The 57,671-nt window shown below is 49.3% G+C and carries 52 protein-coding genes and 1 pseudogene (2 of these 53 running past the window's edge); 42 read left to right on the forward strand and 11 right to left on the reverse strand.

Going from position 1 to position 57,671, the window contains the following annotated elements:
• Positions 1-808: the 5' portion of a hypothetical protein gene (locus H1S01_RS07540; protein WP_188039475.1), read on the reverse strand. It extends 104 nt beyond the left edge of the window; 808 of the gene's 912 nt are visible here — the first part of the coding sequence; its start codon is at positions 806-808; its stop codon lies beyond the left edge, outside the window.
• Positions 809-1,110: 302 nt separating this feature from the next.
• On the opposite strand from H1S01_RS07540, the gene H1S01_RS07545 reads away from it, so the two are divergent.
• The gene (locus H1S01_RS07545; protein ID WP_188039476.1) at positions 1,111-1,335 is read left to right on the forward strand and encodes a hypothetical protein; all 225 of its coding nucleotides are present in this window, start codon (positions 1,111-1,113) and stop codon (positions 1,333-1,335) included.
• A 116-nt stretch (positions 1,336-1,451) separates the two neighbouring features.
• On the opposite strand, the gene H1S01_RS07550 is transcribed toward H1S01_RS07545, so the two are convergent.
• The gene (locus H1S01_RS07550) at positions 1,452-2,501 is read right to left on the reverse strand and encodes a stalk domain-containing protein (protein ID WP_188039477.1); all 1,050 of its coding nucleotides are present in this window, start codon (positions 2,499-2,501) and stop codon (positions 1,452-1,454) included.
• 225 nt (positions 2,502-2,726) lie between these two features.
• Between H1S01_RS07550 and H1S01_RS07555 the strand changes: the two genes are divergently transcribed.
• The 10 genes from H1S01_RS07555 (at position 2,727) to H1S01_RS07600 (ending at position 12,385) form a co-directional block, all read left to right on the forward strand.
• On the forward strand, positions 2,727-3,653 hold the full coding sequence (locus tag H1S01_RS07555; protein ID WP_188039478.1) for an EamA family transporter: 927 nt from the start codon (positions 2,727-2,729) through the stop codon (positions 3,651-3,653).
• 271 nt (positions 3,654-3,924) lie between these two features.
• Positions 3,925-4,269, forward strand: coding sequence for a hypothetical protein (locus H1S01_RS07560; RefSeq protein ID WP_188039479.1), 345 nt, complete (start codon positions 3,925-3,927; stop codon positions 4,267-4,269).
• Positions 4,270-4,499: 230 nt separating this feature from the next.
• The gene (locus H1S01_RS07565) at positions 4,500-6,071 is read left to right on the forward strand and encodes a nitrogenase component 1 (protein WP_188039480.1); all 1,572 of its coding nucleotides are present in this window, start codon (positions 4,500-4,502) and stop codon (positions 6,069-6,071) included.
• Positions 6,064-7,410, forward strand: a complete 1,347-nt coding sequence (locus H1S01_RS07570; RefSeq protein WP_188039481.1) for a nitrogenase component 1 — start codon at positions 6,064-6,066, stop codon at positions 7,408-7,410. Before H1S01_RS07565 ends, H1S01_RS07570 begins: the two co-directional genes overlap by 8 nt.
• A 144-nt stretch (positions 7,411-7,554) precedes the next feature.
• The gene (locus H1S01_RS07575; RefSeq protein WP_188039482.1) at positions 7,555-8,625 is read left to right on the forward strand and encodes a uroporphyrinogen decarboxylase family protein; all 1,071 of its coding nucleotides are present in this window, start codon (positions 7,555-7,557) and stop codon (positions 8,623-8,625) included.
• Positions 8,626-8,641: 16 nt separating this feature from the next.
• Entirely contained in the window at positions 8,642-9,373 is a 732-nt protein-coding gene (locus H1S01_RS07580) for an ABC transporter ATP-binding protein (RefSeq protein ID WP_243237144.1), read from the forward strand.
• A gap of 1 nt (position 9,374) precedes the next feature.
• A complete protein-coding gene (locus H1S01_RS07585; protein ID WP_188039484.1) occupies positions 9,375-10,577 on the forward strand; it encodes an ABC transporter permease in 1,203 nt (400 codons plus the stop codon).
• 206 nt (positions 10,578-10,783) lie between these two features.
• Positions 10,784-11,662, forward strand: a complete 879-nt coding sequence (gene nifH / locus H1S01_RS07590) for a nitrogenase iron protein (protein WP_188039485.1) — start codon at positions 10,784-10,786, stop codon at positions 11,660-11,662.
• 38 nt (positions 11,663-11,700) lie between these two features.
• Positions 11,701-11,907, forward strand: a complete 207-nt coding sequence (locus tag H1S01_RS07595) for a hypothetical protein (protein ID WP_188039486.1) — start codon at positions 11,701-11,703, stop codon at positions 11,905-11,907.
• Positions 11,908-11,935: 28 nt separating this feature from the next.
• Complete coding sequence (locus tag H1S01_RS07600; RefSeq protein ID WP_188039487.1) at positions 11,936-12,385, forward strand: DUF4418 family protein; 450 nt, start codon at positions 11,936-11,938, stop codon at positions 12,383-12,385.
• A gap of 77 nt (positions 12,386-12,462) precedes the next feature.
• Here H1S01_RS07600 and H1S01_RS07605 read toward each other — a convergent pair whose 3' ends face one another.
• Complete coding sequence (locus tag H1S01_RS07605) at positions 12,463-13,488, reverse strand: CobW family GTP-binding protein (RefSeq protein ID WP_188039488.1); 1,026 nt, start codon at positions 13,486-13,488, stop codon at positions 12,463-12,465.
• Entirely contained in the window at positions 13,463-14,125 is a 663-nt protein-coding gene (locus H1S01_RS07610) for a DUF1638 domain-containing protein (RefSeq protein WP_188039489.1), read from the reverse strand. The genes H1S01_RS07605 and H1S01_RS07610 overlap by 26 nt, the downstream gene beginning before the upstream one ends.
• Positions 14,126-14,542: 417 nt before the next feature.
• Between H1S01_RS07610 and H1S01_RS07615 the strand changes: the two genes are divergently transcribed.
• The 20 genes and pseudogenes from H1S01_RS07615 (at position 14,543) to H1S01_RS07710 (ending at position 36,788) form a co-directional block, all read left to right on the forward strand.
• Positions 14,543-15,604 carry a uroporphyrinogen decarboxylase family protein gene (locus H1S01_RS07615; RefSeq protein ID WP_207732239.1) on the forward strand — a complete coding sequence of 354 codons (1,062 nt, stop codon included), beginning with the start codon at positions 14,543-14,545 and terminating at the stop codon, positions 15,602-15,604.
• Positions 15,605-15,690: 86 nt separating this feature from the next.
• Complete coding sequence (locus tag H1S01_RS07620; RefSeq protein WP_188039490.1) at positions 15,691-16,338, forward strand: corrinoid protein; 648 nt, start codon at positions 15,691-15,693, stop codon at positions 16,336-16,338.
• Positions 16,286-17,437, forward strand: a complete 1,152-nt coding sequence (locus tag H1S01_RS07625; RefSeq protein WP_480035583.1) for a uroporphyrinogen decarboxylase family protein — start codon at positions 16,286-16,288, stop codon at positions 17,435-17,437. Before H1S01_RS07620 ends, H1S01_RS07625 begins: the two co-directional genes overlap by 53 nt.
• Before the next feature lie 47 nt (positions 17,438-17,484).
• Positions 17,485-18,507 carry an MtaA/CmuA family methyltransferase gene (locus H1S01_RS07630; RefSeq protein ID WP_188039491.1) on the forward strand — a complete coding sequence of 341 codons (1,023 nt, stop codon included), beginning with the start codon at positions 17,485-17,487 and terminating at the stop codon, positions 18,505-18,507.
• 3 nt (positions 18,508-18,510) lie between these two features.
• The gene (locus H1S01_RS22275) at positions 18,511-20,193 is read left to right on the forward strand and encodes an ASKHA domain-containing protein (protein WP_341479054.1); all 1,683 of its coding nucleotides are present in this window, start codon (positions 18,511-18,513) and stop codon (positions 20,191-20,193) included.
• Between the two features lie 82 nt (positions 20,194-20,275).
• Positions 20,276-21,385, forward strand: a complete 1,110-nt coding sequence (locus H1S01_RS07640) for an ABC transporter substrate-binding protein (RefSeq protein WP_341479055.1) — start codon at positions 20,276-20,278, stop codon at positions 21,383-21,385.
• A gap of 21 nt (positions 21,386-21,406) precedes the next feature.
• Entirely contained in the window at positions 21,407-22,207 is an 801-nt protein-coding gene (locus H1S01_RS07645; protein ID WP_188039492.1) for an ABC transporter ATP-binding protein, read from the forward strand.
• Positions 22,204-22,953 carry an ABC transporter permease gene (locus H1S01_RS07650; RefSeq protein WP_188039493.1) on the forward strand — a complete coding sequence of 250 codons (750 nt, stop codon included), beginning with the start codon at positions 22,204-22,206 and terminating at the stop codon, positions 22,951-22,953. The genes H1S01_RS07645 and H1S01_RS07650 overlap by 4 nt, the downstream gene beginning before the upstream one ends.
• A gap of 73 nt (positions 22,954-23,026) precedes the next feature.
• Positions 23,027-23,893, forward strand: coding sequence for a radical SAM protein (locus tag H1S01_RS07655; RefSeq protein WP_188039494.1), 867 nt, complete (start codon positions 23,027-23,029; stop codon positions 23,891-23,893).
• 254 nt (positions 23,894-24,147) lie between these two features.
• The gene (locus H1S01_RS07660) at positions 24,148-25,536 is read left to right on the forward strand and encodes a nitrite/sulfite reductase (RefSeq protein WP_188039495.1); all 1,389 of its coding nucleotides are present in this window, start codon (positions 24,148-24,150) and stop codon (positions 25,534-25,536) included.
• Positions 25,537-25,555: 19 nt separating this feature from the next.
• Positions 25,556-26,122 (forward strand): annotated as a pseudogene (gene cysC, locus H1S01_RS07665) (adenylyl-sulfate kinase); the annotation flags it as partial.
• 42 nt (positions 26,123-26,164) lie between these two features.
• The gene (locus tag H1S01_RS07670; RefSeq protein ID WP_188039497.1) at positions 26,165-27,997 is read left to right on the forward strand and encodes an adenylyl-sulfate reductase subunit alpha; all 1,833 of its coding nucleotides are present in this window, start codon (positions 26,165-26,167) and stop codon (positions 27,995-27,997) included.
• Entirely contained in the window at positions 27,994-28,293 is a 300-nt protein-coding gene (locus H1S01_RS07675; protein WP_341479056.1) for a 4Fe-4S dicluster domain-containing protein, read from the forward strand. Before H1S01_RS07670 ends, H1S01_RS07675 begins: the two co-directional genes overlap by 4 nt.
• Before the next feature lie 98 nt (positions 28,294-28,391).
• On the forward strand, positions 28,392-29,192 hold the full coding sequence (gene cysD, locus H1S01_RS07680; RefSeq protein WP_188039498.1) for a sulfate adenylyltransferase subunit CysD: 801 nt from the start codon (positions 28,392-28,394) through the stop codon (positions 29,190-29,192).
• A 1-nt stretch (position 29,193) separates the two neighbouring features.
• On the forward strand, positions 29,194-30,546 hold the full coding sequence (locus H1S01_RS07685) for a sulfate adenylyltransferase subunit 1 (protein WP_188039499.1): 1,353 nt from the start codon (positions 29,194-29,196) through the stop codon (positions 30,544-30,546).
• A 97-nt stretch (positions 30,547-30,643) separates the two neighbouring features.
• Positions 30,644-31,732 (forward strand): sulfate ABC transporter substrate-binding protein, encoded by a 1,089-nt coding sequence (locus H1S01_RS07690; RefSeq protein WP_188039500.1) that lies wholly within the window; start codon positions 30,644-30,646, stop codon positions 31,730-31,732.
• Positions 31,733-31,794: 62 nt separating this feature from the next.
• A complete protein-coding gene (cysT, locus tag H1S01_RS07695; RefSeq protein ID WP_207732240.1) occupies positions 31,795-32,697 on the forward strand; it encodes a sulfate ABC transporter permease subunit CysT in 903 nt (300 codons plus the stop codon).
• Positions 32,672-33,472: a sulfate ABC transporter permease gene (locus H1S01_RS07700; protein WP_341479057.1), complete on the forward strand. Its 801-nt coding sequence runs from the start codon at positions 32,672-32,674 to the stop codon at positions 33,470-33,472. Before cysT ends, H1S01_RS07700 begins: the two co-directional genes overlap by 26 nt.
• Positions 33,469-34,578 (forward strand): ABC transporter ATP-binding protein, encoded by a 1,110-nt coding sequence (locus H1S01_RS07705; RefSeq protein WP_188039502.1) that lies wholly within the window; start codon positions 33,469-33,471, stop codon positions 34,576-34,578. The genes H1S01_RS07700 and H1S01_RS07705 overlap by 4 nt, the downstream gene beginning before the upstream one ends.
• Before the next feature lie 485 nt (positions 34,579-35,063).
• The gene (locus H1S01_RS07710; protein WP_188039503.1) at positions 35,064-36,788 is read left to right on the forward strand and encodes a methyl-accepting chemotaxis protein; all 1,725 of its coding nucleotides are present in this window, start codon (positions 35,064-35,066) and stop codon (positions 36,786-36,788) included.
• A gap of 148 nt (positions 36,789-36,936) precedes the next feature.
• Here the strand turns inward: H1S01_RS07710 and H1S01_RS07715 are convergent, their stop codons facing one another.
• Complete coding sequence (locus tag H1S01_RS07715; RefSeq protein WP_188039504.1) at positions 36,937-37,581, reverse strand: FMN-dependent NADH-azoreductase; 645 nt, start codon at positions 37,579-37,581, stop codon at positions 36,937-36,939.
• 293 nt (positions 37,582-37,874) lie between these two features.
• Between H1S01_RS07715 and H1S01_RS07720 the strand changes: the two genes are divergently transcribed.
• Both H1S01_RS07720 and H1S01_RS07725 read left to right on the forward strand, forming a co-directional pair.
• Positions 37,875-38,624, forward strand: coding sequence for a D-Ala-D-Ala carboxypeptidase family metallohydrolase (locus H1S01_RS07720; protein ID WP_207732241.1), 750 nt, complete (start codon positions 37,875-37,877; stop codon positions 38,622-38,624).
• Between the two features lie 186 nt (positions 38,625-38,810).
• Positions 38,811-39,776 (forward strand): N-acetylmuramoyl-L-alanine amidase, encoded by a 966-nt coding sequence (locus H1S01_RS07725; protein WP_188039505.1) that lies wholly within the window; start codon positions 38,811-38,813, stop codon positions 39,774-39,776.
• Positions 39,777-39,973: 197 nt separating this feature from the next.
• On the opposite strand, the gene H1S01_RS07730 is transcribed toward H1S01_RS07725, so the two are convergent.
• From H1S01_RS07730 to H1S01_RS07740, 3 genes are read right to left on the reverse strand one after another with little or no spacing between them, the layout of a single operon-like run.
• Positions 39,974-41,899 carry an ABC transporter ATP-binding protein gene (locus H1S01_RS07730; RefSeq protein WP_188039506.1) on the reverse strand — a complete coding sequence of 642 codons (1,926 nt, stop codon included), beginning with the start codon at positions 41,897-41,899 and terminating at the stop codon, positions 39,974-39,976.
• Positions 41,896-43,638 (reverse strand): ABC transporter ATP-binding protein, encoded by a 1,743-nt coding sequence (locus H1S01_RS07735; protein WP_188039507.1) that lies wholly within the window; start codon positions 43,636-43,638, stop codon positions 41,896-41,898. Before H1S01_RS07735 ends, H1S01_RS07730 begins: the two co-directional genes overlap by 4 nt.
• A complete protein-coding gene (locus tag H1S01_RS07740) occupies positions 43,632-44,120 on the reverse strand; it encodes a MarR family winged helix-turn-helix transcriptional regulator (protein WP_188039508.1) in 489 nt (162 codons plus the stop codon). The genes H1S01_RS07735 and H1S01_RS07740 overlap by 7 nt, the downstream gene beginning before the upstream one ends.
• 380 nt (positions 44,121-44,500) lie before the next feature.
• Between H1S01_RS07740 and H1S01_RS07745 the strand changes: the two genes are divergently transcribed.
• The 7 genes from H1S01_RS07745 to H1S01_RS07780 all read left to right on the forward strand — a co-directional run bounded on the left by H1S01_RS07745 (position 44,501) and on the right by H1S01_RS07780 (position 51,317).
• Entirely contained in the window at positions 44,501-45,247 is a 747-nt protein-coding gene (locus H1S01_RS07745; RefSeq protein WP_188039509.1) for an HlyD family secretion protein, read from the forward strand.
• 53 nt (positions 45,248-45,300) lie between these two features.
• On the forward strand, positions 45,301-45,729 hold the full coding sequence (locus H1S01_RS07750) for an ABC transporter permease (protein WP_243237133.1): 429 nt from the start codon (positions 45,301-45,303) through the stop codon (positions 45,727-45,729).
• Between the two features lie 315 nt (positions 45,730-46,044).
• Positions 46,045-46,719 carry a response regulator transcription factor gene (locus H1S01_RS07755; protein WP_188039510.1) on the forward strand — a complete coding sequence of 225 codons (675 nt, stop codon included), beginning with the start codon at positions 46,045-46,047 and terminating at the stop codon, positions 46,717-46,719.
• On the forward strand, positions 46,716-48,419 hold the full coding sequence (locus tag H1S01_RS07760; protein ID WP_188039511.1) for a sensor histidine kinase: 1,704 nt from the start codon (positions 46,716-46,718) through the stop codon (positions 48,417-48,419). The genes H1S01_RS07755 and H1S01_RS07760 overlap by 4 nt, the downstream gene beginning before the upstream one ends.
• A gap of 179 nt (positions 48,420-48,598) precedes the next feature.
• Positions 48,599-49,147: an NADH peroxidase gene (locus tag H1S01_RS07765; RefSeq protein WP_155475323.1), complete on the forward strand. Its 549-nt coding sequence runs from the start codon at positions 48,599-48,601 to the stop codon at positions 49,145-49,147.
• 792 nt (positions 49,148-49,939) lie between these two features.
• On the forward strand, positions 49,940-50,290 hold the full coding sequence (locus H1S01_RS07775) for an SHOCT domain-containing protein (protein WP_188039513.1): 351 nt from the start codon (positions 49,940-49,942) through the stop codon (positions 50,288-50,290).
• A 217-nt stretch (positions 50,291-50,507) separates the two neighbouring features.
• The gene (locus H1S01_RS07780; protein ID WP_188039514.1) at positions 50,508-51,317 is read left to right on the forward strand and encodes an OmpA family protein; all 810 of its coding nucleotides are present in this window, start codon (positions 50,508-50,510) and stop codon (positions 51,315-51,317) included.
• 143 nt (positions 51,318-51,460) lie between these two features.
• Here H1S01_RS07780 and H1S01_RS07785 read toward each other — a convergent pair whose 3' ends face one another.
• The gene (locus H1S01_RS07785) at positions 51,461-53,392 is read right to left on the reverse strand and encodes a methyl-accepting chemotaxis protein (RefSeq protein WP_188039515.1); all 1,932 of its coding nucleotides are present in this window, start codon (positions 53,390-53,392) and stop codon (positions 51,461-51,463) included.
• Between the two features lie 514 nt (positions 53,393-53,906).
• On the opposite strand from H1S01_RS07785, the gene H1S01_RS07790 reads away from it, so the two are divergent.
• Both H1S01_RS07790 and H1S01_RS07795 read left to right on the forward strand, forming a co-directional pair.
• Positions 53,907-54,920: a hypothetical protein gene (locus H1S01_RS07790; protein WP_188039516.1), complete on the forward strand. Its 1,014-nt coding sequence runs from the start codon at positions 53,907-53,909 to the stop codon at positions 54,918-54,920.
• 87 nt (positions 54,921-55,007) lie between these two features.
• A complete protein-coding gene (locus H1S01_RS07795; protein ID WP_188039517.1) occupies positions 55,008-55,187 on the forward strand; it encodes a (2Fe-2S)-binding protein in 180 nt (59 codons plus the stop codon).
• A gap of 161 nt (positions 55,188-55,348) precedes the next feature.
• Here the strand turns inward: H1S01_RS07795 and H1S01_RS07800 are convergent, their stop codons facing one another.
• Together H1S01_RS07800 and H1S01_RS07805 are read right to left on the reverse strand one after the other, a co-directional pair.
• Positions 55,349-57,301, reverse strand: a complete 1,953-nt coding sequence (locus H1S01_RS07800) for a molybdopterin biosynthesis protein (protein WP_243237134.1) — start codon at positions 57,299-57,301, stop codon at positions 55,349-55,351.
• Positions 57,302-57,313: 12 nt separating this feature from the next.
• On the reverse strand, positions 57,314-57,671 hold the 3' portion of the coding sequence (locus H1S01_RS07805) for a molybdopterin molybdotransferase MoeA (RefSeq protein WP_188039518.1). 887 nt of this gene lie beyond the right edge of the window; 358 of the gene's 1,245 nt are visible here — the last part of the coding sequence; its start codon lies off the right edge, out of view — the gene reads right to left on this strand; it ends in the stop codon at positions 57,314-57,316.

Below are 57,671 nucleotides of genomic sequence, written 5' to 3' on the forward strand. Positions count from 1 at the left end.
AAGTTCTCACGTGTATAGGAAAAACTTCAGCGTCGGTTCCTTTTGAGCCTTGGACGGTAAAGACCAGGGCAGCGTTTCCTTCTTTATTGGGGGTTATGGCAACTGTATACTCCCCGTTTCCAGAAGAAGTAGCATCGATAACGGGAGCAGAGGCCGACGTTGCTCCATGTTCATGGCCGCTGCTTTCTTGGGAGAGGAACTGTACCGATAGTGCCGAAGGAGTCAGGGTCTGACCGTCTGCCGACTGGATGAAAACTTGGATGATAGAAGTCTCGTCCATGGTCCAAGCAGGGGGATTCATCATCGTGACTTTATAGAGTCCTTTACTGTTGGGCATGGATGCATCTCCGTGCATCATTCCGTGAGTGGTATCGTTGTCATGATCTTCAGTCGCTGAGGAAGCGTCATGGGCAGTCCCGCCCATGGGCATATTCATACCCTGGTGATTCATCATGGTATCATGATTCATATCGGACGGCATGGAGTGATCGTCCATCATGCCGTCCATGGAATGGGTGCTACCTGAAGATGGCTCATGACTCATACCGGACGGCATGGAGTGATCGTCCATCATGCCGTCCATAGTATGAGTGCTGTCTGAAGATGGCTCATGACTCATACCGGACGGCATAGAGTGATCGCCTATCATACCATCCATAGAATGATTTCCTGCTGTAGAAGCCGTTGGTGCCGGTGAGGAAGAGGAAGTACTGTGCTCATGACTCATTTCCGCGGCCCATGCCGTACCTATCAAGGAAAAGGATAGTGTAAAAGTCAATAAGAGCGCCTTTGTATTTACACTTAACATGGCTGTCCTCCTGATTATTAATTTTTGCGCGCGCTATAAGCATCGTGATTTTCGTTAAGTAAAAATGTTGCTGCTTCGGTGATTACCTAACTGCTTTTGTATTTTACGAAATAGATTTGAAGAACTTATGAACTCTTTGCTGAGCCTTATGGTCACTGATTTTTCTATAAGTTGAGGGTTCCATTTCTTCATCAATTCTTCACAGGTACTTGATAAGATTAAAGGGAGCATAGGGATGCTCATTTCTGGTAAGAACATTTATTTTTAAGAAATTGTTCTTAATTGTTTGAGGGAGGAAAGACATGTTTAAGAAGCTATTGTTGGCGGTTACTGTCAGCGGTGTATTACTGATTTCCACGGCTTGCAACAGTAATCAAGGGGCGACGAACTCGGCAGCTCCGACGGGAAATGCACCCGCTGCCGCTCAATCTCAAGAACCCTCTTCTGATAAATCACAACAAAAATCTACCAACATGAGTGACATGCCCGGTATGAGTTCCCAAGAGCATGCCAATATGAAACAGTAATATATAAAAGAGCCGACCTTCATAGAAGATCGGCTCTTTTTGGCGTTTTGAACTGCGATTTCGTAAATACTCCACGAGAACGCTTTATTGTCGTTGTAAGGTAAATAACATTTTGATCAGAGATGAATCGTCATAAGCGAATCTAAATCGGTATAAGGAATCACCACCTCGGGAAAACCGTAGGCATAAGGTGTATATTCATAAAGTTGAAAATAGACAACAAGTCCTTCCGGACTGAGATAGAAATTCTGATCCCTAGGAATGCTGGTGAACCCAGAGAGGGGCTCGTGAATCTGCTCAGTGAAATACTGAGACACGGTTCGGTTGATGATCGGTACATAGGAGTCATCCTGAAAGAGGTCTGGTAAGGAATAGACCTTCCCAGTGGTGGTGTTTAGGGTTAGCGACGAAGCATAAGTCATCCCATGGGCACCGCCGGAATAGATGTAATCTCTAAAGAAAAAGCTGATCAACCCGTTTTGGTTGTATTTGACTTCATAATTACAGTCTATAGCCATGGTCATATTCTTTGCGCCGGCATCATGGAGTTCTACCAAGCTCTCTCGCAACGTTCCGATATTATTCTTTTTAAAGGAATCAACGCGCTCTTTGAGGATGCGATTGATGTTGGTTTGTACAGTCGGATCGGCGAGGCCATCCAGTTGGGGGTACTGAATCTTTATGGATATGTCCGAATCACCGGACTGTTCTTTTTGGTTGCTGATGAGAATCGGGCTCTCTGGGATCGAACGAAGGGCTACTGTATGGGTGTTAGGTTGCCATTTCACTTCTGTACCTAAGTTTTCTGCAATAAACCGAAGCGGAACAAAGGCGCGGTCATCGATGATTTCCGGCGTGCTGTTGAGGAACAAATCGTGACCGTTGACAGACACATCAGCTTTGCCGATGTGCAGAAGGATTTCTTTACTTCCTTTTACAAGGGTGATGGATTGACTCGATTCATCCCATTTGACAGAAAAGTTCAGTAGTTCGCTGATATCACGAAGCGGAACGAAAGTTTGATCGTTCATGACGCGGCCGGAAAATGGCATCGTTGTCCCGTCGAGTTGAATCGGGACGGAAGAGCTATCACTGCCATAAGAGGTTCCAATTGCTGATGTCCACAAAGCAGCCGAAATTAAGAGAAGGCTTGATCGTTTATGCATACTTTCAATCCTTTCTTTTATTTGAATTTATGCATATATTCCAAAGGATACTTACATAGCCTTATTGTACCATTTAGAGATGGGTAATTTGTTAAACGCTTGAATAAAACTCAAAATAAAAAGGACATTCACTATGGACAGAGAAAAGCCCTCGAAGCATAATGATCCGAGGGCCTTATCTAGGCGAGCGAGATGAATAGTCATCTATGCCAGCAAAGTTAAGCGATGAACGAACGAATCCACTACAGTATGTACGAAAGGACATTGCACTTGAACCAAAATCATCGATGGCTCGGGTTTTTGTTGGTTCTCCTCGCGAGTACCTTATGGGGAATCAATGGAACGATTGCCAAGCTTCTTTTCCAGCAAGCCGTCAGTCCCATCTTTGTTGTCCAAGTCCGGTTGTTTTTTACGGCCGTCTCGCTATTCCTGGTGCTCAGAATCTTTTGTCCCCAATGGTTGCGGTTGTCGCCTGGACAAATTCCTTCATTAATTACGTTAGGAGTTATGCTGGGAGGAGTCCAATTTACATACCTTTACACGGTGAGTCAGACGAATGTAGCGACGGCCGTTTTTCTCCAGTATACAAGCCCTGCGGTGCTCATCGCTTATCTCGCATGGAGAGGGAAGGAAAAGATCTATCGAGCCCATTGGCTCGGTATGGCTTTCAGCTTGATTGGCGGATACTTGATGGTCGAGCACAGTCTGCAGATCACTGAAAGTGGTCTAATCACAGGCATCGTTTCCGCTTTTTTGGTGGCCGGCTATACCTTGGCAGGACAAGCCGTAGGGCGCCGTGTTCATCCCTGGGCCGGTTTGGCCTATGGTTCTGCGATCGGTTTCATCGTTTGGGCTATGTTGGTGCCGCCGTTCACGCTGGATTGGCCTACGGCGAATGAACAATGGCTTTTTCTCCTCTACGTAGCATTGATGGCCACGCTCATCCCCTTCGGTTTGTATTTTTTGAGCCTCAAATGGCTTCCTGCAGCGACCGTTGGCATTCTCTCTACGGTCGAACCGGTCGTCGCTGCTTTTGTCGCTTGGCTCGTGTTGCAGGAGAATTTAACTGTCGGTCAGTTCATCGGGGCAGCGATGGTGGTTGCCGGGGCAGTGATCGTGCAGCTGCGGACAGACAAACCGGAAAAAGCATAAAAAATGTTTGGTTTCTTTTCTCTGCCTCGTACAACCGAACTCGAACGCCCAGAGCGAGAAGCTGATTGGAAGGTACGAGTTGAGGATAAAAAGTACCTATTGACAGGAAAAAAGGAAGCCGATAGAATCTAAAATATCCCATAAGTTGAAATCTAGGGCTCACTAGAGAAACTAGAGGCCAAGGTACTACCGCCTTTGTGGAGGTAATGCCTTGGCTATTTCTGTTTAAAAACAAGTAAGTCGTGGGTCATATTCTAAGGAGGAAAAGGCTATGAAAACAGGTACCTATATCTGGGTGGGCGTAATTCTATCGCTATCCCTAACGGTCATTTTTGCCCCGAGTTGGAACGATTCATCGTTCAATCTCGGTAAAGGCAAAAACATCCCGACGTCTGATAAGGACAGATTAGAAGTTCCTCCGGCAGAAGCGGCCACCAACGTAAAGTTAGATCCGGCAACCGAACAAGTCCAACCGACACGAACCCAGTCTACACAAAACAAGTCTACACAATCCCAATCTACAGATCTTAAAAACGATAACAAACGTAGGTCCATCGGCAACTCACTGATAGAGGCGAAGAGAACACACGGCAGGGTCTGGAACTCCGATATTTAAGACAGGGCCGGATAGAAGTAGCCCTGTATACTTTGGTCAATGTTCTATTCGAATGTTTACTAAACCGGTAGGTATTGACAAGATAAGAGGAAGTCTGTAGAATCTAGATTATCCCATTCATAAAATTTGAAGGCTCACTAGATAAACTAGAGGCCGGGGTATTACCGTTTTTAATGGCGGTAATACCTCGGCTTTTTGTTTTTCCGAAAGAAAGATTGAGGTGAACGACGTTGTCATTCTTGGACCACAAAGAACCTCCCCGTCGAGAAGAGCGCCTCGGTGCCTGCATCGCCATGAGCGATACAGTTGGCAGCCTGGTGAAAAAGAAAAGCTGCCTCCTCGATGATGGAGAACGTGCTTTCAGCCAAGGGTCTATTTGTCTCATGCTGCCTGCCTTGGCCATTCTCAACTCCATCCCCGACAGCGTAGTGTTGGTGCACGGTGCCAACGGATGCGGTTCCTGTTCCCACTCCCAAAATGCGAATACCCGTTCCGGCAGCATGCATCGAACAGGTAAGGGAAAAGATGCCATTTGGCTCTCCACAGGATTGAACGAGATTGATGTTATCAGCGGAGGTGAAGTGAAATTAGCGCCTGCCATTCGCGAAGCAGACCTCCGGTATAAGCCGAAAACCATCTTCGTAGTATCGACCTGCGTCCCTGGAATCATCGGAGATGATATCGACGGAGTCGTGGCCGAGGTTCAACCGGACGTGGAAGCCCGTATCGTGCCGGTTCACTGCCAAGGTTTCAAAACCAAGATATGGGCAACTGCCTATGATGCCGTATACCATGGTATTGGAAGAAGACTCTTGGATGAGCCCGGAGAGAGCGGTTATGCGACGGGCCTTCAAGGTAAGGAAGCAGTGATCGCCAGAGAACAGCAGACCGAAGGGGAGACCGCGCAAGTTCATCAGCTAGAAACAGAACGCCTGCAACGCACCGTTAATCTGATGAATGTTTCCTCGATGGGGCGAGTAGATGAGTTAGAGTTAGAACGGCTGCTTCGGGACCTTGGTTTAGAGGTAAACTTCTTTCCCGTCTTCGCATCCCCTGACGGGATGTATAAGATGACGAAAGCTGCCCTATCCATCAGTACTTGCCCGACTCATGACGATTACATACTCAAACACCTGAAAGAAAAGTATGATGTTCCCTATCAACTGAAACACATGCCCATCGGCATTGAAAACACGAATCAATGGCTCCGGGATGTCGCTGTATTTTTCGGACTGGAAGCAAGAGCGGAACAAATCATCGAACAAGAGGTGCAGGAACTGGGGTCCGCTTTGGAGGAGTTCAAACCTCTTTTCGCAGGAAAGACCGTCTTTGTCAGCGCCGGTGAGTTTCGTGCCTTAGCGACGGCTCAGTTGCTGATGGAACTTGGTTTTGATGTACGGGGAATTCGCTCATTCCACCATGATGAGTTCGCCGAAGGAGAGTATGAAAAACTAGCTCGCCAAGCAAAAACGGATTTTCTCATCAATATCGCTAACGTACAACCTTTTGAAGAAGCCAACCTGTTGCAAAAGCTCAAGCCCGATTTGTTCCTCGGCCATACAAACGGAAACATGACTGCTTCCAAGCTGGGGATCGCTACCCATGTCATCTACAATACAGGCTTAAGCTATGTAGGCTATAAAGGTGCTTATGAACTGGCCCGACGTCTGTACCGGCAACTGCGGAATCCATCCTTCAACATCAATCTATCGAAACATATACGGCTTCCATACCGTGCGGAGTGGTACCAAGCAGATCCCTTCCGCTATATTCGCACCCGGGGAGGCAGATGTCATGAGTAACCAAGTATTTGTAGAGCGCCCCCGTTATACCTGTGCTTCCGGCGGTGCTGTCGCGACAGTCACAGCCCTGCCCGGCGGTATACCGATCCTTCACGCGGCTCAAGGCTGCGCCGGTAACTTCGCCTGGACACAAAATGGCGCTGCCGGCCTGCAAGTGGGCGGATATTGCGGCAGCTTAACCGTTCCCAGTTCTAACGTGCAGGAGCGGGAGGTCGTTTTCGGCGGTGTAGACCGGCTGCGCCAGCAGATTACACACACCTTGGAGGTCATGGAAGGGGAACTTTTCGTCCTTTTAACCAGTTGTGTCACAGAGATCATCGGTGATGACGTGGCCCCGGTGGTAGCTGAGTTTCGAGAACAGGGAGTACCGATCACCTTTGCCGAAACGGCCGGATTCAAAGGCAACTCCTATGCTGGTTACGATCTGGTGCTGCAATCCCTATTCCGGGATATCCTGGAGCGAGGCTTGCCTTTACAAAAAGGCAGGGTCAACCTCTGGGGCATTCCACCCTACCAAGACGTCTTTTGGCGGGGAAATTTAGTAGAATTGCGTGGGCTGCTAGAAAAGCTCGGTCTGACTGTGAACAGCTTTTTTACGACGGAAGACACCGTGGAAAATATCCGCACCGCATCAGCGGCCGAATTGAACATCGTTGTCTCTGAAGTTTATGGATTGGAAGCTGCGAAGGTCTTCCAAGAAATCCACGGCGTACCTTATGTCACGACGGCCCTGCCGATTGGGCCTGCGGCGACAGAACAGTTCTTGCGAAAAGTGGCTCAGGCTCTTTCACTGGAACCCACTGTACTCGAATCGGTGATCGCCTCAGAACAGCGCTACTATTATCGAACCCTTGAACCGCTCACCGACTGCTACAACGATATGGATTTGCAGCGGTATACCGTCGTCGTTGGTGACGGCAATTATGCACCGGCGCTTACCCGCTTCCTCGCCGATGATCTAGGCTGGTTGCCGGAACTGGTGGTGATCACCGATTCCCACGACGATGATCGGAAAAGGGCACTCACATTGACGGTGAAAACGTTAACGTCTGGATTGAAACCTCATCTCGTCTTCGAAAGCGATGGCAGTCAAATCATTTCTCATTTCCACCAGATCTGGCCTTCCCGTCAAAATCAAAAATACAAGCACGCCTTCAACCCTGCCTTTGTCGTCGGCAGTTCCCTGGAAAGAGAACTGGCAGCATCGCTCGGAGCGGCTCACCTGAGTATCAGCTTCCCCGTGTCTAACCGGGCTATTCTCGACCGGGGATATGCGGGCTACCGGGGTGGTTTACGTTTGATCGAAGATTTACTTGGCGTGGTCATCGCCGGAAGATAATTACTTTTTTGCTGACCGAATATCCGGAGGCGAGGTTGTTACAAGTGATACAACCTTGCCTCACTTTTTTGGGAATCCCTTCTCATAATCGCCCGTGAGCCGATAAGTTACGAACGTTACTATGGAGAAAAGGAGTTCGTAGATATGGCCAATGACGTTTCAATGAACGATAAGGATGTGGTTCTCTCCACGATCCAGGGCGGGTCTCCAGGACGCCGTCCTGTCGCTTTGCTATCGGGAGGTGCTTGGACCTTCCGGCAACGAGGCTTATCCCTCCAAGAGGCGCTGCGTGATCCAGAAAGAGCGGCGCAAATCATCGTAGAGACGAATGAAATCGTTCGCTCCGATATTGTATGGCCAGGATCGGGCTATCACAACCTTGCCATACAGGCCATCGGGGGAAAGATTAAATATCGTGTGAAAGGGACGCCTGATGTAACGGAACCACTGATCGGTGAAAAGATCGAAAAAATCGATCTATCACGGATCAGTGACGATGAGAATATTGCTTCGCTCTGGAAAATGACGGGCATAGTTCATAAGCTCATCGGTCACAAGACACTAGTGGGGTCTAGTACTTGGGGACCCTTTACATTGGCCGGCCTCATCTTCGGGGTTGAGCGGCTCATGTACAGCTTGTATAAAGACAAAGCGGCCGCTCATGCCATATTGAAGCTTTCCACAGAATTGGCTGTGAAGTATTTAGAGGGTTATATTCAAGCCGGAGCTAAGATTCTGTCGGTAGCGGAACCGACGGCGTCGGGCGATATGATTTCAAGGAAGCATTTCCAAGAATTCGCTCTGCCTTACATCACCCAATTGATGGCGTGGATTCGCGATCAGGGGGTCCTTACATTCTTGCATATATGCGGCAATATTTCTGATCGCTTGTCGCTGATTCCGGAAAGCAGCACGGAAGTCTTGTCCGTTGACTTTAAAGTGGATTTGAAGAATGTCCGCGAGACGGTGGGGAGTAAGATTGCGTTCGCCGGCAATGTTAACCCAGTTGCTATATTAAAAGATAGCAGCCCCGATAGGGTTTTTGTTGAAGCGCGACGCTGCTTGTGTGAAGCGGGCGAGGAGTACCCCTTTATTCTTATGCCAGGATGCGACATTCCTCCGGATACACCGCTAACCAACATTGAGACCTTTATCAACGCCGTAAAAAAATCGGCATATGTATTTCAGGAACGATCAAAGGGGAGAAGCGGTTAAAGGGTTAATCAGGTTGATGTATCGAGGGGGAAGTTCGCTGGGAAGTGGGAATTCGATGATGATGGAAGCGATAGATGTAACTAAAAGATTTGGTAAGGATACGGTTCTTGCATCCGTATCCTTTAGACTTGACAAGGGACAGTCCATGGCGGTCTTAGGACCTTCCGGTAGCGGCAAAACGACACTTTTATCGTTACTTGGGCTGCTTTTGACACCTAGTTCCGGTGAGATTTTATTCCAAGGTCAAAGGATTCAAGGGTTATCGGATAGGGAATTATCGAATCTGCGCAATCATCAGTTGGGCTACGTTTTCCCAAGTTCCCAGTTGATCGGGTCGCTGACAGTATGGGATAACATCCTGTTACCGGCCCGTCTTGCCGGAAAGACAAGGGAAAAGCAAAAGCGGTCGAGAGAGCTTATTGAACAGCTCGGATTGGCAACCCGCATGGACCATCTCCCTCATCAACTCAGTTTTGGTCAAAAACGCCGTGCAGCTTTAGCTCGGGCACTCGTCATGGAACCTCAACTTATTTTGGCAGACGAACCGACCAATGATTTAGACGACAACATGGCAAAAGAGGTTTCTCGGGTTTTGCAGGGTGCAAAAGCTAGAGGTATCTCTTTGATCATAGCTACCCATGACTATCCACTCGCTGAGAGCATGGAACGACGATTTCGGATTGACCGGGGAAGACTGAGCGATGTGACAGTTACGGACCGGGAGCTTGGCGAACGGAAGGGTGGGTAATATGCTGTATCTCGTTTGGCAAAGCCTTAACCGCCGGCCTTTTCAATGTGTCGCCGCTTTATTGGGAATCGCCGTCGGAGTAGCGATTCTTATGACGGTATTTCTGTTGTACCAGGGCGTAGAAGAAGGAACACGTGTGGGCAAAAGCCGGATGGGTGCCGATTTGTTGGTTTTACCGGCGAATGTCGACGTCGAGCCAGGGCAAGCCCTATTTGCAGGAGCTCCGTTGAATGTATATATGCCCAAGCATCTCGCCGATGAGGTCAAAAAAATCCCTGGTGTGCGAACCGTAGAAGGGAGATTTTTTACTCAGACCTTGAATCAGCAATGCTGTTCCTTCGAAGAAGTGACACGCCTAGTTGGAATTGAACCGAAAATTGGTGGTGTCATCGGTGCGTTAGTACCAGAACTGCAAGCAAAAGAATTGGCTCCCGACGAGATCCTCGTCGGAGGGAGTGTCGTGGGAGGAAATAAGAACAGCCGGATTTTTGTACTCGGTCAAATGTTTAAAATCGCCGGTGTATTGGAGACGACCGGTACCGGATTGGACAAATCGATACTGATGTCGATAGACATAGCCAAGGAGCTGGCACGAAACAGCAAAGCGCTTCGGTCTTACTGGGAACAGCAGGGTTCTCCGGAAAACTTATTATCGGAACTCCTTGTAGAAGTGGAGAATCCTCGACAGATCGAAGCGGTAACCGAAGCAATTCAGGTTCTCGGACCCCTGCGTGTCGTCCAGACAAGCGAAGTGTTTCTGAACGTCAAAAAACAGATGCAATTGATCTTTATTCTTTTAACAGGTTCGGGATTGTTAGCGGTGTTGTCCAGCACCGTTCATCTTTTCGCCCGATCAGCCAGTGTAACTTGGGAGCGTAAGGGAGAATGGGGCCTTTACCGGGCCTTGGGCGCTTCTCGTCTATATCTGATCGGGCTAGTTCTGCTCGAATCGTTGCTCTTGTCGCTGGGCGGTGCCATCTTAGGGGTTGGACTAGGGGGATACATCTACGAACTGACGTTATCGTTGATTCAATCTTACCAGGGTATCCCCTTTTTACCTCCATCGATTTCGTCGATTCTTTTCGGAGTTGTCAGTACTGTGGCATTCTTTACAGGCGTTGGACTGCTGGCATCATCTTTGGCTGCGAACGCAGCCGGAAAAATTCAGCCGTCGCTGGCGATGGCTAAAAGTGATATTCAGTAAATTGATAATGCGCTGAACATCTGACTTCTTTATATTGACAAGGGAAAAGTAAGAATGTACTATATGGATTATCCAAGATTGAAGATAAAGGCCCACTAGACAGACTAGAGGCCGAGGTGTACCGCCCTTGAGGCAGGTACCCTCGGCCTTTTTATTTTGTCCGGCCTTGAATCAAAAAACAATGATGAGGAAGGGGTTTCACAAAAATGGCCAACAAGAAGATTAAACAAATTGCGATTTACGGAAAAGGTGGAATCGGCAAATCAACGACGACATCCAATATCAGTGCCGCACTGGTTGAAGCCGGTTATAAAGTGATGCAAGTCGGTTGCGATCCGAAAAGTGATTCAACCAATACGCTTCGTGGCGGTAAATATATCCCAACCATTCTCGATACACTGCGGGAAAAGAACAACGTAAAGCTCAACGAAGTCGTGTTTGAGGGGTTCGGCGGTATCTATTGCGTTGAAGCGGGCGGACCGGCTCCCGGTGTCGGCTGTGCAGGCCGGGGGATTATTACAGCGGTACAATTGCTGAAACAACATCGTGCCTTTGAAGAACTAGACCTTGACTATGTAATCTACGACGTTCTAGGTGATGTGGTTTGCGGAGGCTTTGCCGTACCGGTTCGGGAAGGGATTGCCGAGCATGTCTTTACCGTCTCATCGGCAGATTTTATGGCTGTATACGCTGCCAACAACCTGTTTAAGGGGATTCAAAAGTACTCAAAATCCGGCGGCGCTCTGCTAGGCGGCGTCATTGCCAACTCCATCAACGCGCCCTACGCAAAGGCCATCATTGATGATTTTGTCCATCAAACGAAGACCCAAGTGATCGAGTATGTACCCCGGTCGGTTACGGTGACCCAAGCGGAACTACAAGGAAAGACCACCATTGAGGCGGCACCTCATTCAGAACAAGCTGCTGTATACCGTCGACTGGCCGAAAAAATTGCCAATCATACCGAATCCAAAACACCGTCCCCATTAGATGTGAAGGAATTGCGTGAATGGGCCGCTAAGTGGGCCGATCATCTGCTGGCTTTGGAAACAGGCGAAGTTCGCAGCCCGGCAGCCGCGATTTAAAAGGCCGTACTCAAGAGATTGATAAACGAGGTGAGGGAATGTCACTACGATCCTATACATGGCTGAGCGTCATCGTCTTCCTTATGGGACTGGTAGTGTTGTCGCAGGGGTGGAATCGTTCCCCCTTCTTTACCGACGGAGGAGGGCACGCAGCGACAATGTCGACCTCTACCTTGGAAGCACCCGGCGGAGTCGGACACGCCATGAAGGGGGAGTCGGGCGATAACAGGATGAGAGACCACTGAATAAGAGATAAGGGGGTAGGTTACATAGATGGAAAGCCGCTGGAGAATCCTCGCATATACGTCTATCCTGTTGAGTGCAGCCCTGTTGGTCACACCCAAAGTACTGCCGATTTGTAGAGATTTAATGATCACCCAGTCTAGCAGTGTGGTCCCGATGCGCTGTCATTATGCCTACCAAGCGGAGTTTCTTGTCTCCCTACTCGCATTGCTCATATCGGGCTCGCTCTTAGTGGTGAAAGGGTTGGAAGGACGCCGGATTACCAGCTTATTTTTAGTTTTTTCAGGATTTTTGGTGTTTTTCATCCCGCAAAAGTGGCTCATCGGCATTTGCGGTAATACGGCTATGGACTGTCATCATACCATCCACTGGATGTACGGTTGGGCAGGGTTGCTTATCCTTAATGGGTTCACGTTAACATGGCTCGCTGGGAAAAATGATGCTTATGCGGGCGATTCCATGGTCGAGGCCTCTTCCTAAGTTACTCACTCAATAGAAAAACCATGGCCTACATAGAGCCATGGTTTTTCTGCTCATAAAGCTGTTCCTCAACGAAGTTAGTAACTCCGTACATAGACAGGTTGAGAATCAAATAATTCCTTCAACATATGTTGATTCATCTTTTGCCCGATAAAGCAAATCCGGCTTACCCGTTCCGGGCGAGCTTCCCGAAAAGAAAAATTACCTTGTACGTAATCAAATTGAATCCACTGATTCAGGGAAGTTTGCAGCAAGCCTTTTCCTCTTATGATTTTTCCAAATACCTCTTCATTGCGGAGTGCCCCGAGGTAAATGTTAAGTTGACTTTGAACATAGATTTTGTCGGTCTCCACTCCCCAGAATTCAAATAGCTTGGGATTCAATTTCTTTTGATTGTTGTTTTGAATCGATGATATCCATGAAAAAAGGCCCCTGTTGAGTTCAGCAATCTCAAGAACATCGTCTCCCCGAAAACGATCCCAGTCAATAGAGATCAAGCTAGCTTGAGGATTCAATTCATAAACAGAGCCGGTCACCGTATCGATCCTATCAGGGTCTGTATCTTGGGTCTTGCTGAGGATAATCGTCTGTGCATTGATAATTTGATCTTGATAGAAGTCCCCAAAGTCTTCCAAGTAAGTAGGGTGGTTTAATACATCTACGACTGTAGCGACCATGTTTAGTACAAGAGCGTTATTCCGGGCCATCGCTTTTTGACAGGCTTTGAGTACATCGGATAGTTTGGCTAAACCTGTTGGCTCAATAATGATTCGATCCGGGCTATAGGTCTTTACTACCTCGAGAACAGCTTCAATAAAATTACCCATAAGACTGCAGCAAATACAGCCAGAGTTGATTTCCCATACCTCCACACTTTTCTCGCGAAACAAGGGACCGTCGATCCCGACCTCACCGTACTCGTTCTCAATGAGAACCACCTTTTCACCGTTAAAACTTTCCCTAAGGAGCTTGGCTATCAATGTTGTTTTACCCGCTCCTAAAAATCCGGAAATAATGTCGACTTTCACCTGTGCATTCATCAAACCGACCCTGCCTTTACGTAAGATTAGATCTTTTTCATCTAGGGGTAAAGTCCGATTCATCGATATGGCCGCCGGGTAAAACGTTGATAAACTCTTCGTCATCCCAAGGACCGCGGATTAATTTCTCAAGGTAACGCGGACTGCCTTGGAAAGTTTGATGACTTACTTTGAGAAGTTCCGCTGTGTTACGTGATTTGCTCAAGCCCGCCTCTTCGCGGGGGTGACCGGTGTGAATGAATTGTATGCACCGGTAGCTGTTAAACATGAGATCGAGTATACGTTGTGCTTTTTTCTCACCGAACTTTCTGCAGTTCATATCATGTTCACCGAGAATTGACTTCTCCATCTCTACCCAACCGCAGGTGAGATAGAAGGTCCCCCGTTTTTTTTGTAATTCTTCAAAAACTTCTTGAGAACCCAAGAAAAGGGGAATGCAATCATGCACTCTAGGAATGGTGAGGATCGCTCCGGCAGGAGCCTGTAACCCCTTGAGGGCACCCCCGCATAATCCAAAGGCGAGCACTATGCGTGAGTAACCGGATGTAGCGTTGAGCAATGATTGCAACTCCCGGTGCAGTTTCTGCGGGAACTTGTGAAGGCCCAAGTCGACGAAGGAGAGGTCGAGGGAATCTTCTGCCTTCACAATCGCTAAGATCTCTTCCCGCATGATGTCGCAGACGATAATTTTGGTTTTCATGGGATGTTCACCTCACAATACCGCAAGATATCAAGCTTTTGCGGAGCTAAAGAAAAAAGGAGACTAGGCGAAAATTGCCTAGCCTCCAGCGTTCCTGGTCAGCTATCGTAATTTTGAGTTCAAAACACTTTTTCTGTAAAGCAGGATCTTTCAACCCATGATATGTTAGGGTAAAAATATTGTCAAGATATTTTGTTATTACGGCTAAAGTAATACAGGGCTGGAATATATTTATTGCAAACCTATTGACACTCATACCGGCACATGATTAAAATCATAAATGTAAATCAGATAACTCGGGTTTAATGCGAGGTCGACCGGAGAGACCGGAGGCTGAGAGATTACCCATCTACTCGTTAGATGGGATCCCTCAGCTTTTTTGTTTGGTTTATTGATGAATAAGGAGTCGTGATAGGGATGAAATCGGAGGAAATGACTTCATTGGAGCGCATTGCGACAGCGCTTCAGTACCAGAAGCCTGATCGCGTACCTGTAGCCCCTCTTGTCTGCGGAGCTTCACACCGGGTACTCGGCACTACCTATGACAAGTGGTCTATGGATGCAGACCTTGCTACTCGAAGCTTGTTGGCAGCCCATGAGATCATCGGGTTTGATTCTTTTTTGACATTGGTCGATCTCTCTGTAGAAGCTTATGATTTCGGTCAGGATGTCATTTTTCCGAAGACGAGCACTGCTTACAGCAATACCAACAATCCTCTGATCAAAACCGTCGAAGACTACTATAAGCTCAAACCGGTGAATCCTCGGGAAACGAAGCGTATGAGCATGATCATTGATATGTGTGCCGGTCTTTCGAAAGCACGAGGGAAAGATACGGCGGTCATCGGCTTCGTCTACGGTCCATTAGGCGTATTGTCGCAGTTGCGCGGCCATGAGCGCATGTTTATGGACTGCATTCGCCATCCCGAAGCCGTGTTACAGGCCGTCGAAGTGTTGACGGAAGTGTTGATTGATTACGCTAAGGCACAGATTGAGGCAGGTGCTCATGCCGTTTGCATCGATACGCTCTATGCATCGGGCAGCATTATGAGCAAAAAGATGTGGGAAAAGTTTGAAGGGCCTTTTGCAAAGCGAATTGCCGATGTCATTCGAGACGCCGGAGCGGTGCTGCTCTTACATAACTGTGGTAATAAAATCTACTTCGATATGCAGGAAAAATGGCTCCATCCGGTCGCCATCTCCCACGCCTATCCCGCTGACGATTGTGTAGACTGGGATGAACATGCGAGAAAGTGGGGAAAGAAAATCGTCACCATTGGCTACTCGGTCCCTTCCGATACGGCCATCATGATGAGCCCCGAAGAGATCATGGAAGATTGCCGCAAGCAAATCGAAACTTTTAAAGCTTGCAACGGTGGCTTTATCTTGGCCACGGGTTGTGAATTTCCACCGAACGGGAACCTGCTCAGTGCAATTGCGATGGTGAAAGCCGCAAAAAAATACGGGAAGTACCGTTAGCTGTCAAAATTATTTTGTCTGCATTTCTGGGCTTTTATTGAATCATCGGGTAACCGAGACAAATAGAACGAGGAGGAAACATTCAAATGAGTGAACTGAAAGCAAAGCTGTTTCAAGATCTTTCGGATGCTGTCGTTGACATGGACGAAGAAAAAACTGTGGAGACGAGTCACCGGGTGATCGATGAAGGGATCGACGCCTACGAGGCGATTGAAAAAGGCCTAGCCCATGGAATGGATCGGGTTGGTGAGTTGTTCGACCAAGAGGAGTATTTTATTCCCGAAGTTCTCATTTGCTCTGATGCCATGTATGCCGGCGTGGAAGTGTTGAAGCCGCACCTAAAAGGCGACGAGCAGGGAGAAAAGAAAAAAGTGGTGATCGGCGTCATTGAGGGGGATACCCACGACATCGGAAAAAACCTGGTCAAAATCATGTTGGAGACATCCGGTTTCGATGTGTTTGATCTCGGTCGGGATATTCCGCCTCAGCAATTTGTCGACAAAGCCAAAGAGGTGGGCGCTCACATCATCGGCCTGTCTACGCTGATGACTACGACCATGGACGGGATGAGGGAAGTGGTTCGCATACTCGAAGAGACCAACCTGCGGGAACAATTCAAAGTGATCGTCGGCGGCGGTCCCATCTCTCAAAGCTTTGCCGATAAGATTGGTGCTGACGGTTATGCGGCGAACGCGGCTGACGCCGTCAGACTCGCCCGGAAATTGGTCAGTTAATATGGTTCTCGGACAATCAGAATACTTTAAACGTGATTTAATGACGCCGAGTGAGCGATTGAGTGCCTACCACCGGGGAGAGCCTGTTGATCGATTGCCTTGTGTGCCCATCGTAGGTAATACAGCGGCAAGGGTCGTCGGAACAAAAGTTTCTCAGTTTCGTGGGAACGGAAAACTGTTGGCCCACGCTCATATCGAAGCGTACCGGCTTTTCCAGTACGACATCATTCGGATTTTTACCGATCTCTACACGCAGGCGGAAGCCATGGGGGCGACGGTGCACTACCCCGAGGATGAAACGGCATACTTAGAGAAGCCGGCCCTAGCCTCTCACGGCGAACTCGATCAGCTTCAGCCTGCCGATCCCTATAGAGATGGCAACCTTCCGCACCACCTGGAAGCGATGAAGATCGCTGTCGACAAGGTCGGGAAAGAAGTCACGGTGACCGGTGCTCTTACTTGCCCCTTCACGAACGCTTCCTTTCTCGTCGGTGCGGAACAACTGGTGCGACTCATGCTTCGCAACCCGGAGGCAGTCCACCGGCTTTGTGAAATTTCTCTAGAAACAAACCTTCGATATGCGAAAGCGATCATCGACGCAGGCTGTACTCCGAGCCTTACCGATGCCATGTCATCTTGTACGGTGATCAGCCCCCGGCAGTTTCAAGAGTTTTCCTATCCTTATTTAAAACGCCTCATCGACTATATCCATTCCCGTGGGAAATCGGTCACTTTGCACATTTGCGGCAAGACCAATCGGATATGGGATCGGATGGTCGAAGCGGGTGCTGACTGCATCAGCATTGACAACGATGCCGATTTGCTCGAGGCAAAGGAGAAAGTAGGTTGCCAGGTTCGTCTCATGGGAAACGTTAAACCTTCCGAAGTGATGCTGCAAGGGACAGGGGATGATGTGAGAGCGGCTGTTCTCGACTGCCTCTCCAAAGCCTACGACAATCCCAAGGGGTATATCGTCGCCTCCGGATGCAGTTTGCCGACCGAGACCCCCTTTCGTAATATTCATGCCATGCTGGATACGGTCCGAAAAGTGGGGTATCCCGTAGATCCGGAGAAGCTTGAGCGACTGTCAGCGGGCTAAAGAAATCATTGACAGTGCCATTTAAAAAGGAAACGAGGAGATCAAACTTGAGCGCCTTTAGCCCCAAAGAACGATTGCTGCGGGTGTTAGATAAGGAAAAGATCGATCGAGCCCCTGTCGTTTGCCCCGGCGGCATGATGAACGCCGCTATCGTGGAAGTGATGAACCGGACTGGTCACACCCTGCCGGAAGCCCATCACGACGATACATTGATGGCAGAATTGGCTTTTGACGTAGCCGATTATACGGGGTTCGAAAACATCGGTATTCCCTTTTGCATGACCGTCGAAGCGGAAGTGTTGGGATCAGATATTGATAAAGGGTCTTTGGCTTGTGAACCCAAAATCCGTCAGGAAGCGTACCCATCAGTCTCTCAAGTGGAGTTCAAAGAACCGCAAGCGTTGCTTCGCTCCGGGCGGATCAATACGGTGGTTCAGGCAGCTTACCGTCTGGCCCGGAAGCATCCCGATTACCCCATCATCGGAAATCTGACAGGGCCGATCAGCACTGCTGCATCCATCGTCGACCCCATGTCCTTTCTCAAAGAGTTGAGAAGAGATAAAGAAAATGCCCATCGGGTCATCGATTATGTGAGCGACGTATTGATTGCGTATGCACAACTCATGGTCGATGCGGGTGTGAAGGTCATCTCCATCGGTGATCCCACTGCGACTGGTGAGATTTTAGGGCCGAAAATGTTTGAGGAGTACGCGGTTCCCTACTTAAACAAGGTGATCGACGGAATTCATGAACTTGATGCAGCAGTGATCGTACATATTTGCGGAAAGATGCAATCAGTACGGCATATGATACCGCTCATTAAAGGAGACGCCATCAGCACCGACGCGATGGTGAATTTGAAACGATTAAAAGAAGATTACCCACAGTTGACGACGATGGGCAATTTAAGTACCTACCTATTGGAAAGCGGAAACTATGAGGACGTTTCCCGGCATACCCGTCGCCTTGTCGGTGACGGTATCGATATTATCGCTCCCGCTTGTGGACTGAGCACTTCCACGACGATTCAGGCGTTACAGGCCATGACCCAAACGGTAAAGGAGCTATAGCCTGTGAGCACATCAGTGAATGTTGTTTTTCAACCGTCGAACCGTACGGTACAGGTGGAAAAGGGAGTGACAATCCTGCAAGCGGCACGCCTAGCAGGAGTTTTAATCGAATCCCCTTGTAATGCCGTTGGGACTTGCGGAAAGTGTAAAGTCAAATTGGATCAGGCCTCGCGATCGTCCGTCCGTCCTTACGGTTTGCATCATCTCTCTCCGAAAGAAGAAGAGCAGGGATATGTCCTTTCCTGTGAAGCGGAAGTCCTTGGTGACATTCTCGTCGAAGTTCCGTCGCGCAGCCACGGCAGGGAATTGAAGATTCTGAGTCACGGCCAAAGTGTGGAGGTGACGCCGGAACCCTATTTCCAAAAACGCTATGAACCGAAGGATGACCGGACCTTTGTATTTGCCGGTGATGAGTTGGTCGGCCTAGAACAGGGCAATACAGAAGATCAAAAGTACGGCCTGGCCGTTGACATAGGCACGACAACCATCGTTGTCTCTTTAGTCGATCTCGGCAGTGGTCAAGAAATCGCCGCCGCTTCGGCCTTAAATCCTCAAAGTCTTCATGCCCAAGATGTGCTGTCCCGGATCACCTTTGCCAGTACAAAACGAGGGCTCATAATGATGTACTCTGAATTGTTCAATGAGTTGAACCGGCTCATCGAGCGAGTGACCGAAAAGGCTATCGTAAACCGGGAGCACATATATGAAGTGATTTTCAGCGGCAATACCTGCATGATCCACTTGGCCACTGGCAAAGACCCGGCACCGCTCGGAAAATATCCTTACATCCCGGAGTTTACTGGCGCAGTTCACCTAAGCGCCTCAGAGCATCACCTAGGCGTGTCTCCTTTTGGACTCATCTATGTGCCGCCTGTTATTTCTGCCTATGTAGGCGCCGATATCACATCAGGCATCCTGGCGTCCCAGTTGCATCAGCAAAAGAGAATCACGTTGTTTGTTGATATTGGGACAAACGGAGAAATGGCTCTGGCTGTAGAGGGCAAACTGTCTGCCACCTCCACTGCGGCGGGGCCGGCTTTCGAGGGCATGAATATCACCTGTGGTATGCGTGCTGGAGCGGGGGCCCTGGAGTTTTTCCAGATTGAGGACGATAAAACCATTACGACGAAGACGATTGGCGATCAAGAACCGGTAGGGATTTGTGGGAGCGGACTTTTGGATATCGTCGGGGAGTTAGTGGCCCATGGCGTGATCGATAAAAATGGCCGTTTTGTGAAACCGGAATCGACCCTATTGCCGGCCTCATTAAAAGAGCGGTTGCAACTGCGTGATGGAAAAAGAGTATTCCAGATCTCCCGGCAAGTGTATCTGACCCAAAAAGATGTTCGTCAAGTCCAGTTAGCCAAAGGCGCTATCCGAGCCGGGATCGATCTGCTGCTGCGAAGTAAGGGGATCACATCGGACGCCGTGGACCGGGTGCTCATCGCTGGTTCCTTCGGTTATCATCTTCGCGCGAAAAGTTTAATCCACCTCGGGCTGTTGCCCGATAGTTTTGACGGAAAAATCGAGTTTATCGGCAATACCTCGAAAACGGGCGCTCAGGCTTTTCTAATGAACCAGTCCCTGCGCAAAGAGATGGAAAAAGGGGTTACCGAAATCGAAGTGATTGAGCTGGCCAATTATAGTGATTTCGAGCAGGTTTTTGTGCGATCTTTAGGATTTTGAGTCAAATTCAGCCCACCGGTGACAGACGGCTTTTTTCCATGAGCGTCTTCCAGGGTGGATACTAAAAAGGAGTGAATGGCCTGTGCCTTTTATCGACACGAGAACGAAGCGGATGATCACCTTTGCATTAGGCATCATCATTTTTGCCACGACGGCATTGTTGACCGTTGGGTGCAGCTCTGATGCAAAAAAGGGAACGTCCGCACAGACGGCTGCACCGGCAGCAGAAAAGACCGACAAAATCAAGCTCAATGTAGGTTACCTTCCCGCTCCCGGTGATGTATTGTTCTTTGTCGCGAAAGAAAAAGGTTTCTTTGACCAAGAAGGACTCGACGTAGAGATGTTCCAGTTCACCAACTCAGGGGAAGGCCTTAACGCTATCAAGAGCGGTAAACTGGACACAGGCGCTTTCGGTACGGCGGCCCCGCAGACGTTTATCGCGAAAGGGACTCCCTTTGTCGTTATCGCAGGCATGCAAAGCGAAGGGCACGCCGTTATCGCGAAGCCAGAAAACGTAGAAAAGTTTAAAACGCCGCAAGGTTTCGTCGGGAAAAAGGTAGCCACCGTACGGATGGCCACCGGTGACGCCGTCTGGAGGTATGCCTTGGCAAAGGCGGGTATCGATTGGAAAAACCAGGTGAACATCCAAGAGCTTGATTCACCAGCTGCAGTGATCGAAGCTGTCAAAAAAGGAACTGCCGATGTGGGCAACGTGTGGGTTCCCTTCGTAGAGATGGCGGAAGCGCAAGGATTGAAAACAGTAGAGTGGTCCTCGGCGTATATGCCGGGACACGTCTGCTGCCGTGTCGTCGCGATGGAAGATGTGCTGGCGGCCAAAAAGGAAGCCTTTGTTCGCTTTGATAAAGCGCTCATCCGGGCATACGAGTTTTACACACAAAACCCGGATGAGACGGTAGACGCCCTTTCCAAGTATGTCAAGATCGACAAGGAACTGCTGAAAAAGGCCACATACAGCGGTAAGATTCACAGCATACCCGACCCGGATAAGAAACGCTTCGTTGAGTTCTGGAACGCCATGAAAAAAGTCGGCTACCTGGACAGCGATCACGATATCAACCGGAATATTCAACCGGAGTTCTATAAAGAGGCCTTAGACCGTTTGAAATCGGAAGATCCCAACAACGTCACATATGGGATCCTTGAAGAGGGATACAAAGCAAACGATCTATAGAAAGCCGGGGAGGTGTGAGTCATGGAGGCCTTGTTACAACTGGAGGCAGTTTCCCTAGCCTATGGGAACAATGCATCCAACCGGTTGGTTCTATCCGATGTTACAGTCGATGTGAAAGAGGGCGAGTTTATCACCGTTGTTGGTCCTAGCGGATGCGGCAAAAGTTCTACCATCGGTTTGCTCGCCGGCCTTCTGACTCCGACCTCTGGCACCATCCGTTTGCAAGGAACACCGATTACGAGGCCCGGTCCAGACCGGGCCGTCGTTTTCCAGGACTATTCTTTGTTCCCTTGGATGACTGCCCTTGAAAACATTCATTTCGCACTCCAGCAGGTCAGGAAGGCCACTCGGGAAGAAGCATTACAATACCTGCATCTGGTCGGTCTCTCGGAAGCGAAAGACAAGTATCCGGGAGAATTGTCGGGGGGGATGCGCCAACGGGTAGCCATTGCCCGTGCTTTTGCTGTAGATGCACCGGTCTACTTGATGGACGAACCCTTCGGTGCGGTGGACGCCAAAAACCGCATTTACCTGCAAGATCTTCTCCTGCGCTTGTGGAAGACAGGGGAGCATTCGAAGACCATTTTTCTGGTTACCCATGATATCGATGAAGCGTTATACCTAGGCGATCGAATCATTATTTTTACGCCCTCCCCAGGCCGGATTCGCCGAATTGTGGAAGTATCCTTTACACGGCCCCGAACACGGGCGTACTTGGTTCACGATCCTGCCTATATTCAGTTGCGAAATGAAATTCTCTCGCTACTGCAAGACGACTTGATCGGAGAACTGGAATTGGTGGAAGGGGGAACGGGAATATGATGCAAAAAACGATCGATCGTTTGCTGATCTTTTTGAGCATATTTTTGATCTGGGAGTTATGCACCCATACCTTTTCCGTACTCGATCCCTTCCTATTTCCGTCTCCTGAAAAAGTGGCCCAACTGCTCGTAGAAGATTCGGAGGTCTTCCGAAAAAGCATCACCAGTTCAATCTACCTGTTAACGGCAGGATTGTTGCTGGCTCTTTTGACAGCGATTCCGCTCGGTTTGCTGGTAGGATGGCAGCGTCGCCTTCATCAAGCGGTAGAACCGCTGACGAACCTGCTTGGCCCGATTCCGCCGATTGTGTATATCCCCTATACGATCGCTTTGCTGCCTACCTTTACCTTGTCGTCGATATTTGTCATCTTCATCGGTGCTTTTTGGCCGCTCTTTATCAACACGGTCGCCGGTGTACAGGCCGTAGAAAAAGGCTTGATCGATTCGGCACGGACCTTAGGGGTCAGCCGGTGGACCATGCTGACACGGGTGTTACTGCCTGGTGCCTTTCCTCACATTCTTTCCGGCGGTTCCATCAGCTTGGTCCTCGCCTTCATCTTATTGACAGCCGCCGAAATGATCGGTGCGACCAGCGGCCTTGGCTGGTATGTGAAGTATTTTTCCGACTTCGCCGATTATCCGAGAGTAGTTGCCGGCATACTCGTTATCGGCATTGTCGTTTTATTTCTCATGACGGTATATCGCCAAGTATCCAGTTATCTGCTTCGCTGGAGAACAAGCGGTTAACCATCGCGGAAAAGAAATCGGGAAAGAGCGACTGAAACCTTTTGCTTGCCCACGACGAGAGAGGAGTGTACGAATGAACCCTTATTCCCATTTAATGCGCAAGCATCCTTGCTTTAGTGGGGAAGCACATATCAAATACGGACGGATTCATCTTCCTGTCAGCCCGGCTTGCAATATTCAATGCCGGTACTGCCGCAGAGGTTGTAACAAATGGGAACAGCGGCCGGGTGTGAGTCGAGGTATTCTCACTCCGGAAGAAGCAGTATCCCTCGTTGAGCGAGCTTTAGAACTTTGTCCCGAAATCACCGTCGTTGGCATCGCCGGACCTGGCGATACGCTGGCGACAGAACACGCTCTAGAAACCTTTCGATTGATTCACCAGCAGTATCCGCACCTCATCAATTGCTTGAGTACAAACGGTCTGCGATTGGAGGAAAAGGTAGAACAAGCCGCCCAAGCTGGTGTAGCGACGATTACAGTCACCATGAATGCTGTTGACCCGATCATTGCGGTCCAGATTTATGAAGAAGTATCTATCGACGGAAAACGAGAACAAGGGGAAGCGGCGACGGCCCATCTAATTCGAGCCCAATTAGCGGGGATCGCTTCCGCAGCACGGCTAGGGTTAGCCGTAAAAGTGAACATCGTGCTAATTCCCGGGATAAATGATAGCCATATCGGTGATATTGCCCGAGCGGCGGCTGACGCCGGCGCTACGAATGTGAATATCATCCCATTGATTCCTCAGCACCAGTTGTTGAGTGTAGGAGCGCCAAACTGTCATGAATTGCAAGCGGCTCGGGAAGCGGCGGAAGCCTGTTTGCCCGTATTCCGTCATTGCCGACACTGCCGTGCCGACGCTTGTGGGATCCCCGGCAAAGGGAAAGATCTCTCAGAACTGCTCTATGATCGACCGATGGAGACATTTTCACATGGTTGAGGAAAGAGCGATGCGATTGGGGCCCGATGGAGGGCCTCTTTTTAAATTGGACTTTTTTCGTTGACAGATGGGAGAACCGATGTTATTATCTTAAAAAACAAGCAATTTACTTGGAATTAAATCAACGGTTGGGCTGACCAGACGTGCTGGAGGCCTAGATTTACACCCTCGCGGGTGGGATCTAGGCCTCCTTTTGCTTTTTCAGTCCATATTAAACGTAAATGAATCACAATAAAACGAATAGGGTGAATCTTATGACGGAATTTTCTGCGCAAGAAATCGGTGCTCTCCGACGCCAAGGGATATATCGGCAGCGACAAAAAAGTGAGTTCTTTCTTCGAATTCGTTTACCTCTGGGACGGTTGACATCGCTTCAGCTAGACACATTGGCCTCCGTCGTCGACAAGACGGAAAGAGGCCAGTTGGAACTGACGACACGGCAATCGATTCAAATTCACGGCTTAGCCTTCGACACTATTCCAAAAATTCGCCACACCCTTGAGGAAGTAGGGTTATTCTCGCTCGGAAGCGGAGGGAAAGCAGTCCGTAATATCGTGACCTTTTATGAAGGCGGACCCCTCGCCGGGGAGGTAGAATCCTTAACTCGTCATCTGAATGAGACTTTTGTCGCTAAATCGTTGCAACTCACTCTTCCCCACAAATTTAAAGTGGCTATCGGCGAAAGCCATCGTGCCGGTCTTCTGTTTAACGACGTGGGGCTGTTACCGGTACAACGGGAGGGAGGTCTTCGCTGGCAGGTCTTCGTGGGAGGAGGTCTGGGAAGCAAACCTCACGTAGCTCAGCTACTGCCGGTAGAGGTAAGGGGTGGCGATGTCAGCAGCCTTCTGGAAGCCATTCTTCACGTCTTTATCATGAAAGGGACCCTCAATCAACGATTAAAGTTTCTTGTTCAGTCCTTCGGTGTAGAGCATTTTTGGGAACTTGTCAGGGAGGAGTGGACTGTTCCATTTGGAGATCCTGTTACCTCGCCTTCCTCATTAGAAACGATAGCTTCCAGTGAAACAGTGATTGTCGATGTGCCCGACAGCTCATTGACGACAGTGCAGCTATATAAATTAGCTTCCATCGCTCGACGGTTTACTCAGGGAAACATTTTTCTCACGCCAAACCGGCAGATTCTCTTGAGAGACATATTGCCGGAAGAAAAGGAAGCCCTTTTAGCCGAGTTATCGACGGTCGAACTGGCATCGCCCGAACCGATCCGTTGGATCTCTTGCCCAGGCCAAGCGTTGTGTGCTCGCGGGTTAGTCGACACCCAATTGCGTCAAAGCATTCTCAATACTTTACGTGAACATCGCCACGTTTGGGAAAAAATCGAGGGGATATCGATCCATCTATCAGGCTGTTCCAGCTCTTGTGCCAGACCTCAGATCGCCGATATCGGGATTACGGGAATCATCGACAAACAAAATCCGGCGATTCCCAGTGTCAGCGTCACCATAGGCGGCGGACTTGATGGAGAATGGCCTGTTCTTGGTGAAATCTGGCGATTCCCCGTTACGGTTGAAGCATTACCTACAGCCTTGCTAAGTATCATGGAGAACTGGCTGGAAACGCGAGAGGGGCAGGAAACGTTCCGGGAGACACACCTTCGACGTCACCGGGAAAGAGGGAACCACTGAATGCAGGAAGGAGGAACAGCCGGTGAGTGAAAGAACAGGATTTACCCTTTGGTTGACGGGATTATCAGGCAGCGGCAAAACGACAATTTCCAAAGGTGTCGCCGAAGAACTGCGCCGTCGCGGTCAACCAGTAGAAATTTTGGACGGTGACGAAGTGCGGGAATACTTATCGTCCGATTTAGGATTTGAAAAAGCTGACCGCGACCGCAATGTGAAGCGGATTGGCTATGTAGCTCACTTATTGGCCCGCCATGGCGTAGGCGTCATCACCGCGGCCATTTCTCCCTACCGAGATACTCGTAAGGCGGTTCGGGAGCTCCATGGGCCCGGATTTGTAGAAGTACACGTGAAAACATCGCTGGAAACTTGTATCCAGAGGGATGTCAAAGGACTTTACAAGCGTGCACTAAATGGAGAGATTCCGCACTTTACCGGTATATCTGATCCCTACGAAGAACCGGAACATCCGGAAGTGGTGATAGAAACGGAAGGACAGACGGTAGCGGAAAGTGTGACTGTGATCATTCAGTACTTGGAAGAAGCCGGTTATCTAAAACCGAAAAATGTGAGTGGAATAGCGGTATAGTCGATCGATTTGTACTATCACAGTGTAGAAGGGGTTCGAAATATGGACGTATTGGATACAGATTGGCTCGTCCTCGGTGGAGGGGCGGCAGGCATCATGGCTGCGATTCGTGCCAAGGAACTGTGTCCGACATGTCGCGTCACTGTCATTGAAAAAGCCAACGTTCAGCGAAGCGGTTGTCTAGCCGCCGGTATCAACGCCATCAATGCCTATCTGAATCCCGGTGAAACGGCAGAAAGTTTTCTCAGCTATGTAAAGGCCGAATTTGCCAACCTGGTTCGAGACGATCTGGTTTATACACTGGCGGAAAGGCTCAATGAAATGACAGACCGGCTCGTCGAGTGGGGGCTTCCCGTCTTCCGGGATGAACAGGGGCGGTACTTACGGCGAGGGCGAGCCAGCGTACAGATCAACGGGGAAGCCATTAAACCGTTGATGGTAGCGGCCTTACACCAGAGCGGTGCCGAAGTGTTTAACCACCGCGTGGCTACAGATCTCATCATCATCAATGACCGGGTTGTGGGCGCCCTTGTGTTGAATCTAGCCGATGGAAGCTTTACGTCGGTACGGGCCAAAGGTGTGCTTATCGCCACGGGAGGGGTATCGGGCATCTACGGACCGAATGCCGGAGGAGCGGCTCGGCACAAGCAATGGTATTCACCGTTCAATGCCGGTGCCGGCTGGGCCATGGCTGCCCGAGCTGGAGCGGAACTGACCAGCTTGGAGATGCGCTTTATCGCCCTTCGCGTCGCCCATACGATGGCTCCTACGGGAACACTGGCCCAAGGAGTCCGCACACCTCACATAAACCGGATCAACGCTCATTATTTAAACGATTATACATACGAACAGGTTGAACCGACGACAGCAGAACGGCTTTGGGCGACGCTACAAGAAGAGAAACAGGGACGAGGGCCTTGTTATCTCGATACGCGGGGACTCACACCGGAACAAGGGAAACGTCTGCAAAAAGCATACTTAAGCATGTGTCCGACGCAGGTGCTGCAGTGGAGTGACGCTGGGAAAAGACCGGAAGAAATGCCTGTACCGATCACAGGCAGCGAGCCGTACCTCGTAGGGGGTCATGGGATGGCCGGATTATGGATCGACGAGCGCCGGCGAACCACCGTCACCGGGCTTTATGCGGCCGGGGATGCAGCCGGGGGGGCGCCGAAAAAATACGTCACCGGCAGCATGGCCGAAGGGGCTATCGCTGCCGAAACGTTCCTCGAAGAGATTCAGGATTGGCAAGAACCGAATCCGGGTGCATGGAAGGTTGCGGTAGATAGGGCGTTGCAACGGGCAAAAGAGCCACTCCTGTTCAATGTGAACGCCTCCCAAAAAACCGACGAGCATAGCAACTCTATTGGTTCTGCCGTTAGTAGGAACAGCCTAATCAATAGCAAAAACGTGGCTACCGACGGAAAAAACCAGATCCGCCAATTGGAAGAACAACTTCAGGCGGTTATGGATCGCTGGGCCGGCGGTCGACCGGCAGGATATGTGTACGATGCCGAGGGTCTACTTCGGGCTCAGCAAGAAGTGGATTATTTAATCGAAGCGGGACGGGAGCTCAAGGCTGGTGACGCCTATGAACTGATGCGTGTCCATGAAGTCTGGGACCGTCTCCTCCTGGCTCGTTTACTGCTCGCACATATGCTCTACCGGAAAGAAAGCCGCTGGCCTGTTTACCAAAGCCGCCTCGATTACCCATCCAGAGACGATCAACGGTGGCGGATCTTTGTCAACTCACGAATACCTGTCCAAAATGTGCAAAAAAAGATCGAAATTAAAATCATCGAGCGGCCTCCGGTAGATTCACACGGAACAGGTGGGCAGAGTGTTCTATCAGCGTTCGGAGGTGGTACAGCGTGACCCTATTGATCGACGCGCAGCGCTGCCGTCGATGCGGTGAACAGCCGCGATGCGCCGATGTGTGTCCAGGAAATTTGTTAGTCCTACCTGAAAGGGGTCATATCATCTCCCGGGAACCGGATGACTGCTGGGACTGCGGCGCCTGTATCAAAGTATGCCCCCAACAGGCACTCGCCGTATCATTACCCCCGGAAGCCGGCGGACAGGGTTCTACGCTTCGGGCGAAACAAATCGCCGGAAAAATCCGCTGGACCCTTGAACATCCCGACGGTCGGTTGGAAACCATTGAATTATAAGTGCCATTGCACAGTGAAGTCATTACACCCCCGATTTAGCACAACGCACACTAAACAGAAGGCTGCTTTAAATAACAACATGAGGTGATACCGCAACCATGGAACACCTAGAGCGACTGGAAAGCGAAAGCATCTATATCATTCGTGAGGCCTATCGGAAATATAAAAAAATCGCCATGTTATGGTCCATTGGCAAGGATTCGACCGTACTTCTACACCTAGCCCGCAAAGCTTTTTACGGGCACTGCCCCATACCGCTCGTCCACATCGACACAACCTTTAAGATCCCCGAAATGATCACCTATCGAGATAAAATTGCCCAGGAATGGGGCCTGAAACTCGTCGTTGGAAAAAATGAAGAGGCCCTGCGGGACGGCATGAGCCCGGAACGGGGGCGCTTAGATTGCTGCACCGCCCTGAAAACAGAAGGATTGCAGCAGATCATGGCTAAGCACGAGTTTCAAGGTCTGCTCATGGGAATTCGCCGCGACGAAGAAGGATCCCGCGGTAAAGAGCGCTACTTTAGCCCCCGCAACAAAGAGTTTGAGTGGAACTTTAAAGAGCAGCCGCCAGAATTATGGAACCAGTTCCAGACCGAGTTCCCCGCCGGCACCCATGTCCGTGTTCATCCGTTGCTGCACTGGACGGAGCTGAACGTCTGGCAATACATACTTCACGAAAACATCCCTGTCATCGACCTCTATTTCTCGAAAAACGGGAAGCGTTATCGCAGTCTGGGTTGTGCACCTTGCACCGCTCCGATCACCTCGGAGGCGAAAAGCGTAGAAGAGATCATCGAAGAACTGAAAAACACCTGCGAGACGGAACGCAGCGGACGTGCCCAAGACCAGGTTGACGCCTATGCGATGCAAAAACTGCGGGTCAGGGGGTACATGTAAGATGAGCCGGAGCCAAGAAACATTAAAAATCGTCATCGTCGGCCATGTGGACCATGGGAAGTCAACACTCATCGGCCGTTTGCTGGCCGATACAGCCAGTGTACCGCAAGATCGGATCTCTGCCGTTCAACGCCGCTGCACAGAACAAGGCAAGGAAATGGAATACGCCTTTTTGTTAGATGCCCTCGAAGAAGAGCAATCACAAGGCATCACTATCGATACGACTCGAATCCAGTTTCACAGCGAAAAGCGAGACTATGTCATCATCGATGCGCCGGGCCACAAAGAGTTTTTGAAAAACATGATCAGCGGTGCTTCCGACGCCGACGCCGCCTTCCTCCTTATCGACGCACAGGAAGGCGTACGGGAGCAAACCCGGAGGCATGCCTCGATTCTCAAACTGCTGGGCGTTCGTCAAGTCCATGTGGTCATCAATAAAATGGATCTTCTCGACTACGATCAAGAGTCCTTCGACCAAATTGTCACAGACTGCCAAGCTGCCCTCGCCAACGCCGGTCTGGTGGCCCGGTCCTATATCCCCATCGCTGCCAAATTCGGAGAAAACATCGTTCACCGCTCATCAAATCTGACATGGTACGCCGGTCTGACGATCATCGATACGATGGATGCGTTAACGATCGAACACAGCAGTCACGATGCGCCCGTTCGCCTGCCTGTGCAGGATGTATACAAATTCGATCACCGGCGGATCATCGCCGGCCGCCTGGAGAGCGGAACGCTGAAAGCTGGCGACGAAATAGTCTGCTGGCCCCAAGGCACCCGAACTCGCATCAAGACACTGGAATCATGGAACCTTTCGGAACCTCCGATCGAACTGGTGCAGGGTTTGTCCGTCGGTGTCACCCTTGAAGATCCGCTCTTTTTAGAACGGGGAACCTTGATCACCAATAGCGATGCGCCGCCGCTGGTGGGTACTCATCTTACCGCCAACGTCTACTGGCTGGGCCGCAACCCCTTGGTCATGGATCGACGCTACACGATTAAAATTACGACGCAAGAAACCAGTTGCGAGGTAAAGACCATCCATCGTGTCTATGACTCCGGTGATTTGTCGGTCATATCTGTTGAAGGGGGCGTTCCGGCCAACTTCGTCGGTGAAGTCACCTTGGAGGCAAAGCAGCCACTGGCCTTTGACCCCTTTACCGGCGTTCCCGAAACGGGACGGTTTGTGTTGATGGATGGATATGAGGTATGTGGTGGAGGGATCATCACCGGACTCGCCGGCGAACAATCCACCGATGACCATCAGGAGAAAGAGAAAAGCCCGGCCGGTGCGGCGAAGCCCTTAGTGCTACGAAAAAAATTGAAGCGTAGTATTGTCGTCAATCAGTAGTCAATCACTCGTCGATCGCCCATTACCGCCTATTTAAATAGAGCATCAACGGCGCATTGGCGCAAAAACAAAAGAACGAATGGGGAGGCGTAGGAAGATGAAAGAGGTCCGTAAAGGGTGGTTATCCAAATCGGCCGCCTTGATAGCGATCGGTGGCTTGGTGATGAGTGTGGTGCTGACCGGTTGCGGTGGCGGCGATAAAACAGGTGCCGCAAATACTTCGGCAACCTCTGGAGATGGAAAGACTGCCGAGATTGTCTTAGCTGCCTACACCGTTCCGAAGGAAGCCTACCAAAAAGAGATCATTCCAGCTTTCCAGAAGAAATGGAAAGAGAAAACCGGACAGGATGTGAAATTTTCCGAGTCTTATGTGGGCTCTGGAGCCCAAGCGAAAGCGATCGCCTCAGGCCTAGAGGCGGATGTGGCCGCTTTATCGCTGGAGGGGGATATCGATGTGGTCACCAAAGCGGGCCTCATCACCCACGATTGGAAGGCGAAACAACAAAAAGGGATGATCACTCGTTCCGTCGTAGCCTTCGGTGTGAAAAAGGGGAATCCCAAAGGAATTAAAGACTGGGAAGACTTAGCTAAGCCGGGTGTAGCTGTGCTCTATCCGAGTCCTCGTACTTCCGGCGGTGCCATGTGGGACGTGAACGCGATCTACGGAGCAGGTCTCAAAAAGTCTGAAGGCAAGAGCGGTACCCCTGATAAGCAATCAGCTAAAGAATTGCTGGCGAATATTCAAAAGAACGTCAAAGTCATGGATAAGAGCGGCCGCGAATCTATGACGACCTTCGAAAAAGGGTTAGGTGATGTGGTCGTTACCTATGAGAACGAACTGCTTTTGCGCAATATGGAATCGCCGATCTACGATATCATCTACCCTAACGCGACGATCCTAATCGAAAACCCCGTCGCTCTTATCGACAAGAACGTCGATAAACACGGCAACCGGGAAGTGGTGGAAGCATTCGTCGATTTCCTCTGGTCCAAAGAAGCGCAGGAAGCTTTCGCGAAATACGGTTTCCGTTCTGTTGACCCGGAAGTGGCCGAAGCTAACAAAGCCAAATTCCCACAACCATCTCAACTATTCACCATCGATTATTTGGGCGGCTGGCCGAAAGTACTCGAAACGCTCTACGGACCGAATGGTGTTTGGACGGAAGTGGCCGAGCAACGTCAGTAAAAGTAGTTTCGCAGTAATCAAATGGTTGCGGAACGGTGGGTTTTTACTTGGGAGGGACATCGATGAGAGAACAGCCACTGTTCCGGCGACGTTACGATCTTTCGAAAATGGTCATGGGCAGCGTGGTCATCGGCTATGTATTGTTGTTGATCCTGCTGCCCATTGGGCAACTCGTTCATAGTACCTTCGGGCAGGGGTGGAGCGGTTTCCAACGGGCACTGCTCAACCCCTCCGCTTTATTTTCAATGAAATTAACGATAACGCTAGCGCTGCTTACGGCCGTCATCAATACCGTTGCCGGGACCATTTCAGCCTATGTACTCGTTCGCTACCCATTGCCGGGGAAGAAGATTCTCAATGCCATGGTCGATCTTCCCTTCGCCATCCCTACAGCTGTCAGTGGTTTAATGCTGTTGGTGATGTTCGGTCCCAAAAGTATCTTAGGGGGAGCTTTACAAGCGAAAGGGATCGAAGTCGTCTATGCACCTCCAGGTATTGTTCTGGCGATGATCTTTGTGACATTCCCCTTTGTCATTCGATCGGTACAACCGATTTTGGAGGACATGGGTGTCGAAATGATCGAGGCGGCGAAGATCCTGGGTGCGGGCCGCTGGCAGATTTTTTTTCGTGTGGTCCTGCCCACAATCCTACCAGGCATTCTGTCCGGGTTTACGCTGACCTTCTCTCGAGCGCTCGCCGAGTTCGGTTCTGTCGTGATGGTCGCCGGCAACATTCCCTTTAAGACGCAGACGGCTGCTGTCTTCATCTATGGAGAGATCGAAAGCGGGAGCTTGAACAACGCAGGTACCGTATCGTTGATTTTGCTCATCTTTTCGTTTCTGCTCTTGTTCTATCAGAACTATCTCCTGAATCGCCAACGCTATGGCTGGTGGCAGCGACTGTTGGCGAAAGCCGGCATGGGCAGAAAGGAGAAAAACAGTGAATTTGAGAATTGGGCTATCTAGCTTTACCTACCTCTGGTTTCTGCTCATGCTGTTTGGACCGATCGGTGCGCTTATTTGGAGCGCCTACGGGGAAGGAGCATCGGCCCTTTGGAGGGAACTGGTACGGCCGGAAGCGATTTTTGCGTTGAAACTTACCCTTTTAATTACCGTGATCGTCGTGGTTCTTAACACGCTTTTCGGGATCTTGACGGCGCTGCTGATCGTTCGGCATCCTTTCCCCGGAGTGACGATTCTCAACACAATCGTCGATCTTCCCTTTGCCGTTTCGCCGGTCATCGCTGGATTTATGCTCGTTTTACTGTACGGACCGAACAGCTTGATCGGCGCCTTTACCGGTCAGATGGGGTTTAAGATCATCTTCGCTTTACCGGGGATGATCTTGGCGACTTTGTTTGTGACGTTCCCATTCATGGTCCGAGAACTGGTGCCGGTGCTTCAGGAAGCTGGAACGTGGCAAGAGCAGGCGGCTCATATGCTAGGGGCTGGGAACTGGACGACCTTCTGGCACGTGACCCTTCCGTCGATTCGCGGCGGTATCCTCTATGGGATCGTATTGACTGTGGCCCGGTCTCTCGGTGAATTCGGTGCAGTGCTCGTTGTTTCAGGCAACCTGATCAAACAAACTCAGTCGGCGACGCTCTATGTGTATCAAGCGGCGGCTGACTTTAATTCGGCCGGGGCTTATTCGGTTTCGATTCTCTTATGCACGATCTCCGTCATCATTCTCGTGCTCATGGAAACGCTCAAAAAATATGGGGAGGGGAAACGTGCATGAGTATCGAGGTGCGCAAGCTAAGCAAAGTCTTTGCAGACGGTCATCGGGCTGTGCAGGATGTGAGTTTTGAGTTGCTCGAAGGGGAAATGACCGCCTTTTTAGGGCCTAGCGGCGGCGGAAAAACAACGATGTTACGGATGATCGCCGGCTTAGAGACCCCTTCCAGCGGAGAGATTTACCTTTCCGGCCGTCGGGTCGATCACTTGCCGCCCCAAGAGCGCCAGATTGGTTTCGTCTTCCAAAACTACGCCTTATTTAAACACATGAATGTCTTCGAAAACATCGCCTTTGGGTTGCGGGTACAAAGAAGAAACTCTGCCTATATCCGGGAACGGGTAACAGAATTGCTGCGCCGTGTCGATCTGAAGGGATTGGAACAGCGGCTGCCCGATCAGCTTTCGGGCGGTCAGCGCCAGCGGGTTGCTCTAGCGAGGGCTTTGGCAACAGAACCGCGCTTGCTTCTTCTTGACGAGCCTTTCGCTGCCATCGATGCGCAACTGCGGAAGGAATTGCGGGCATGGGTCCGAAACCTCCAAAAAGAAATGGGCATTACGAGCATCTTCGTCACCCATGATCAACAAGAGGCCCTGGAGATTGCCGACCGGATCGTCGTGTTTAAACAAGGACAAGTCGAGCAGTTGGGAACTCCGCAAGAAGTCTACAACAGCCCGCAAACCCCCTTCGTAGCCGGGTTCGTCGGGGAGATCAATCGTTACCAGACAGGCGTTAAAAATGGATTTACCGATCTGGGTGTATTAAAATTTCCGATAAAACATCAAGAAGGACGCAAGGTGATCGTCGTGATCCGACCGGAAGATGTAAGCCTAGTCCCTTGGTCAGCCCAAGAAGATATCCAGGCCATGGTGCTGCAGACAACTTTTCTTGGCGAATTTTTCAAAGTCGATTTGGAATTGGCCGATCTCATCCGCATCACCGCTCATGTGCCGAAAAGCCAGGGAATCGGCTTGCACCCCAAAGATCGTGTCGCCCTTCAGATCAAAGCGTATAGAACCTTTGATAGTTCCGGTCAGTTGGAGACAGCCGTTGAACTAACCCGCAAGGCCGTGCAAGGGGAGTCCATGTTCCCTGTCGGCGAGGCGGTATAATTTTCTCCAGGTAACTCGCGAACAGGCGAATCGAAAAGCTTATTACATCACTAAGATGGGCGAAAAAAGCAAAATAGTAGGATTAACATAGTAGGATCAAGCGTAGGGCCAATCTGCTTGCGTACGCTTGATGTTGCTTTTTTAGAATGACCGATTTGCTTGGGAAATGTGTCAATCAACTCAGCCGCTAACAGGCGGTGTCAATGGCTTAATGATAAAAATTTACTGGTAACTGATTGACGGTTTGCCTGGTCCTCTCTATACTAAACATAGTAAATACATCGGTATAGTGTGCTGACTGGATCGCCAGAGGCCGACTTCTTCCTGACGGAAACCGGGACTTCACCGGTTTTTCCGAAACGCAGGGACAAGGCGGTCTTTTTTTTACGAAGAAAGAAAGGAGCGAAAGAACATGGGAAAGCGATGTAGTGATAAAGCGCAAATAGCCACCGTATATAAAAGGGCGATTAGGGAGGACGTAGGCGATGCGCATCACTGTAGGGATGAAAATCAGCCTTGGGTTTTTCGTGATTCTTTTGATGGTTATTTTTCTTGGTGGAAACTCCTTTTTATCGCTGCGATCGATACAGGGGAATACCGAGGCGATCTTTTGGGCGAACCGAAATAAAGATCTTCAATCTCATATCCTAAACGATTATCTTAGTGCTGTACTGGCTGTCCGGGGATTTATCTCTTATGGAGATGAAAAGTTTTGCCAGCAAGCAGAAGAACATATCTTCGGAAGTTTAGAAAAGCAAAAACAGCTATTGGAAATAAGTCCGCCGGACAAAAAGGAAGATGTAGAGAAATTGATTAAGGTTACGAATCAGTATCGTTCTTTACTTCTTGTAGAGCTTTTTCCTGTCGTCCGCGCCCAACAAGAACAATTACAAAAGGGGGACATCGAACAAGCAAAAAAACTCAAAGAGGATACTTTTGCTATCGCCAAAAAAATGATCCCACTCACAGAACATATCACGAAAACACTGGAAACTTACTCTGCTGAAAATGAGCAGATCGCTGAAGCAAACATCTCATCGACACAAGAAAAAGTGACCTTCTATGTGACCCTAGCCTTTCTCAGTACGGCTTTGACGACGGTCCTCGGCGTCGTCCTTGCATTTATATTTACCCGGATGATTCATAAACCGATCACGCGAATGGTTTCGGGCGCACAACGATTGGCGGGGGGAGACTTACGCCATCCAATGGACATCATCGGTCAAGACGAATTTGCCGATCTCTCCCGAGCGTTTAATGAGATGCAAAATGCCCTCAAGAACGTGATCAATGATATAAAATCTTCCTCTACGCGGTTAAACGAATCGTCACTTCAACTGTCGATGGCGGCCGATCAATCGGCGAGAGCTTCGAAACAAGTATCCGAATCCATGGTTACTGTTTCTCAAGGAGCCGAAGATCAACTTCGCTCTGTCAACGACGCATCCACTGTCGTCGATCACATTTCCGATGGTGTTCAACAAATCGCGAACCATGTTGGCGAAGTATCTATTTTGTCCAATCAAATGGCCAATCTGGCCCAAGAGGGTGGGAAAGCAGTCCACGCGGCAATTTCCCAGATTGGCAGCCTCGAAAAAACAGTGACCCATTCGGCTCAGGTGGTCAGTCACTTAGGTCAGCGTTCAAAAGAGATTGGCCAAATCGTAGATTTGATATCGGGCATCGCTGAGCAAACGAATCTATTAGCGTTGAACGCGGCCATAGAAGCGGCCCATGCGGGAGATCATGGACGTGGTTTTGCTGTCGTAGCAGAAGAGGTCAGAAAACTCGCTGAAGAGTCTCAATTGGCCACCAAGAAAATCGCGACTCTCATCGGGGAAATCCAACGCGAAACGGTCCTGGCTGTTCAGGTCATGAGTGAAGGAACTCGTGAAGTCCAGGAAGGAACGGAAATCGTCAATCGGTCAGGCCAAGGTTTTATGATTATCGCTGAATTGATCGGAAAGGTAACGCCGCAACTGCAGGAAGTCTTTTCTGCAGTCCAAGAGATGGCTGAGGGCAGTCAGCATATCGTGACTTCCATGGGGAAAGTTTTTTCTATCAGCAAAGATACGGCGGGTCGTTCCCAAGCGGTGGCAGCAGCTGTCGACGAACAGAGTGCAGCGATCCAAGAAATTTCCGCTTCGGCTACTCACTTAAACCGCATGGCGGAACGATTACAGAACAGGGTAGACCACTTTCAAGTATAGTTTTTTGAAGTTTGTCGGTTATATACCATGTAGGGAAAACCGCTAGGATTACCTAAAACCCAGGTAGCTTTATGACTTTATAGAAAAAGTGACAGGTCTGTTCCATGGTGGAAACAGGCCTGTCACTTTTTAATCGATCCTATCCTCACTAGCCTTGGGCAAAAAGCCCGGAAGCTACCATCGCCTTTTCTAGGGCTTTATCCAGTATTTGCTGTCTCTGATCGACGAAATAATCGGCTCCTTCGATAATCACTGAATTTGAAACGTCAACTCCGAGGAATGTCAAGATGGCTCGGAGATACCGATCGCCAAACTCAAAGTCCTTTGCCGGTCCCTCACTGTATACGCCGCCGCGAGCTTGGATGTGAACCGCCTTTTTTCCTTGCAACAAGCCGACAGGCCCTTGTTCGGTGTATTTAAAGGTTTTTCCGGCGATACAGATCGAATCGATGTAGGCTTTCATTCTCGGCGGTATACTGAGGTTCCATAGAGGAGTTACAAAGATGCATTTGTCGGCGGCGATGAATTGGTCAGCCAGTTCGTTCATACGGGATACTTTGCGTTTCTCCTCAGCGGAAAGTCGATCGAAGTCTTCGCCTTTCTGCAGTTTTCCCCAGGCGCTGAAAACGTCCGGATCGATCATAGGGAGGTCTGTTTGGTAGAGGTCTATTTCGACGATTTGATCTTGCGGGGCTTTTTGACGATAGGTATCTAAAAAAGTGCGGCCGACGGTAAGACTCAGCGATTCCTTTTCGGCTTTTGGATTCGCGGTGATATAAAGTACCTTAGCCATGGTCGTCCCCTTTCCAACGAAAGCCATCCATCGTTAGGCCTTATCTTTAATCTGAACTCCCTGTCATCGTGCTATTCTGCCAAAATTGATTGTGGACATCCCCTAAACTTGGTGACATGTCCCATTAGGTAAAAGAGCAACCGAAACTCATTGGATGAGAGCCCTCGCAGGGAGAGTTGTTTATTTATGTCCGTAAACCGGTGATCTGGGACTTCCTTTATTTGATCCAACAATAACAGGTTAATATTTTATATAATTAAGTTGAGATTCCCGAAAGGAGGCTGCAACCAAGTTTGAATCATTTCACAAAGAAGTCGAATTTCATGCGCTTCGGATTGTTTTTGTGTATGTTCTTCTCCTTGGCTCTGTTTTCAGCCGTCATCCTTCCCGGGCAAGCACAAGCTGCCTATTCCTGGTCGAGGACGTTACAAGTAGGCGACCAGGGTAGTGATGTGAAAGAATTACAAATCCGGGTGGCGGGATTTGCGGCAGACTGGCCTTCTAACAGCTATGTCGATGCCGACGGTGTATTCGGGGAACAGACGAAAGCGGCAGTTGTGCGCTTTCAACGGGCTTACGGATTGACGGCGGACGGCGTCGTCGGACCGCAGACAGAACAGGCTCTGAACAATCTGGAAGACAGTGATCATTCCACGAAGCATTTTGACTGGAATGAGTTCTACTCCCAAGACGGCAGCCAGTTCTCCGGCGGTATGGTCGATGCCGCTACAGTGAAAGAGAATGTTCGTCGTATGATGTGGAAGTTAGAAGCCTTGCGCAAAAAAGCGGGCGATCAGCCAGTAATTATCAACTCCGGATATCGCAGTGTCAGCCACAATACGGCTGTGAGCGGATCTGCTGACCAAAGCCAGCACCAGTATGGGATCGCAGCCGATGTTGCCGTCGTCGGTCAAAGCGCATCCAAAGTCAGCACACTCGCCAAAACCTGTGGTTTTAGTGGAATCATCATCCACGATGACTTTGTTCATCTTGACAACCGAATCGAATATAACTACGGGGCCACCTTTTGGTGGTGGGAATAGTGACTCTTTCTTACGCTCAGGGGTTTACCTCTGAGCTTTTTTCTATCGCAATTACAAAACTGAGGGATTTGAGCAAGCTTCTGTATATTCTGACAATCATACTGACGCTTAACTTATGATCTATAATAAATAGTACATAAAATACGAAAAACGAGCAAAACTGACCTTGTTTACGAGATGTTAGGTATGGTGAAAGAATTGAAAAAGTGGGTACTCACAATCCTTCTGCTGGGTCTTTTCGTTACTCCTTGTCAGGCGAAATCCCTAGATATCGTCTTGGCAGGGAAGGTGCTTCAACCGGATGTCCCCCCGATGATCGTCTCTGGACGTACCTTAGTCCCTTTGCGGATCATATCGGAAAATCTCGGTGCTACGGTGGACTGGTCTTCAAAGAAGCAATCAGCGATAATCACAAAGGACAATGTACATATTGAAGTCAAAATCGGCAGTAAAGAAGTTTTGCTCAATGGTACGGCAAAACAAATTGATGTTCCCGCCAGGATCGTCAATAACCGGACCATGGTGCCGCTTCGAGTCGTAGCGGAAATGCTCAACTGTCCCGTATTTTTTGACGCCCAAGATTATCAAGTTATCGTAGGGAAGAGCAGAAACACTCCCTATAAGGTGATGATCGATGCGGGACATGGCGGTTATGATACAGGCGCTATCGGTCATAGTGGTGTTAATGAGAAAGATGTGGTATTAGCCATCGCTAAAATGGTACAAAACCGGCTGTCGGCAGACCATATCAACGTGGTCATGACCCGTTCTTCCGATAATTTTGTAGGACTTCAAGAGCGCGTCGACGCGAGTCAAACTTATCAGCCCGACATATTTGTGAGCATTCACGCCAACTCCTCTGATAATGCCGTAGCAAAAGGCACCGAAACTTTTTACCGCTATGATACCTTTCGCTCCCTGGCGCAGACGATTCAGTCGACTGTCATAGATCGAACCCAGCTTACCGACAGGGGGGTGAAGCGCGGAAACTTGTGGGTGCTTTGCAGGGACGACTTACCGTCAGTCTTAGTAGAAACGGCATTTATCAGCAATCCCGCCGAAGAAAAATTGCTTCGATCTCCTGCCTACCAGCAGAAGGTGGCCGATGGGATTATTGTTGGGATAGAGAAATATTTGACTTCATCAATGTAAAAGTTCACCCGTAGTTCCTAGTAAGTAAGGAGACGTTTTTCAGTTTTATCGTCAATATCCCCAATGCCACTGGAAAAAACCCCGCAACTAAACTTGCGGGGTTTTTCATTATAAGGGGCTATATTATTAAAATTCACAGGCCTTTCGTCTCAATTCAGTAATAACCCAGCAAGGGAAAATCCGCCCTATAAACGAATTTACCCCGCCTTTTGTTGGGCACCTCGACTTGCAAACTGGCTGTTGTAAAGGTCGGCATAGAAACCGCCTTTGGCGAGCAACTGCCCATGGTTGCCTTTCTCGATCACACGGCCCTGATTCATGACAAGAATTAAGTCGGCGTCCCGAATGGTCGACAAGCGGTGGGCGATGACGAAACTGGTCCGTCCTTTCATCAGCCGTCCCATCGCTTTTTGAATCAGTACCTCTGTGCGCGTATCGACACTGCTGGTGGCTTCGTCAAGAATGAGGATGGCCGGATCGGCCAGCAGAGCCCGGGCGATCGTCAGCAACTGTTTCTGGCCTTGGGAGATGTTCGAGGCTTCTTCATTCAAGAGCGTGTCATATCCCTCCGGCAAGGTACGGATGAAGTGATCGGCGTTCGCCGCTTGAGCCGCTTGAACGATCTCTTCCTCCGTGGCTCCTTCCCGTCCATAGGCGATGTTCTCCCGTATGGTTCCATTGAAGAGCCAGGTGTCCTGAAGGACCATGCCGAAGAGACTGCGCAGGTTTCCCCGATCGAGACGGCGGATATCGACCCCATCCACGGTGATCTGGCCGTCATCGACTTCATAAAAGCGCATCAACAGGTTGATCAGTGTCGTTTTACCGGCGCCGGTGGGTCCGACGATAGCGACCGTTTGGCCCGGTTGGACGTCGATATCCATGTCTTCAATGAGCGGTTGGTCTTTTTTATAGCTGAAGTTGACCTTTTCAAAGCTAACCTTACCTTCTGGCTGGGTGATAATTTCTGCTTCGGCTGCGTCGGGAACCTCTTCCGTCTCATCAAGCAGTTCGAAGACTCGTTCGGCCGACGCAATGGTAGACTGGATCACATTGGCAATATTGGCGGTTTGGGTGATCGGTTGTGAAAACTGGCGGGCGTATTGAATAAAGGCTTGCACGTCGCCAATTTGAATCGAGCCGCGGGTAACGAGGATACCGCCGACGACACAGACAAGGACATAACCGATGTTGTTGATAAACATCATCAGCGGCATGATGATGCCGGAGATAAACTGGGCACGCCATCCCGCGTCGAAGAGTCTTTCGTTGATTTCGTTAAAATTCTCGATCGCCTGTGGTTCCTGCCCAAAGGCTTTGACGATGGGGTGACCGGTGTACATTTCTTCGATGTGACCGTTCAGTTCCCCCAGTGTTTTTTGCTGGTTTATAAAATGGGATTGAGAACGGGTGGCGATGCCTTTGACCACGAAGACGCTGAGCGGTAAGGTTAACAGGAGAATCAACGTCATGAGCGGGCTGATCGTCAGCATCATGATAATGATCCCGAGAATGGTCACTACCGATGTGATCAGCTGGGTCAGGCTTTGGCTCAAAGTGTTGCTGATGTTGTCTACGTCATTGACGGCTCGGCTCAAGGTTTCGCCGTGGGCGTTGCTATCGAAATACTGCAGGGGAAGACGGGACAGTTTCTCGTTCACATCCTGCCGCAGCGCGTAGACTGTCTTTTGAGCCACACCGGCCATGATATATTGCTGCAAATAGCCGAAAAGGGCACTCAGTCCGTAGAGCCCGGCCAGGAGGAGCAAGATTTGGGAGATATAGGTGAAGTCAATCCCAGCACCGGGCATACCGCGAAGCTTCAGCATCAGTCCTTCAAAAAGCTTGGTTGTTGCAGTGCCCAAGATTTTGGGACTGACGATGGTAAAAAGAGTGCTCAGGATCGCTGTAACCAGTACGGCGATCAAGGGAGTTCGATGGGGAAGCAAATAGGCCGCTAAGCGGCGCAAGGTTCCTTTAAAGTCTTTCGCTTTTTGCACGGGCATCCCCATGGGAGGACCCGAGCCGGGACCGGCTCCCGGACCGGGTCTGGGACCGATACGAGGGCGTGGATTGCTCCCTCCCCGAGGCTTTGAAGCCCCCATTTTACGTTCTTCACTCATGCGACTTCCTCCTCGGAAAGCTGTGATGCGACGATTTCTTGGTATACCGTGCAGGATTTCATCAATTCTCGGTGCGTACCGATCCCGGCAATGCGGCCCTCATCCAAAACAACAATGCGGTTGGCGTCCATCACGGTGGAGACCCGCTGCGCCACCAGAAGTACGGTAGCATCTGCTGTTTCAGATTTCAGAGCAGCTCGCAACTGAGCATCGGTTTTAAAATCCAAGGCAGAAAAGCTATCGTCAAAGAGGTAAATCTCGGCTTTTCTCGCCAAGGCGCGAGCGATGGAAAGGCGCTGTTTTTGTCCGCCTGACAGATTGGCACCGCCTTGGTCGATAAATGAATTCATGCCGTCGCTCATGCCGGCAATAAACTCGGTCGCCTGGGCCGTTTGGGCAGCACGACCGATGGCTTCATCAGAAGCCTCGTTGTTTCCATAACGGATGTTTTCCGCAATGGTGCCGGAAAAAAGAAGTGCCTTTTGCGAAACATAACCGATTTTTTGGCGAAGTTCAATTTGGTTCGTTTGACGCACATCGACACCGTCGATGAGAATCGCGCCTCGTTTTACGTCATAGAAGCGGGGAATCAAGTTGAGCAGTGTGGTTTTCCCAGAACCAGTACCGCCGATGATGGCTGTAATCTCACCCCGTTTTGCTTGAAAGGAAACATCCGAAAGGACCGGTTGCTCCGCTCCCGGATAAGCAAAGGTCACATGTTGAAATTCCAAGATCCCTTGGTTATCCTTCGTAGAGACTGCTTGGGCGGCAATCGACGGGGAGGGGTCGGTAATCGTTGGGAGCGTATCGAGTACTTCCTGAATCCGGGCAGCCGACACAGAGGCCCGGGGGACCATCACAAACATAAAGGAGAGCATGATCAGCGAGAACATAATCTGCATGGCGTACTGGATAAAGGCCATCAGATCGCCTACCTGCAAGTTTCCGCTGTCGATGCGCAAGCCCCCAAACCAAACGATGGCGATCATCGATAAGTTCATCACGAGCATCATGATCGGCATTAAGGCAGCCATCACCCGGTTCACTTTGGTCGACGTATCGGTCAGTTCCAGATTCGCCTGGGAAAAGCGCTCTTTTTGGTGTTCGACACGGTTGAAGGAACGAACGACACGAATCCCCATGAGACTTTCCCGAAGGACCAGGTTCAATTTATCTAACTTCACCTGAATGGCTTTAAACAGGGGAACACCCTTCCGTGCCACCACCCAGATAGCTCCCGTTAGGATGGGGATGACCGCTGCCAGAACCAAGGATAAATGGGCATCCCGGTATACCGCCATAATGATGCCGCCGATACACATCAACGGTGCGCTGATCATCATACGCAGCATCATGGTGAGTACCTGCTGCAATTGGTTGATATCGTTTGTTGTCCGGGTGATCAAAGAGGAAGTTCCGAAACGGTTGAAATCGTGGAGGGAGAAGTTTTCTACATGGCTGAAAAGAGCGCTCCGGAGAAGCTGGCTGAAACCGGAGGCGGTTTTCGAAGAGAGATAGCTCGCGATGATAGAACAAAAGGTTCCTCCTGCCGCGACCAACAGCATGAAACCGCCGATTCGCAGGATGTATCCGTCATCCCCTGTCACGATGCCCAAGTTTACAATATCGGCCATCAAGGTGGGCAGGTAGAGTTCGGAAAGGGACTGCAAAAAGAGCAGGGATAGTACGAAAGTGATATACAGGCGGTACGGTTTAAGGAAACGGGATAGTTTTAACATCGTTCATCCTCTCCCTGTACAGAGGGCCGGTTTTCGGTGGCCTCTTTCGTCGTAAAGTAACGGAAAGCTTGGGTCAGCAAGTCGGCCAGTTGGCGGCTTTCCGCTTCGCCCAAATATTCCACGAGTCCATGAAAAGAGTTCACGAACTCATTACGGGCTTGCTTCGTAACAGTAGATCCTTTTTGGGTCAACCGGATCCGGACGGACCGGCGATCAGAAGGGTCCATGGACCGTTCCACCAGTCCGCTTGCTTCCAATTCTTTAATCAGTTGTGTCACTGTCGGAGGGGTAACCTGCAGCAACTGACTGATTTCCGACACTTTCAAGGCGGGTGAACCAGTTTTTTCCCCCCGGAGAATACAAAACAAGAGCTTCATCTCGCTAGGTTTGTACCCTAATACGCTACGTCGATGCCACTCGACCCGTTTAAACTGCATAAAGGCTTGTAAAAGCCGTTGAGCTGTTTCAGTTTCGGTAGTCATGATGATCACCTCAGTTATTTTGTTCATTAGACTTTCGGCACAAGGAATTTAATTTGTTAGGTAAACTAATTATATTGTGAAGACTGGTACGAAGTCAATCCTACTGAGGTGGGAAATTATTGATGCACTATTTTAAAGACAAAAAGACCGCCTACTCTGTTTTTGGATTTACCAGAAAAGTGGGCAGTCTTTTTGTTTTTGTCGTTCAGCCTTGGCCAATCAAGAGAGAACAAATAGTACCTAAAAGTTCACAGAACGAACACAAACTTCCTCTATAATTAAACTCAAATCTAATCATAATCACAATTCTGCACGACAAATCAGAAAGACCTGTTTCAAAGAAAGAAAGAGGAACGGGTTAAGAACGGAGGGATTCTACCATGTCAACATTGGGAATACCAGAGCCGGAAAAACCGTCGAAGCGATTCGGCAAATGGTTCTTAGAAAAGAAAATTGTCGTAGTTACAACGGCCGTGCTGCTCCTCGGGACCGGAGCCGGGTACTATTATTGGCAGCACCATCAGGTGAATGAAGCGTCGACTGTTACATACCGCAATTACGTCGTGAAACGTGGAAATGTGTCGGAAAAGATCTCGGCATTAGGCACACTCAAACCGATCCGAACCCAGGAGATCAAAGCCAAAGCCGACGGAACCATATTGCAAGTGCTCGTCAAGGAGACGGACCTCGTCCAAGCGAATCAGACCATTCTGACGATGGACAACTCGTCATCGCAAGCGCAGTTAGCCTCCCGGGAGGCCAGCTTTGCTCAAGCTCGCTATGATTTGAAAAAAGCCTTAGACGGACCGGAGCCGGAGGATGTCACCAAAGCGGAAGCGACGGTTCGGCAAGACGAAATCAGCTATCAACGGAACCTGGCCAGCCTAAAACGGATCGAGGCCCTTTATGAGAGCGGAGCTGAGACGAAAGATAACTTGGAAAAAGCGCAAGTCGATGTGGATACGAGTGAGCAAAAACTACTGTCCAGCCGCGCCGAGCTAGAGACTGTGCGCAAAGGTACGAAGCCGGAAGAGATCGAAGTATTGAAGGCAAAAGTGAAAGAAACCGAAGCGAACTTGAAATCGGCGATGTCCGATTATTCCGGAACGGAAATCAGCGACGCCTGACCGGGAGCAACAACATCAAACAAATCGTCGTCTCGGCCACGTCCGAGAACGCCATGGATTTGGCCCAGGCTCAAGTGGAGACTATCTTAACCCGTAAATTGGGAAGCGCCGACAAATTCACGATCCGCAATCAGCAAGATGTCATCAATACGGTCCAAGGAACGACAGAGACGATGACTATGCTCTTGGCGGGGATCACCGGCATATCCCTGCTGGTCGGTGGCATCGGGATCATGAACATCATGCTCGTCTCCGTGACCGAGCGGACCCGGGAGATCGGTATCCGTAAAGCGCTGGGAGCGAAACAAAATCACATTCTCTTTCAGTTTCTCGTTGAATCGACCACCCTTTCCAGTGTGGGGGGCCTCATCGGTGTGATCCCGGTATTGGTATCTCTTATCTCATCAGTCGTTTTGGTCAATGGACGACATCTGTTTCCCTGCCGGCCGTGCTCATCTCCTTCGGTTTTTCAACCATGGTAGGTGTCTTCTTCGGCCTTTACCCGGCGAAGCGTGCCGCATCTCTCGATCCGATTGAAGCGCTCAGGTATGAATAGAATCATCAAACTTTCACAGGGAGTTCACAGACTGGACACATAAGTTCACTACAATAAACTCATAAGGTCGGTCCAATGGATTACATAGAATCAGTGAAAGGGGCATGCAAACTGTGGACTCCGTGGAAAAAAGGATCGACGAGAGCCTATGTAGAAAAATAATGTTATAACTGAAATGCCCCATAAGGCTTGCTTTATGGGGCATTTCCTCATATCTACTTTGTCGATGAGGAGCAGACCTATGACACAAAAAAGCATTCTGATCGCTGATGACGAACCGCGGATGCGCAAGCTGGTAGGAGACTTTCTGCGTAAAGAAGGTTTTCTTGTAATAGAGGCCGACGATGGAAAGGCTGCCTTGGACATCTTTTACCAACAGAAGGTCGATCTCGTCGTGTTAGACGTCATGATGCCCGGCTATGACGGATGGACCGTGTGCCGAGAAATCCGCAAGCGTTCGCAGATTCCCATCATCATGCTGACGGCAAAAACAGAAGAAGTGGATGAATTATTTGGATTCGACTTGGGTGCTGATGAATATATCACAAAACCCTTCAGTCCACGAATTCTAGTGGCTCGCGTACAAGCTTTGTTCCGGAGGAGCGAAAGTGAGCCCAACGCCCTGCGTACTTATGGTATATTGACCATCGACACCGACGGCCGCTTTGTCTCCGTAGAAGGGAAGCGGATTGAGTTAACCCAGAAAGAGTATGAGCTTTTGGTATATCTAGCGGACCATCCCGGTAAAGCCTTAAGCCGGGAACAAATCCTAAACGCCGTTTGGAATTTCGATTATTTCGGAGATGTGCGAACGGTTGATACGCACATCAAAAAACTGCGCCTCAAGCTCGGCGAAGGGAATGGCCATATCCAGACAGTTCGGGGGTTAGGCTATCGTTTTGAGGTCTCCCCATGAAAAATTCATTAAAGCTAAAATTATTTGTCTCGATGAGTCTGCTGATTCTTTTCTTTGTGTTCTTTTCCTGGTTTCTCGTCTCCACCAGCCTCGGAAAGTATTATGTCTATCAAAAGAAAAGCAGCCTCTACGACATAGGCAATGAAGTGGCGAACCTCGTTTCTAACAGTATTACCGATGCTTGGACAGACCTGGAACGGCTGGAACGGACCAACGGGGTTCAAATCATCATTACCGATGAGAACCAGTCGATAAAATACATTTCTCTCCCTCAGTTCGGTCCTGGAAATCCGTTCAAGGAAGAAATCATGCCCAAGCCTTTTAATGATGAACCACCGACATCCATGAACAGACCGGCTACACATATAAAAACTCTCGCCGATGCCCCCCCAGCGGTACCGCCCAACGAGATGGATTTACCGCCTGAGAGATCCAATAGAGATTCGCCGACGTCACCACCTCGAGATAAGCGACTGCAACTGTTAATCCAAGCTGTAGAAACCTATCAAAGTTTATTGAATGACGAAAAGGCAGTCATCATAGAACAATATGATGCCCGGTTGAACGTACAGTTCTTAAATTACATCAAGAAGCTGCCCAACGGTGACTATTTATTCCTTGGCACTCCTCTAACAGCGATTGAAGAAAGTGCCGCTGTAGCGAATCGTTTTTTTGTCTATACAGGGATCGTCACTCTGGTCATAGGCAACCTGTTTCTCTATTTCTTTGCCGGTCGAATCACGAAACCGCTCCTAGAAATGAACGCGATCGCGAAAGGAATGGCTCGCTTAGACTTTCAGCAAAAAGTAGCCCCTCATGGTGATGATGAACTGGGGCAGCTCGCACAAAGCATCAATTCTATGTCGGATCAATTGAGTGCATCCATTTCGGAACTCCAAGAGAAGAATAAACAACTTGAAAGCGATATCGAGCGGGAACGGAAAATCGATGAGATGCGCCGGGAATTCATATCGAACGTATCTCACGAATTAAAAACACCTCTTGCCCTCATCCAGGGTTATGCCGAAGGGTTAAAGGTGAATGTCATTGAAGATGAAGAGAGCAAACAATTCTACTGCGATGTGATCATGGATGAGTCTCACAAGATGGACAAACTCGTTAAGGAATTGCTAGACTTATCGCAGATTGAATCGGGCCAAATGCGCCTTGACATCACCCGCTTCGACGCTGGAACCTGGGCTGCAAGAATGATGGAGAAATACGCACCCCTTTTTCGAGAACAGCAGATCCAGTGGCGACTTGAGACTAAGCCAGAGCTCAATGTGGAGGCTGATATCACCCGGTCCGAACAAGTGCTTTCTAACTATCTGACAAATGCCCTCCGTCATATCGAACCGCCAAAAGAACTAGAAGTGAAATTGGTACCCATCGACGGGAAAATTCGTGTGTCAGTGTTCAACACGGGCAAACCGATCCCTGAGAGTGAACTCGAAAAGATTTGGACCAGTTTCTATAAGATCGACAAGGCGAGAACCCGAGCCCTGGGGGGAACTGGACTCGGTTTATCGATCGTCTCAGCGATTCAGCGGCTCCACCATAACAAGTACGGCGTAGAAAACGTACCGGGCGGTGTGGTCTTCTGGTTTGATTTAAACCGAGCCCACGACAGCGATGGTTATGGTCAGGATGGTTATGTCCAAGAGGGCTATACCCACGAAAGCAACGAGCACAAAAACTAAAAAACGTACCCTACAATAACGATAATTATTATTGACAATCATCATTTCTTCGGTTATAGTTAAGACACAACATAAATACACTTCTTAGTGCCCATACGTAAGGACCCGTTATCCTCAAAGGATGATTTGGTACTCATGGTAGAGCAAGAAAAAAGCGAAAAACGAGGAGGAACATTTTAATGAAAAAGTTTGCCTGTGTAATCTGTGGGTATGTTCATGAAGGAGACAGCGCTCCTGAATTTTGTCCTCAATGTAAAGCTCCTGCTTCCAAGTTTGAAGAGAAAGTAGCCGGTGTGCTGAAATGGGCCGATGAACATCGTATCGGTGTAGCCGCTGGTGTTGACGCTCAAGTTATTGAAGGTCTGAAAGCGAACTTTATCGGCGAGTGTACCGAAGTCGGTATGTACCTGGCCATGAGCCGTCAAGCCGATCGGGAAGGATTCCCGGAAGTTGCCGAAGCCTACAAGCGGATCGCCATTGAAGAAGCGGAACACGCCGCTAAGTTTGCTGAACTCCTCGGTGAAGTTGTCTACCCCTCCACCAAGAAAAATCTGGAACTCCGTGTCGAAGCCGAATACGGCGCTTGCGAAGGGAAACTGGCCTTGGCTAAACGGGCGAAAGAGCTCGGTCTCGACGCCATTCATGACACCGTCCACGAAATGTGCAAAGACGAAGCGCGTCACGGTGCTGCTTTCAAAGGCCTGCTGGATCGTTTCTTCCAAAAGTAAACAAGACCTTGAACTAAAACAGGAACCTTATAAAATGAAAAAACACCCGGAACAGCGGATTGAACCGCGTTTCGGGTGTTTTTTATTCATTTAAATGTGTAAAAGTGTTCACGGGAAGTTCACAAGGAGGACACATTGCTACCCTCACAAACTCAACACTGAAGAGCCTATTGGAGATTGACAAGCTCAAAGAAGGCACTGCTACGGTGTAACGAACCACTCGCATCCTTTTTATGATAAAAAGAGAGGGGATGCAGTGGAGTTGATAGAGTGATGAAAGATAAATCAAAGCTTGGTTACCTAGGTTTTTTAGGATTCTTAGGTTTTCAAGATCTGTACTGTGTCTTTTTCAGTGACTCTATGAAAGACCTTTCAGTGATTTTTTTCTCATTCTTATTGTTCTTTCGTTATTTTTGGGAGGAATATTGAAATATATCGACACTAGATTTCCGATAGCTCACCAGCATCCAACATGTTACAATATATCCGGATATTTGGAAATGACTTTGGGTATATCCAAGCAAGAAACGAAAGGGGGAGCTAAAATGTCAGAGTTAATTTTTCTACCGGTAATCATTGTACCGCTATTCTTTACCTTCCTTTTGGTTACTCATATTTCGGTATGCAGCGTCGTCTATAAAGATGCAAAAAAGCTAAGGTATTCCGCCTTACATATCTCGCCATTTTTGTGGGCGAGCATATCCTTTGTACTCCCCATTTTCGGGATGGTTATTTATTGGCTTATGAATCGTTCGGCACTTGTAAATCCGGAGGACTAAGGGAGATGAACAAATGAGACATCGAGGAAGAGTCAAACCGAGTAAATCTCAATCATTAATCGGTTTTATCGGCGGCTTTATTTTTGTCTTAATTGGTTTATTTGTGGTCATACCCATTTTTGGTCCGTTCGGTGTTTTTTGGACATTGATCGCTGTTCTCATAGCCGGTATCAATGGCTATAATGCCTTTAGTGATCGGGGAACAGCTTTTTGGGAAGTGGAATTTGAACAAGATAAAAGGTTACCCGATAATGAGGATTTCGATCAAAAACTAAGAAAATTAGAAAGCTTGAAGAAGGATGGCCTTTTAAATGAAGATGAGTATCAACAAAAGCGTACCGAAATACTTAAGGAAAAATGGTGAGGCGCCCAATACCTTGACAACAGAAAAAGCAACCGGTTAATACAATCTCCCCATATTTTAGCTCGAAATATGGGGATTTTATTTTTAAAAATAATCTGGACAGAAGGGAACCTGGAGTAATCTGACGAAAAGAAATTTTAATGAAATATTTACATATATATACTTGTATTATAAAGGGATTGGCTTGGGGCTATTCGAGGTGAAGGGGTGACCGTTATTGAAAAGGAAACGACGTCTAGAAGAGCATTGGGATGAAAAATGGCTGATACCCTATGCGGACATGTTGACTTTGCTGTTAGCTTTATTCATCGTGATGTTTGCTACAAGTCGTGTGGATCCAAATAAATTTGAAGCTTTGAGCAAGACGATGGTTACAGTTTTCACTGGAAATATGGGCATCATGAGGAATGCTACACCGGTGCCGACTGCAGATGACAATGATAAGATGACCGATATGGCCGTTTTAGAGGCTGTTCGCGAAGCACGGCAGCTTGAGGAAACGAAAAGCCATATGGACAAGTATATTCAAGATCAAGGTCTGCAAAATCAGATAGAGACCAATCTACTGCAAGAAGGATTACAGATCTCTTTCCGTGATGCGGCCCTTTTTGATTCTGGTAAAGCAACCTTGAACCAGGAATCGATGCCCAATCTAGATATCGTAGGACGGCTCTTAGCGGAAATGAAGCAAAATGAGGTTCGGATTGCTGGACATACGGACAATCTGCCGATTAAAACAGCAGAGTTTCCATCAAACTGGGAGCTGAGTACCGAGCGGGCATTAAATGTAATGAAATACTTACTTAGAAATAAAGATCTCAATCCGGTACAGTTTACAGCTGTCGGCTACGGTGAATACCATCCCAAAGCTTCCAACGATACGGCTGACGGACGGTCCATGAATCGCCGCGTCGAGATCATGTTGGTTCGTAAATATTCGAATCAGGCTCTACCTAAAACGGATGAAATAACAAGTCAGCCCTTTGTACCCTCTACGGAGTCTTTACCCGTAAAGGGGGAACTATAGCAAGCAAATAGCAATCCAGAAAGCCGTGACCTCCTTGTTCTGTTGTACACGGAGGCCACGGCTTATTTGTCATGAGGCTAGATATTTGTCGAAATTTAGACTTGAACATCATAGAGGCTATGGAGATACGGAAGTTATCCCAGCTATACTTTGAACCGGCTTACTTGTCCCCGGATCGTTTCCGCATTCTTTTCTACGGTCTCTGCCGTTTTCAATAGTTTTTGTGCGATAACTTCAGCGTTTTGGCTAGCCGAGACGATGCTATTGATTTCTTCTTGCAGGTAATAAGTTTGGCTTTCGCAATCCGACGCCGATGCAGCGGCCGTTTGCGAAGAGGCAGATATTTGTTCGGCAATGGCAGCAATCGATTGGGATTCGGTCGCTGTTTGGTCGACAGCAGAAAGTACGGTGGTGAATGATTGATCAGCCGTTTGGATAGCGTCGGTGACTCGAGAGACAATGGTGGCACCAGTAGCGGCATGATCGGAGCCGGTGGCACCGTCTCGGCGAATAGCATCGACAAGGTTGGTGATGCGTTTCGCCGACTCTGTGGTCGTATCGGCTAGTTTGCGGATCTCAGAGGCGACGACGGAGAATCCTTTGCCAGCTTCACCGGCTCTAGCAGCTTCGATGGCAGCGTTCAGGGCGAGCAGGTTTGTTTGGGATGCCACATAGGAGACTTCGTTGGCAATGGCGCCAATTTCATCGGAGTGTTTGACGAGTTGAAGGACAGCGGTGACGATTTGCTTGGAAATTTCGGCGAGTTCGGTCGTTCGAGAGATAGCGTCGAGCATGGCAGATTGTCCCGATTGGGCGGAGAGTTTGGCGTTATGTGAGGTTTGGGCGAGGTCTGTGGCGGACTGAGCGGCTTTGGAAATCGCTTCGGCAATTTCGTGGACGGCATTTTTGATGGCGTTCATTTCTTGGACGGACATTTCAGCGGCGGACTTAGCACCGGTAGCCATGGCATTGACGGAAGTGCTGGCTTGTTGAGAATCAGCGGCGGCGGTGCGAAGGTGGATCATTTCATCGAAGATGTTATGGGTGAGTTTTTGGAGATCTGTGAAGACACCACGAAGCGCATTGTTTGCCGTAGAGAAGCCTTTGCTGATAGTGGCAAATTCGTTTTCACCTTCAATATGAGTTTCGAAGGTGAAGTCGCCGGAAGCTGCAGTGTTCATAGCGTTGACAACGATTTCAGTGCTCTGGCGAATGTTTTGGGCGAGGGATAGGAATGAGCCGGCGATGATGGTGGTGAGGGATAAGAGAGCTGCAAGGGTGATAAGGCGGTTGTGTTCGAGAGCGGTTATTTCGTTTTGAAAACGTTGAGTGAGAGCTTCCATTTGGGCAGTCGCCAAAGTACGAATCGCTTTCATTGCTTTGTCGATGGGTATAGGCTTTTCTTGCTCGTAGCTGGTTAGACAGGAGTCGATCGAATCCCAGTCAGTGGTAATGTGGGAAATCTCAGAGCCGTGTTTGGCGATAGCAAGATACTCGTGAGCCGATTTAGCGATATTGGCGGCGTCTGTGGCTTTTCCGGCAGCGGCGTACTGTTGGGCGAGGAGGACGCCTTCAGAGATTTTCGGTAGGGTGCGGGCGATACTGTCAACGAGATAGTTCAGATCCGTAAAGCCTAATTCCCAAAGGCCAGTTTTGTCAGCAATTTGCATGCGCATGAGTTCGAATCTGGAAAGAATGGCATTATGAGTATCGATATCGGCGTCTTTGGAAAGAGATTGGATATCTTTTTTTAGGGAGGACCATTCAGGTTGTGAAAGGTCAACGGTTGGAATCGTTTGGCGGACTTTTTCGTCTAAGGCAGGGCGTTCAGCGGGAGCAGTTCCACGGCGGTCGCGGATGAGGTTATAAAGCTCACGAAAGTGCAGGATTTGTTGGACTCCAGCTTCGGCTCTGCGATAGGCGGCGATATTTTGGGTTTGTTCATAAAAGATAACGCCGGTGGCCAGAGTGGCCGGGATAAGGATGACTGCAGCGACGGCGGTGAATTTTCTTTTGAAGGGTTGGCGCGCCAGCCAGCGGCTAGCAGGGTTGTCGAGGAGCTTTGAAAAAATCATACGATTCACTCCTATGTGTTTTATGGTTTGGCTGCATTGTCGGTTTTGCGGAAAGAAAAGGGAGAGAAGTCACAATAGGGGAAACGAAAAGGCACTCGGCCAGGAAAATTTGGTGAGTGCTCTTGGCTGGTATTATTTAGAGACTATTTTTACCTACAGTATACAATAAACAGAAGTATGTTTCACAGTTGAATATTCCATCTTTCCCAAGAAAATTTGGTGACCTATAGTATCGTGAGTATCAAAATCTGTCAAAAAATTTTCCCAAGTCAAATTAGCGAAATAGTATAATTATTAAAAATAGACGACTGTGAACCTTGGATATCTTATGCATAAGTGCAGGTATAGAATCCAATCGAGGACTTTTGACATACCGTCCGACTTGTAGATTTACCTTTTAGCTTAGATGACCAGAATACCTTGCATTGATTCATAACAAAAAAATCCTGTTGCTGAAACCTTTATCCGTGTCTATTCGTCGTTATTAAAAGAACGATCGACAGAGGAGGACATTATGTTTAAACGAACGATTGTAACGACGATAGCACTATCGCTTTTGGGGAGCACCTGTGCTTCGGCCGCAGTCATACCCGCTTCTCAACAAGCGTCGTCCGTTTCTAAGGAGGAGCAGTTCGAAAGCTATTTACCCCGAGAAGAAGCCCCAGAAGTTCAGGCAACTCTCGATCCATCTTGGTTTAATTTAAGAGATTGGATTTCTTTACAAAACCGAAGTGATGAGAGAGCCCCTGAAGGCACGCTAGCTAGAGTCGTGACATGCCTCCTAACTCGGGATACGGGAGCACTTGTTCGGCCTTCCGACGCGAATCTCCCTGCCTTTACCCTCGATAAATATTTAACCGAAAACGGAAAAAAGGCAAAAAGCAAACTGGAGCAATTTGACGTTTCTTCTCCCTGGCTATATACATTGCACGTCGAAAAAATCGAGAAGCCAAAGGATCAACATCGAACCTATCGGCTAAAAGGGACCAGCCGTACGTCACAGGTAGGCGGTATTTATCCTGTCGAAATAGCTATTTCATTAGTTAAATCATCGAACGGGCGGTGGCTGGCTGACGACTTTGATGTGTTTGAAGTAAACCTACCACAAGCGATACATGCTAAGGATTTTTTTGATCTCGCCCTTCCTGGCGATTGGTCCGTCATAAAGGACAATCTTCCTGTACCAGTTCTCTCGTTTAAAAAAGCCGAAAAAAATATAGGAGGCCTACAACCATTGAATTTTCCTCAAGGAAATACTGTTGAAAATCTATACCCTAACCATTCCCAGGTAGCAGAGATGTTAAATAAATATCCGGGAGAGGACCGAGATCTCTACTGGGTCATGCTGAAAAGATTGCCGCCTGCTGCTGCTCAAAGCCACGAAGTAAATTATGAACGCCACTATTATTTTCTTGATCGAGAACACCACATCGCTTACGATCTGTATTTTGATGCCGATGCGGTCGATTCAGTTACCGCTTGGCAGGTCACTAATAGCTTTCGCCTTTGTCCACCAAATAAAAATTAAGCCATGTAACTCTTGACAGTATGAGGTATAATTTAACGTAACCAAGCATTATGCTTGAATATCCTTAATACATAGGGGGATAAGATCATGGACGCTAAAGAAGTTGTTTGTTTTTGTAAAAAGGTAACCTACGGGGACCTGCAAAAGGCGATTGAAAACGGCGCTAAGACTTTTGATAGCGTACAAGAAGTGACCAAGGTCAGCACAGGGTGCAAAAAGTGTACAGACAAAGCCAAAGCCTTAGTCAATGAACTGCTGGCAAAATAACTTTGAATGAGAAGAAACCGCCTAAAGAGGGCGGCTTCTTTTTTGCTAATAAGCAAAAGCGACAGACAGTGAAAACCAGATTCACTGTGCTGCCGCTTTTTTTGTTTGTATCTGTTTCTAATTCTAACATGATCAATCGATTCGGTGACCGATTCGTTGAGTTATCCCTCTGCGGCTAGAGAGACTATCTCTCCGGCATCGCCTAAATCATAACCACCCAACGATTCCACTTCGCAACGGAACTCCTCCGACTGCAATATCTCGATGATGACTCGCAAGCGTTCATCATCGGGTGAGAAGTTTAAAAGTAGATCATATTGTTCCTTTGCCACGGGGATGAAGTCCAGGCCCAGCGCTCGGGCAGAGGCTCGAACACCTAAACCCGTGTCGGCGGTACCGGACGCTACCGATGCGGCGACGGCCATATGAGTACTTACTTCTTTTTCGTAGCCGGTGATTTGATGAAAAGGAATATTCGATTTTCGGAGCTCATAATCGAGCAGCATCCGCGTGCCGGATCCACGTTGCCGATTTATATAAGAAATATCCGGCCGCATTAAGTCGTTCAAATCGTGAATTCTTTTCGGGTTGCCCGGCAACACCATCAATCCTTGCTCACGGGTAGCAAAATGGACCAAGGAACCGGTCATATTCGGCAAATACCTTTTCACAAAACTCACGTTATAACGACCTGTCTGTTCATCGAGCATATGCACGCCGGCTATATGGGCTTCATTGTTGCGGATCGCCATGATGCCGCCCATACTGCCTACATTGGCACAGGTCAGACTGACATGCTCCAACCGTCGACGCAGGAAAATGCCTAACAATTCGAGGGCCAGATCGTGACTGCCCACGGCCAGGATGGTCTGTTCCGGCCGGCTTTTGCGCAGCATCTGTACGGGTACTGTCGACCCCGCCGCCAGGCCGGATTGGATAGAATCGATCCGGACCATGCCCTGGGCCTTCGTCAGCGAAGAAAGCAATCCGGCGCCCCGACTCAAAGGAGCGGCCACCGTTTTACCTTGCACGTTGCCGATGGAGACGCGGACATATTCCTCGACGCCCATCGTCGAGGCCACTTGTTTGGCCATAGCGGCCTCGATCTCTATCATCTCAGCCGGAGGCAATTTTTGCTTCGCCAATAAGATGTCGCGGACAAACAGTTCTGCTGTCAACATCGCCGATACGGGATATCCGGGCAAACCGATGACCGGCTTGCCTTTGCATAGGGCCAGAATGACCGGTTTACCCGGCTTGATCGCCACGCCATGGACGAGGACTTCTCCCAAATCGGCTAATACATCCGATGTAAAATCATCTCTTCCTGCCGATGTGCCCGCATTGACGATGACCATATCGTTGCTTTCCAAACTTGATGAAATGGCTTGCTTGATGGCTTCGCGACGATCCCGGACAATCGGATGCCGATGGGGGTCGCCGCCCCAAGCAGTGACGGCTGCAGCCAGCATCGGTGAATTGACGTCTAAAATCGTGCCCGCCCTTAATTGCGCTCGGGTGGCCACAATCTCATCGCCTGTCGGGATAATTGCGACCTTCGGTTTTCGAATCACGTCGACCTCTTCCAAGCCCGCCGCCAACAGGGCCGCCATATCGACCGGTGCGATCCGTTGATGTTCGGCGATGACGAGCTCATTGGCGACGATGTCTTCCCCGATGATCCGCACGTGCTGCCAGGGCGCGGCGGCAGCGATGATCTCTGCGGACCCATCTACGAAATGCACATCTTCCACCATGATCACAGCATTTGTCCCGGCAGGTAAAGGGTCCCCCGTATCGACAACATAACAACCACCGGGAGCAAAGGGGGTATCTGGGGACAAGAGCTGTAACCGGATGGGTTCGGTCTCCTGAGCGCCAAAGGTATCGGGGGCAAAGACGGCGATGCCGTCCATGGCGGAACCGTTATAGTGGGGCACCGATTGTTTGGCGTACACGGAGCAAGCCGTAACCCGTCCGAGGGATTCGCTGATGATGACAGTCTCCGAAGGTAGATCGGCAAAATAACCGCAACGGGTCAGTGCTTCCCGCCAAAGCATTTGCGCTTGTGGCCGTTGCAGGCAATCTAAGTACGCTTTTTGATTGCGCATCATAGTCACCCTCCTTTACTCCGTGTCCTTGATCAGCAGCACTTCGACCGGATCGCCGTCGTAAAGGCCGCTTTTATCGGCGGGGACATGCATGATTCCGTCGGACTGGGCCAAGAGATGGATCAACCCTGACTTCCCGAGAATAGGACTGGCCTTATATGTGCCTTCCTGCCTACGCAGGCGTACATTGATGAAATCATCCCTGCCCGGGGCGGAAGCAACATTGCGCGTAAGCTGCGCAGTCAGAAGAACCGTTCCCGAGGCTTCTCTTTGCCCGAAAAGTTTCCCTAGAGCTAGTTTCACTAACTGCTCACAAACGGTCATCGCGGCTACCGGGTGTCCGGGTAACCCAAAAACAGGCACCTGTCCGACC

The organism is Heliobacterium chlorum (genome assembly GCF_014502795.1).
GTDB classification, from domain to species: domain Bacteria; phylum Bacillota; class Desulfitobacteriia; order Heliobacteriales; family Heliobacteriaceae; genus Heliobacterium; species Heliobacterium chlorum.

What these genes read in the sequence shown, in the direction of transcription:
- H1S01_RS07545 (WP_188039476.1), top strand. Translation starts at nt 1,111, where the DNA reads ATGTTTAAGAAGCTATTGTTGGCGGTTACTGTCAGCGGTGTATTACTG.
- H1S01_RS07550 (WP_188039477.1), bottom strand. Translation starts at nt 2,501, where the DNA reads ATGCATAAACGATCAAGCCTTCTCTTAATTTCGGCTGCTTTGTGGACA.
- H1S01_RS07555 (WP_188039478.1), top strand. Translation starts at nt 2,727, where the DNA reads ATGAACGAACGAATCCACTACAGTATGTACGAAAGGACATTGCACTTG.
- H1S01_RS07560 (WP_188039479.1), top strand. Translation starts at nt 3,925, where the DNA reads ATGAAAACAGGTACCTATATCTGGGTGGGCGTAATTCTATCGCTATCC.
- H1S01_RS07570 (WP_188039481.1), top strand. Translation starts at nt 6,064, where the DNA reads ATGAGTAACCAAGTATTTGTAGAGCGCCCCCGTTATACCTGTGCTTCC.
- H1S01_RS07575 (WP_188039482.1), top strand. Translation starts at nt 7,555, where the DNA reads ATGGCCAATGACGTTTCAATGAACGATAAGGATGTGGTTCTCTCCACG.
- H1S01_RS07580 (WP_243237144.1), top strand. Translation starts at nt 8,642, where the DNA reads ATGTATCGAGGGGGAAGTTCGCTGGGAAGTGGGAATTCGATGATGATG.
- H1S01_RS07585 (WP_188039484.1), top strand. Translation starts at nt 9,375, where the DNA reads ATGCTGTATCTCGTTTGGCAAAGCCTTAACCGCCGGCCTTTTCAATGT.
- nifH (WP_188039485.1), top strand. Translation starts at nt 10,784, where the DNA reads ATGGCCAACAAGAAGATTAAACAAATTGCGATTTACGGAAAAGGTGGA.
- H1S01_RS07595 (WP_188039486.1), top strand. Translation starts at nt 11,701, where the DNA reads ATGTCACTACGATCCTATACATGGCTGAGCGTCATCGTCTTCCTTATG.
- H1S01_RS07600 (WP_188039487.1), top strand. Translation starts at nt 11,936, where the DNA reads ATGGAAAGCCGCTGGAGAATCCTCGCATATACGTCTATCCTGTTGAGT.
- H1S01_RS07605 (WP_188039488.1), bottom strand. Translation starts at nt 13,488, where the DNA reads ATGAATCGGACTTTACCCCTAGATGAAAAAGATCTAATCTTACGTAAA.
- H1S01_RS07610 (WP_188039489.1), bottom strand. Translation starts at nt 14,125, where the DNA reads ATGAAAACCAAAATTATCGTCTGCGACATCATGCGGGAAGAGATCTTA.
- H1S01_RS07615 (WP_207732239.1), top strand. Translation starts at nt 14,543, where the DNA reads ATGAAATCGGAGGAAATGACTTCATTGGAGCGCATTGCGACAGCGCTT.
- H1S01_RS07620 (WP_188039490.1), top strand. Translation starts at nt 15,691, where the DNA reads ATGAGTGAACTGAAAGCAAAGCTGTTTCAAGATCTTTCGGATGCTGTC.
- H1S01_RS07625 (WP_480035583.1), top strand. Translation starts at nt 16,286, where the DNA reads ATGCGGCGAACGCGGCTGACGCCGTCAGACTCGCCCGGAAATTGGTCA.
- H1S01_RS07645 (WP_188039492.1), top strand. Translation starts at nt 21,407, where the DNA reads ATGGAGGCCTTGTTACAACTGGAGGCAGTTTCCCTAGCCTATGGGAAC.
- H1S01_RS07650 (WP_188039493.1), top strand. Translation starts at nt 22,204, where the DNA reads ATGATGCAAAAAACGATCGATCGTTTGCTGATCTTTTTGAGCATATTT.
- H1S01_RS07655 (WP_188039494.1), top strand. Translation starts at nt 23,027, where the DNA reads ATGAACCCTTATTCCCATTTAATGCGCAAGCATCCTTGCTTTAGTGGG.
- H1S01_RS07660 (WP_188039495.1), top strand. Translation starts at nt 24,148, where the DNA reads ATGACGGAATTTTCTGCGCAAGAAATCGGTGCTCTCCGACGCCAAGGG.
- H1S01_RS07670 (WP_188039497.1), top strand. Translation starts at nt 26,165, where the DNA reads ATGGACGTATTGGATACAGATTGGCTCGTCCTCGGTGGAGGGGCGGCA.
- cysD (WP_188039498.1), top strand. Translation starts at nt 28,392, where the DNA reads ATGGAACACCTAGAGCGACTGGAAAGCGAAAGCATCTATATCATTCGT.
- H1S01_RS07685 (WP_188039499.1), top strand. Translation starts at nt 29,194, where the DNA reads ATGAGCCGGAGCCAAGAAACATTAAAAATCGTCATCGTCGGCCATGTG.
- H1S01_RS07690 (WP_188039500.1), top strand. Translation starts at nt 30,644, where the DNA reads ATGAAAGAGGTCCGTAAAGGGTGGTTATCCAAATCGGCCGCCTTGATA.
- cysT (WP_207732240.1), top strand. Translation starts at nt 31,795, where the DNA reads ATGAGAGAACAGCCACTGTTCCGGCGACGTTACGATCTTTCGAAAATG.
- H1S01_RS07705 (WP_188039502.1), top strand. Translation starts at nt 33,469, where the DNA reads ATGAGTATCGAGGTGCGCAAGCTAAGCAAAGTCTTTGCAGACGGTCAT.
- H1S01_RS07710 (WP_188039503.1), top strand. Translation starts at nt 35,064, where the DNA reads ATGCGCATCACTGTAGGGATGAAAATCAGCCTTGGGTTTTTCGTGATT.
- H1S01_RS07715 (WP_188039504.1), bottom strand. Translation starts at nt 37,581, where the DNA reads ATGGCTAAGGTACTTTATATCACCGCGAATCCAAAAGCCGAAAAGGAA.
- H1S01_RS07725 (WP_188039505.1), top strand. Translation starts at nt 38,811, where the DNA reads ATGGTGAAAGAATTGAAAAAGTGGGTACTCACAATCCTTCTGCTGGGT.
- H1S01_RS07730 (WP_188039506.1), bottom strand. Translation starts at nt 41,899, where the DNA reads ATGAGTGAAGAACGTAAAATGGGGGCTTCAAAGCCTCGGGGAGGGAGC.
- H1S01_RS07735 (WP_188039507.1), bottom strand. Translation starts at nt 43,638, where the DNA reads ATGTTAAAACTATCCCGTTTCCTTAAACCGTACCGCCTGTATATCACT.
- H1S01_RS07740 (WP_188039508.1), bottom strand. Translation starts at nt 44,120, where the DNA reads ATGACTACCGAAACTGAAACAGCTCAACGGCTTTTACAAGCCTTTATG.
- H1S01_RS07745 (WP_188039509.1), top strand. Translation starts at nt 44,501, where the DNA reads ATGTCAACATTGGGAATACCAGAGCCGGAAAAACCGTCGAAGCGATTC.
- H1S01_RS07750 (WP_243237133.1), top strand. Translation starts at nt 45,301, where the DNA reads ATGGATTTGGCCCAGGCTCAAGTGGAGACTATCTTAACCCGTAAATTG.
- H1S01_RS07755 (WP_188039510.1), top strand. Translation starts at nt 46,045, where the DNA reads ATGACACAAAAAAGCATTCTGATCGCTGATGACGAACCGCGGATGCGC.
- H1S01_RS07760 (WP_188039511.1), top strand. Translation starts at nt 46,716, where the DNA reads ATGAAAAATTCATTAAAGCTAAAATTATTTGTCTCGATGAGTCTGCTG.
- H1S01_RS07765 (WP_155475323.1), top strand. Translation starts at nt 48,599, where the DNA reads ATGAAAAAGTTTGCCTGTGTAATCTGTGGGTATGTTCATGAAGGAGAC.
- H1S01_RS07775 (WP_188039513.1), top strand. Translation starts at nt 49,940, where the DNA reads ATGAGACATCGAGGAAGAGTCAAACCGAGTAAATCTCAATCATTAATC.
- H1S01_RS07785 (WP_188039515.1), bottom strand. Translation starts at nt 53,392, where the DNA reads ATGATTTTTTCAAAGCTCCTCGACAACCCTGCTAGCCGCTGGCTGGCG.
- H1S01_RS07790 (WP_188039516.1), top strand. Translation starts at nt 53,907, where the DNA reads ATGTTTAAACGAACGATTGTAACGACGATAGCACTATCGCTTTTGGGG.
- H1S01_RS07795 (WP_188039517.1), top strand. Translation starts at nt 55,008, where the DNA reads ATGGACGCTAAAGAAGTTGTTTGTTTTTGTAAAAAGGTAACCTACGGG.
- H1S01_RS07800 (WP_243237134.1), bottom strand. Translation starts at nt 57,301, where the DNA reads ATGATGCGCAATCAAAAAGCGTACTTAGATTGCCTGCAACGGCCACAA.